Source organism: Proteus terrae (assembly GCF_003144325.1).
GTDB classification, from domain to species: Bacteria; Pseudomonadota; Gammaproteobacteria; order Enterobacterales; family Enterobacteriaceae; genus Proteus; species Proteus terrae.
In genome coordinates, this window is the sequence record NZ_PENS01000010.1 from 57,672 (window position 1) to 115,342 (window position 57,671).

At 38.8% G+C, this 57,671-nt stretch carries 45 protein-coding genes and 7 tRNA genes (2 of these 52 cut by a window edge); 25 read left to right on the forward strand and 27 right to left on the reverse strand.

The annotated features are described in order from the left end of the window. Positions 1 to 459: the 5' portion of a tRNA (N6-isopentenyl adenosine(37)-C2)-methylthiotransferase MiaB gene (miaB, locus tag DK857_RS11255; RefSeq protein WP_109393427.1), read on the reverse strand. Its footprint begins 972 nt before the window's first position; the window shows 459 of its 1,431 coding nt (coding positions 1–459); its start codon is at positions 457 to 459; the stop codon falls past the left edge of the window. Between the two features lie 205 nt (positions 460 to 664). Here miaB and ubiF point away from each other — a divergent pair, with 205 nt between their 5' ends. Beyond that, positions 665 to 1,852 carry a 3-demethoxyubiquinol 3-hydroxylase gene (gene ubiF, locus DK857_RS11260; RefSeq protein ID WP_109402214.1) on the forward strand — a complete coding sequence of 396 codons (1,188 nt, stop codon included), beginning with the start codon at positions 665 to 667 and terminating at the stop codon, positions 1,850 to 1,852. A gap of 54 nt (positions 1,853 to 1,906) precedes the next feature. On the opposite strand, the gene fghA is transcribed toward ubiF, so the two are convergent. The 13 genes from fghA to nagB form a co-directional block, all read right to left on the reverse strand. After that, a complete protein-coding gene (gene fghA / locus DK857_RS11265; RefSeq protein ID WP_109402215.1) occupies positions 1,907 to 2,737 on the reverse strand; it encodes an S-formylglutathione hydrolase in 831 nt (276 codons plus the stop codon). A gap of 53 nt (positions 2,738 to 2,790) precedes the next feature. Then, positions 2,791 to 3,903 carry an S-(hydroxymethyl)glutathione dehydrogenase/class III alcohol dehydrogenase gene (locus DK857_RS11270; RefSeq protein ID WP_100159431.1) on the reverse strand — a complete coding sequence of 371 codons (1,113 nt, stop codon included), beginning with the start codon at positions 3,901 to 3,903 and terminating at the stop codon, positions 2,791 to 2,793. Between the two features lie 19 nt (positions 3,904 to 3,922). Further along, a complete protein-coding gene (locus DK857_RS11275; protein WP_036938507.1) occupies positions 3,923 to 4,198 on the reverse strand; it encodes a metal-sensing transcriptional repressor in 276 nt (91 codons plus the stop codon). Positions 4,199 to 4,458: 260 nt separating this feature from the next. Continuing rightward, positions 4,459 to 4,543: transfer RNA gene (locus DK857_RS11280), tRNA-Leu, on the reverse strand. Positions 4,544 to 4,593: 50 nt separating this feature from the next. Further along, positions 4,594 to 4,668, reverse strand: a tRNA-Gln gene (locus tag DK857_RS11285). Between the two features lie 5 nt (positions 4,669 to 4,673). After that, positions 4,674 to 4,750 (reverse strand) — tRNA-Met (locus DK857_RS11290). Positions 4,751 to 4,782: 32 nt separating this feature from the next. Next, a tRNA-Gln gene (locus DK857_RS11295) sits at positions 4,783 to 4,857 on the reverse strand. A 41-nt stretch (positions 4,858 to 4,898) separates the two neighbouring features. Continuing rightward, positions 4,899 to 4,973 (reverse strand) — tRNA-Gln (locus DK857_RS11300). 27 nt (positions 4,974 to 5,000) lie between these two features. Continuing rightward, positions 5,001 to 5,085: transfer RNA gene (locus tag DK857_RS11305), tRNA-Leu, on the reverse strand. A gap of 7 nt (positions 5,086 to 5,092) precedes the next feature. Beyond that, positions 5,093 to 5,169, reverse strand: a tRNA-Met gene (locus DK857_RS11310). Positions 5,170 to 5,579: 410 nt separating this feature from the next. After that, on the reverse strand, positions 5,580 to 6,812 hold the full coding sequence (gene nagC, locus DK857_RS11315; RefSeq protein ID WP_109402216.1) for a DNA-binding transcriptional regulator NagC: 1,233 nt from the start codon (positions 6,810 to 6,812) through the stop codon (positions 5,580 to 5,582). Positions 6,813 to 6,825: 13 nt separating this feature from the next. Further along, positions 6,826 to 7,986: an N-acetylglucosamine-6-phosphate deacetylase gene (gene nagA, locus DK857_RS11320; protein ID WP_109393430.1), complete on the reverse strand. Its 1,161-nt coding sequence runs from the start codon at positions 7,984 to 7,986 to the stop codon at positions 6,826 to 6,828. A gap of 124 nt (positions 7,987 to 8,110) precedes the next feature. Next, on the reverse strand, positions 8,111 to 8,917 hold the full coding sequence (gene nagB / locus DK857_RS11325; protein WP_075671607.1) for a glucosamine-6-phosphate deaminase: 807 nt from the start codon (positions 8,915 to 8,917) through the stop codon (positions 8,111 to 8,113). A gap of 352 nt (positions 8,918 to 9,269) precedes the next feature. Between nagB and nagE the strand changes: the two genes are divergently transcribed. The 4 genes from nagE to DK857_RS11345 all read left to right on the forward strand — a co-directional run bounded on the left by nagE (position 9,270) and on the right by DK857_RS11345 (position 16,587). Continuing rightward, positions 9,270 to 11,312: an N-acetylglucosamine-specific PTS transporter subunit IIBC gene (gene nagE, locus DK857_RS11330; protein ID WP_109402217.1), complete on the forward strand. Its 2,043-nt coding sequence runs from the start codon at positions 9,270 to 9,272 to the stop codon at positions 11,310 to 11,312. A 197-nt stretch (positions 11,313 to 11,509) separates the two neighbouring features. Next, a complete protein-coding gene (gene glnS, locus DK857_RS11335) occupies positions 11,510 to 13,177 on the forward strand; it encodes a glutamine--tRNA ligase (RefSeq protein ID WP_109402218.1) in 1,668 nt (555 codons plus the stop codon). Between the two features lie 637 nt (positions 13,178 to 13,814). Further along, positions 13,815 to 15,209, forward strand: coding sequence for a chitoporin ChiP (gene chiP / locus DK857_RS11340; protein WP_109402219.1), 1,395 nt, complete (start codon positions 13,815 to 13,817; stop codon positions 15,207 to 15,209). Positions 15,210 to 15,747: 538 nt separating this feature from the next. Beyond that, positions 15,748 to 16,587 (forward strand): DUF817 domain-containing protein, encoded by an 840-nt coding sequence (locus DK857_RS11345; protein ID WP_109402220.1) that lies wholly within the window; start codon positions 15,748 to 15,750, stop codon positions 16,585 to 16,587. Between the two features lie 79 nt (positions 16,588 to 16,666). On the opposite strand, the gene fur is transcribed toward DK857_RS11345, so the two are convergent. The 4 genes from fur to ybfF all read right to left on the reverse strand — a co-directional run bounded on the left by fur (position 16,667) and on the right by ybfF (position 19,407). Further along, positions 16,667 to 17,113 carry a ferric iron uptake transcriptional regulator gene (gene fur, locus DK857_RS11350; RefSeq protein ID WP_023581171.1) on the reverse strand — a complete coding sequence of 149 codons (447 nt, stop codon included), beginning with the start codon at positions 17,111 to 17,113 and terminating at the stop codon, positions 16,667 to 16,669. 190 nt (positions 17,114 to 17,303) lie between these two features. Continuing rightward, on the reverse strand, positions 17,304 to 17,831 hold the full coding sequence (fldA, locus tag DK857_RS11355) for a flavodoxin FldA (protein WP_004244384.1): 528 nt from the start codon (positions 17,829 to 17,831) through the stop codon (positions 17,304 to 17,306). Positions 17,832 to 18,104: 273 nt separating this feature from the next. After that, positions 18,105 to 18,413, reverse strand: a complete 309-nt coding sequence (gene ybfE, locus DK857_RS11360) for a LexA regulated protein (RefSeq protein WP_036912278.1) — start codon at positions 18,411 to 18,413, stop codon at positions 18,105 to 18,107. Between the two features lie 211 nt (positions 18,414 to 18,624). Then, on the reverse strand, positions 18,625 to 19,407 hold the full coding sequence (gene ybfF, locus DK857_RS11365; RefSeq protein WP_109402221.1) for an esterase: 783 nt from the start codon (positions 19,405 to 19,407) through the stop codon (positions 18,625 to 18,627). Between the two features lie 460 nt (positions 19,408 to 19,867). Between ybfF and seqA the strand changes: the two genes are divergently transcribed. The 3 genes from seqA (at position 19,868) to DK857_RS11380 (ending at position 22,763) form a co-directional block, all read left to right on the forward strand. Then, positions 19,868 to 20,419: a replication initiation negative regulator SeqA gene (gene seqA, locus DK857_RS11370; protein ID WP_109402222.1), complete on the forward strand. Its 552-nt coding sequence runs from the start codon at positions 19,868 to 19,870 to the stop codon at positions 20,417 to 20,419. A gap of 74 nt (positions 20,420 to 20,493) precedes the next feature. Next, positions 20,494 to 22,134: a phosphoglucomutase (alpha-D-glucose-1,6-bisphosphate-dependent) gene (gene pgm / locus DK857_RS11375; protein WP_109402223.1), complete on the forward strand. Its 1,641-nt coding sequence runs from the start codon at positions 20,494 to 20,496 to the stop codon at positions 22,132 to 22,134. A gap of 146 nt (positions 22,135 to 22,280) precedes the next feature. After that, positions 22,281 to 22,763 carry a YehS family protein gene (locus DK857_RS11380; RefSeq protein WP_109393437.1) on the forward strand — a complete coding sequence of 161 codons (483 nt, stop codon included), beginning with the start codon at positions 22,281 to 22,283 and terminating at the stop codon, positions 22,761 to 22,763. Between the two features lie 47 nt (positions 22,764 to 22,810). Here DK857_RS11380 and DK857_RS11385 read toward each other — a convergent pair whose 3' ends face one another. Beyond that, complete coding sequence (locus DK857_RS11385; RefSeq protein WP_109402224.1) at positions 22,811 to 22,999, reverse strand: hypothetical protein; 189 nt, start codon at positions 22,997 to 22,999, stop codon at positions 22,811 to 22,813. 1,310 nt (positions 23,000 to 24,309) lie between these two features. Between DK857_RS11385 and DK857_RS11400 the strand changes: the two genes are divergently transcribed. Then, entirely contained in the window at positions 24,310 to 24,516 is a 207-nt protein-coding gene (locus DK857_RS11400; protein ID WP_036912074.1) for a YbfA family protein, read from the forward strand. Positions 24,517 to 24,738: 222 nt separating this feature from the next. Then, positions 24,739 to 25,482, forward strand: coding sequence for a type 2 GTP cyclohydrolase I (locus DK857_RS11405; protein ID WP_075671627.1), 744 nt, complete (start codon positions 24,739 to 24,741; stop codon positions 25,480 to 25,482). A 96-nt stretch (positions 25,483 to 25,578) separates the two neighbouring features. On the opposite strand, the gene DK857_RS11410 is transcribed toward DK857_RS11405, so the two are convergent. The 6 genes from DK857_RS11410 to DK857_RS11435 form a co-directional block, all read right to left on the reverse strand. Continuing rightward, positions 25,579 to 27,651, reverse strand: a complete 2,073-nt coding sequence (locus tag DK857_RS11410; protein ID WP_109402226.1) for an SWIM zinc finger family protein — start codon at positions 27,649 to 27,651, stop codon at positions 25,579 to 25,581. Next, positions 27,648 to 28,802, reverse strand: coding sequence for a VWA domain-containing protein (locus DK857_RS11415; RefSeq protein WP_109402227.1), 1,155 nt, complete (start codon positions 28,800 to 28,802; stop codon positions 27,648 to 27,650). Before DK857_RS11415 ends, DK857_RS11410 begins: the two co-directional genes overlap by 4 nt. After that, on the reverse strand, positions 28,789 to 31,371 hold the full coding sequence (locus DK857_RS11420) for a DUF5682 family protein (protein WP_109402228.1): 2,583 nt from the start codon (positions 31,369 to 31,371) through the stop codon (positions 28,789 to 28,791). Before DK857_RS11420 ends, DK857_RS11415 begins: the two co-directional genes overlap by 14 nt. A 99-nt stretch (positions 31,372 to 31,470) precedes the next feature. Further along, complete coding sequence (locus DK857_RS11425; protein WP_109402229.1) at positions 31,471 to 32,580, reverse strand: ATP-binding protein; 1,110 nt, start codon at positions 32,578 to 32,580, stop codon at positions 31,471 to 31,473. 25 nt (positions 32,581 to 32,605) lie between these two features. Next, positions 32,606 to 36,334: a DUF4132 domain-containing protein gene (locus tag DK857_RS11430; protein WP_109402230.1), complete on the reverse strand. Its 3,729-nt coding sequence runs from the start codon at positions 36,332 to 36,334 to the stop codon at positions 32,606 to 32,608. A gap of 370 nt (positions 36,335 to 36,704) precedes the next feature. After that, positions 36,705 to 37,835 (reverse strand): multidrug effflux MFS transporter, encoded by a 1,131-nt coding sequence (locus tag DK857_RS11435; protein ID WP_109402231.1) that lies wholly within the window; start codon positions 37,833 to 37,835, stop codon positions 36,705 to 36,707. Positions 37,836 to 37,936: 101 nt separating this feature from the next. Between DK857_RS11435 and DK857_RS11440 the strand changes: the two genes are divergently transcribed. Next, positions 37,937 to 38,698: an AraC family transcriptional regulator gene (locus tag DK857_RS11440; protein ID WP_109393446.1), complete on the forward strand. Its 762-nt coding sequence runs from the start codon at positions 37,937 to 37,939 to the stop codon at positions 38,696 to 38,698. 76 nt (positions 38,699 to 38,774) lie between these two features. On the opposite strand, the gene DK857_RS11445 is transcribed toward DK857_RS11440, so the two are convergent. Continuing rightward, a complete protein-coding gene (locus tag DK857_RS11445) occupies positions 38,775 to 40,058 on the reverse strand; it encodes a citrate synthase (RefSeq protein ID WP_109393447.1) in 1,284 nt (427 codons plus the stop codon). Between the two features lie 622 nt (positions 40,059 to 40,680). On the opposite strand from DK857_RS11445, the gene sdhC reads away from it, so the two are divergent. The 12 genes from sdhC (at position 40,681) to ybgE (ending at position 55,014) form a co-directional block, all read left to right on the forward strand. After that, positions 40,681 to 41,061, forward strand: coding sequence for a succinate dehydrogenase cytochrome b556 subunit (sdhC, locus tag DK857_RS11450; RefSeq protein WP_129586864.1), 381 nt, complete (start codon positions 40,681 to 40,683; stop codon positions 41,059 to 41,061). Beyond that, entirely contained in the window at positions 41,055 to 41,399 is a 345-nt protein-coding gene (gene sdhD / locus DK857_RS11455) for a succinate dehydrogenase membrane anchor subunit (protein WP_006537664.1), read from the forward strand. The genes sdhC and sdhD overlap by 7 nt, the downstream gene beginning before the upstream one ends. Continuing rightward, positions 41,399 to 43,165 (forward strand): succinate dehydrogenase flavoprotein subunit, encoded by a 1,767-nt coding sequence (sdhA, locus tag DK857_RS11460; protein ID WP_023581183.1) that lies wholly within the window; start codon positions 41,399 to 41,401, stop codon positions 43,163 to 43,165. Before sdhD ends, sdhA begins: the two co-directional genes overlap by 1 nt. Positions 43,166 to 43,199: 34 nt before the next feature. Further along, the gene (locus DK857_RS11465) at positions 43,200 to 43,916 is read left to right on the forward strand and encodes a succinate dehydrogenase iron-sulfur subunit (protein WP_006537662.1); all 717 of its coding nucleotides are present in this window, start codon (positions 43,200 to 43,202) and stop codon (positions 43,914 to 43,916) included. Positions 43,917 to 44,161: 245 nt separating this feature from the next. Then, positions 44,162 to 46,966 (forward strand): 2-oxoglutarate dehydrogenase E1 component, encoded by a 2,805-nt coding sequence (gene sucA, locus DK857_RS11470; RefSeq protein WP_109393448.1) that lies wholly within the window; start codon positions 44,162 to 44,164, stop codon positions 46,964 to 46,966. A 13-nt stretch (positions 46,967 to 46,979) separates the two neighbouring features. Further along, positions 46,980 to 48,185, forward strand: a complete 1,206-nt coding sequence (gene odhB / locus DK857_RS11475) for a 2-oxoglutarate dehydrogenase complex dihydrolipoyllysine-residue succinyltransferase (RefSeq protein ID WP_088493413.1) — start codon at positions 46,980 to 46,982, stop codon at positions 48,183 to 48,185. Between the two features lie 161 nt (positions 48,186 to 48,346). After that, positions 48,347 to 49,513: an ADP-forming succinate--CoA ligase subunit beta gene (gene sucC, locus DK857_RS11480; RefSeq protein WP_109402232.1), complete on the forward strand. Its 1,167-nt coding sequence runs from the start codon at positions 48,347 to 48,349 to the stop codon at positions 49,511 to 49,513. Beyond that, positions 49,513 to 50,382, forward strand: a complete 870-nt coding sequence (sucD, locus tag DK857_RS11485) for a succinate--CoA ligase subunit alpha (protein WP_006537657.1) — start codon at positions 49,513 to 49,515, stop codon at positions 50,380 to 50,382. The genes sucC and sucD overlap by 1 nt, the downstream gene beginning before the upstream one ends. A 1,481-nt stretch (positions 50,383 to 51,863) precedes the next feature. Further along, positions 51,864 to 53,432: a cytochrome ubiquinol oxidase subunit I gene (gene cydA, locus DK857_RS11490; protein ID WP_098943856.1), complete on the forward strand. Its 1,569-nt coding sequence runs from the start codon at positions 51,864 to 51,866 to the stop codon at positions 53,430 to 53,432. A 14-nt stretch (positions 53,433 to 53,446) separates the two neighbouring features. Next, complete coding sequence (gene cydB / locus DK857_RS11495; protein WP_098943855.1) at positions 53,447 to 54,604, forward strand: cytochrome d ubiquinol oxidase subunit II; 1,158 nt, start codon at positions 53,447 to 53,449, stop codon at positions 54,602 to 54,604. Between the two features lie 12 nt (positions 54,605 to 54,616). Next, complete coding sequence (cydX, locus tag DK857_RS11500; protein ID WP_109402233.1) at positions 54,617 to 54,730, forward strand: cytochrome bd-I oxidase subunit CydX; 114 nt, start codon at positions 54,617 to 54,619, stop codon at positions 54,728 to 54,730. Next, the gene (ybgE, locus tag DK857_RS11505; RefSeq protein ID WP_075672722.1) at positions 54,730 to 55,014 is read left to right on the forward strand and encodes a cyd operon protein YbgE; all 285 of its coding nucleotides are present in this window, start codon (positions 54,730 to 54,732) and stop codon (positions 55,012 to 55,014) included. The genes cydX and ybgE overlap by 1 nt, the downstream gene beginning before the upstream one ends. Positions 55,015 to 55,116: 102 nt before the next feature. On the opposite strand, the gene DK857_RS11510 is transcribed toward ybgE, so the two are convergent. Next, entirely contained in the window at positions 55,117 to 56,004 is an 888-nt protein-coding gene (locus tag DK857_RS11510) for a LysR family transcriptional regulator (RefSeq protein ID WP_109402234.1), read from the reverse strand. A gap of 89 nt (positions 56,005 to 56,093) precedes the next feature. Between DK857_RS11510 and DK857_RS11515 the strand changes: the two genes are divergently transcribed. Together DK857_RS11515 and DK857_RS11520 are read left to right on the forward strand one after the other, a co-directional pair. Beyond that, positions 56,094 to 57,464, forward strand: a complete 1,371-nt coding sequence (locus DK857_RS11515; RefSeq protein ID WP_109402235.1) for an MFS transporter — start codon at positions 56,094 to 56,096, stop codon at positions 57,462 to 57,464. Continuing rightward, positions 57,454 to 57,671 carry the 5' portion of a hypothetical protein gene (locus DK857_RS11520; protein ID WP_109393452.1) on the forward strand. It continues 190 nt past the right edge of the window, so 218 of the gene's 408 nt are visible here — the first part of the coding sequence; its start codon is at positions 57,454 to 57,456; the stop codon falls past the right edge of the window. Before DK857_RS11515 ends, DK857_RS11520 begins: the two co-directional genes overlap by 11 nt.

The following is a 57,671-nucleotide window of genomic DNA, read 5'->3' on the forward strand; positions in this document are numbered from 1 at the left end:
AACGAAAGCAGAAGGGCCTTCAGCACGAGGTTCTGGTAAACGGTCAAATTTTTCGATTTCAGGGAAGCTGATATCGACAACAGGGCTTTTAGTGCCTTTAACCTGATTAATCATTTCAGGCAAACGGTGTAAAGTCTGTGGTCCGAAGATAATATCGACACACTGCGCACGTTGACGGATGTATTCACCTTCTTGAGAAGCAACACAACCGCCGACGCCAATGATAATATCGGGTTTATTATCTTTAAAATATTTCCAACGTCCTAACTGATGAAAGACTTTTTCTTGTGCTTTCTCACGGATAGAACAGGTATTTAGCAGTAGAATGTCCGCATCTTCGGCGACATCGGTTAACTGATAACCGTGGGTGCTTTCGAGTAGGTCTGCCATTTTGGATGAATCGTACTCATTCATCTGACAGCCCCAAGTTTTAATGTACAGTTTTTTTATCGTCGACATTGTGTAAATCCGGTATTTTCAGTGAGACAATAGCTAATCATTGGAAAACGTTGCGTGTAATAAGCCAATAAGGCGGTTATTGTAGTCATTTGTGTGGTCAGTGACTAGAGCAAGTCGGCGCTAATTCTCTATGGCGTTTAGTTTAATAGAAATAAACTGAAACAGCGCTTACCTATTATTTAAAGTAATGAGTTATGGCATAACAATGATGAGTAATGTAAAAAACGATTTTGATGCAATCATCGCTGGTGGCGGGATGATTGGCGCTGCTGTTGCAATTGGGCTGGCGCAAGAAGGATTGCGTGTTGCAATGATTGAACGACAGTCTCCAGCACCTTTTGATGCGTCATCTCATCCTGATATCCGTATTTCTGCGATTAGTTGCGCGTCCGTTAGTCTATTAAAACAATTAGGTGCATGGCAACATGTTTTAGCTATGCGTTCTGCGCCTTATCTTACCTTAGAAACATGGGAAGAAGAAAATGCCCATGTGATTTTTGATGCTAAAAGCTTAGGTTTACCTGAATTAGGGTATATGGTTGAAAACCGAATTTTGCAATTAGCTCTTTGGCAAGAGGCTGAACGTTATAGCAATATCACTTTATTATGTCCAAATAGTCTAAGTAAAATGACTTATTTGGATGATAAATGGAAAGTAACGCTTTCTGATGGTCGTGAAGTCACTACAAATTTAGTGGTAGGTGCGGATGGTGCCAATTCTCAAGTGCGCCAATTTGCGGGTATTGGTAGCAATGGCTGGCAATATCGCCAATCTTGTATGCTGATCACGGTGAAAACAGAATTACCTCCTGAAAAGGGTACATGGCAACGCTTTTACCCTTCAGGTCCTCGTGCTTATTTACCGCTTTTTGATAATTGGGCTTGTTTGGTTTGGTATGATTCGCCTGACAGAATTAGAAAACTGCAAAACATGTCGATGGTGCAGTTAGAAAAAGAAATTCAACACGCTTTCCCTGAGCGATTAGGCAAAGCGACACCTATTGCTGCAGGTTCATTTCCATTAACACGTCAGCATGCAAGTCGTTATGTTGATAAAGGGATTGTTTTGTTGGGAGATGCGGCTCACACCATTAATCCATTAGCAGGACAGGGCGTTAACTTAGGTTATCGTGATGTGGATTGTTTCTTGGACTTAGTGGCTGAGGCTAAAAAACATTTCGAGCCTTGGGATTCAATGGCGTTATTGAAAAAATACCAGCGTCGTCGTATGCCTGATAATTTAGTTATGCAAGCGGGTATGGACGTATTTTATCACGCCTTTAGTCACCAACTACCGGGTTTAAAAGTCGTTAGAAATATCGGCCTTTTAGCAGCTCAACATGCAGGAAAAGCGAAAGAAGCAGCATTGCGTTATGCGTTAGGTATTAAATAATTAGAAATGCGATGATCTGAGTTGGATATCAACAATAAGATCATCGCATAATTATTACGCTTTTAAATGCTTGGCATGAAAAGCAATATGCTCGCCAATAAAACTTGCCACAAAATAGTAACTGTGATCGTACCCTTGATGTAAATTCAGTTGATAAGGGAACTGTTTTGTATCGCAAGCTTGTGCAAATAATTCAGGCTTCAGTTGCTCTTGATAGAAAGGATCATCAAGTCCGACATCAACACGCATAGGTAACACACTTTCTGCTTGGTTAATTAATTCAACCGCATCATATTGTTGCCACTGTGTCGTATCATCACCTAAATAAGCGCTAAACGCTTTTTTACCCCAAGGAACAACTGATGGTGCCACAATAGGAGAAAACGCTGACACACTGCTGTAGCGTGTAGAATTTCGCAATGCAATCGTTAATGCACCATGTCCACCCATTGAATGTCCACTAATAGCACATCGATGAGTCACTGGAAAATGTGTTTCTATTAGTGCAGGAAGTTCATCAACAATGTAGTCATACATATTGTAATGAGCATTCCACGGCGATTGTGTTGCATTAAGGTAAAAACCAGCGCCTTGCCCTAAATCATAAGCATTATCATCAGCGACATTTTCACCGCGAGGACTAGTATCAGGTACCACTAAAACAATGCCGTGTTGTGCTGCAAATTGTTGAGCACCTGATTTAGTAATAAAATTTTGCTCGTTGCAGGTTAAGCCTGATAACCAATATAAAACAGGGTATTTTTGCGCTTCTTCCATAGGAGGAAGATAGATGGCAAATTTCATCTCACAATTTAACGTCTTTGATGTATGTTGATAAACTTCTTGCCAACCACCAAAACAGGCGTGACGTTCAATCCTTTCCATTTTGACTCCTTTAAAAACAAAGACAAACCTATGAGACATAGGTTTGAGAATGGTTAATCGAAATGAATAACAGTTCGGATTGATTTACCTTCGTGCATTAAATCAAAAGCTTCATTAATTTTTTCTAATGGCAGTTTATGGGTAACAAAAGGCTTAAGTTCGATATTACCTTTCATTGCATCCTCAACCATACCAGGTAATTGACTACGTCCTTTAACACCGCCAAAAGCAGTACCTTTCCATGAGCGTCCAGTAACTAATTGGAATGGACGGGTTGAGATCTCTTGTCCTGCACCGGCTACACCAATAATAATGGATTGACCCCAACCGCGATGCGCACTTTCTAATGCAGCTCTCATGACATTAACGTTACCAATACATTCAAAAGTATGGTCAACACCCCATTGTGTCATTTCAACAAGTACTTGCTGAATAGGCTTGTCGTAGTCGTTAGGATTTAAGCAGTCAGTTGCACCAAATTGGCGTGCTAAAGCAAATTTTTCAGGATTTGTATCGATAGCAAAAATACGACCAGCTTTGGCTTGTCTTGCACCTTGAAGAACGGCAAGACCAATACCGCCTAAACCAAACACAGCTACAGAGTCACCTTCTTGCACTTTTGCTGTATTGTGAACCGCGCCAATACCTGTTGTTACACCACAGCCTAATAAGCAAACTTCTTCGTGATTGGCTTCTGGATTGATTTTTGCCAAAGAAACTTCAGCCACCACAGTGTATTCGCTAAAAGTAGAGCATCCCATATAGTGATAAATAGGCTGTCCGTTGTAAGAAAAACGTGTTGTCCCATCTGGCATTAAACCTTTACCTTGCGTTGCTCTGACTGCAACACATAAGTTTGTTTTGCCTGATTTACAAAATAAGCATTCGCCACATTCAGCTGTGTACAGAGGAATAACGTGATCGCCCGGTTTAACACTGGTGACACCTTCACCGACTTCGACAACCACACCTGCGCCTTCATGACCAAGAATAGCAGGGAATACACCTTCAGGATCATCACCAGAAAGCGTAAAAGCGTCTGTATGGCAAACGCCCGTGTGGCTGATTTTTATGAGTACTTCACCTGCTTTTGGTGGCATCACATCAACTTCAACGATTTTTAAAGGTTCTCCTGGTCCAAATGCGACCGCAGCACGAGATTTCATGGTGTATCCTTTTTTGTTATTAACGCAGGTAAGTGCGGATAAGTGAAATGGCATCATCAACGGAATTTTTTTGATCTTCAGGAGAAGCGACGGCATCCATAAGACCTTCACGTAAATGACTTTCGAGCACACCAGCCATCAGGCCGTTGATAGCACCTCTGATGGCAGCAATTTGTTGTAATACCTGACCGCATTCGTTTTCATTTTCAAGGGCAGTTTCTAATGCAAGAAGTTGCCCTTTAATTTTTCTTACACGAGTTAACGCGGCTTTTTTTTCTGCTGGTGAGTGTGGCATACATAATCCTTAAATATACTATAGGGGAGTATAGTATTTAGGGCGGTATATGTACAGAGGGAGCAATAATGTGTGGAATGATGAGAATAAATAAAAATGTTGGTGTGGAGCTTATTGGTCTTTGAGATCAGGAGGATAAAAAAAGATGTAGAAGAAATGATATTTAGATAGCAGATAGGGAAAACGCTAGAGACAGAAACAAAAAAGACCCGCTATGCGAGTCTTATCTGTTGATTCGTGATAAACACGTTAGTAATCAATGGTGCGGGAGGCGAGACTTGAACTCGCACACCTTGCGGCGCCAGAACCTAAATCTGGTGCGTCTACCAATTTCGCCACTCCCGCAACAACTTGGAGAAAAAAAGACTCGTTCAGCGAGTCTCTCTTTCAAAATATGGCTGGGATACCAGGATTCGAACCTGGGAATGCCAGGATCAAAACCTGGTGCCTTACCGCTTGGCGATATCCCAAAAAATGGTGGCTATGACGGGATTCGAACCTGTGACCCCAACATTATGAGTGTTGTGCTCTAACCAGCTGAGCTACATAGCCGTATTGAATCTAGCTATCTTTCTTTTGAAAGATGGCTGGGGTACCAGGATTCGAACCTGGGAATGCCAGGATCAAAACCTGGTGCCTTACCGCTTGGCGATACCCCATCCGCTAATTCAATTGTCAACACACTTATTTATCAGAAATATGGCTGGGATACCAGGATTCGAACCTGGGAATGCCAGGATCAAAACCTGGTGCCTTACCGCTTGGCGATATCCCAACTGATAAATTCTTGACGAGGTTAAAATGGTGCGGGAGGCGAGACTTGAACTCGCACACCTTGCGGCGCCAGAACCTAAATCTGGTGCGTCTACCAATTTCGCCACTCCCGCAAAAAGATGGTGGCTATGACGGGATTCGAACCTGTGACCCCAACATTATGAGTGTTGTGCTCTAACCAGCTGAGCTACATAGCCATCTTTTTTTGCATAACCTTCGTCGGCGTTGCGGGGCGCATTATGCGTATTACAGACAAATCCGTCAACTGCTTTTTGCATTAATTTTCGAGAAACGTGTCCGTTTGCTCGATGGTTAATCATTTTGTCGAAAAAAGATCCAAAAAACAACCTTGTTGATGAAAAATATCTCAAAGAATAAGGCTAGATAGAGTGTGAATAAAAAGAAAAAACAAAGCAGTAAGAGAAATGATATTAAGTCAAAGAGGGAAAAGATGGAGAACAATGGGTATAAAAAAAGAAATGAGGTGAAAAACTCACGCTACATTTCTTTTTCTTTGAATATTACTGATTGAATTTTAGACTTATTTTACAATGAAGATCAGAAAAGTACACATTCAACGTAAAAAGTATAATTTATCAACGATAAATTACTTTTCTAACAGCTGTTGAAGCAATTCTCCGTTAAGCATCGCACGTTTAGTCAAGGCAAAAGCCCCTATGGCAGAACTATGGTCAAGCTCAGATGTGACGACAGGAAGCTCTTCTCTGAATTCTTTTAATACTTGTGTATTAATGCAACTTTGAATTGAGGGAAGTAAAACTTCAGCTGCTTCAGTCAATTCACCCGCTAAAACTACTTTTTGTGGGTTAAATAGGTTAATGGCAATCGCAATAGCTTTACCTAAGTGTAAACCCACTTGTTTGATGGTTTCGACTGCTAGCGGGTCATTTTTAACCGCGGCTCGACAAATATCTTGGATTTGGCACTGTGTTGGTGATAAATACTGGCTTGGATAGCCTTGCTCTAATTGATAGCGTACTTTGGCTTCGATAGCTGTATTGGATGCAATCGTTTCTAAACAACCAAAGTTACCACAATGGCAACGCTCACCTAGAGGATCGATTTGAATATGACCAATCTCGCCTAAGTTACCACGTTGATTGAGCAGAATTTTATTATTAATAATAACACCAGCACCTGCACCACGATGGATCCGGACTAGTAATGAGTCTTCACAATCTCTTGTAGCACCAAAATAGTTTTCAGCTAGTGCAAGGCTACGAATATCATGCCCAGCATAGCAAGGCAGACTAAAACGTTTTTCTAAGCTATTCACCAAGGCCCAATTATCCACTTTCATATGAGGCATATAACGAACAATGCCTTTATTTGGATCAACAAGACCGGGTAAGATCACAGAAATTGAAATAAGCTCACGAATACGACGCTGATTTTGTTTAATAAAATCATCAATTGCATTGATAAGTAGAGCTTCAACTTCATTTTGAGTACTTTGCTCTAAAGGGTAGTGTTGCTCAATGATGACTTTTCCACTTAGATCATAAAGAGCAACAGTGGCATCATTACGCCCTAATCGCACACTGACGGTATTAAAATTGCGGTGTTCAACAATAATAGAAATTGCGCGACGTCCACCAGTTGATGCTTGTTGATCAACTTCTTTAATTAAGCCTCGTTCAAGCAACTGACGAGTAATTTTAGTCACACTGGCTGGCGCTAGTTGGCTTTGTTCGGCTATTTGAATACGGGAAATTGGCCCGTGTTGATCAATCAGCCGATACACAATCGCACTGTTAAGTTGTTTAACAAGATCGATATTGCCAATTTGCGTTTCAGTGTTGTTATGACTCATCAGCATATACATCCATTAGTTATTCAGTTATTTCAATACCATTGACAAACGTTGTACAAAGGTTGAAGTCCTTATCAAAAGAAGCGAGGTTAGCAATTTTTCCAGCTTCAATTGTTCCCAATTCTTTTTCCATTCCAATTGCACGAGCAGGATACAGTGTTGCCATCCGCAATGTTTCATCTAATGGAATACCTACATGGATCACGCTATTTTTAATTGCACCAATCATGGTTAGTGATGATCCGCTTAATGTACCATCTGCATCGACACAAAGGCCATTACGATAATATATGGTTTTACCAGCAAAAACGAAGCTATCCATCTCATTTTTGCTAGGATCAAGCCCCGCTGGCGCAGTTGCGTCTGTGACTAAAAGTAATTTTTCACCTTTCAAACGCTTACTGTTACGAATATTTGCCCATGAAACATGTAAACCATCAGCAATGATACCAGCATAAACTTCAGGTGTATCATAAATGGCACCTACAAGCCCTGGGCCTCTGCCTGTAATATAAGGCATTGCGTTGTAAAGGTGGGTCGATAATGAGATTCCATTACGGAATCCTTTACGTGCTTCTTCATAAGTTGAATTAGAATGACCCGCAGAAACAATGATACCTGCTTTGATTAATTGACGAACATACTTTTCATCAACCATTTCTGGTGCAAGGGTGATTTTGGCGATGACATCAGCGTTATCGCACAAATAGCTAATCATCTGAGCACTCGGTTGACGAATAAATTGTGGATCATGAGTCCCTTTTTTAATCACATTGATATATGGGCCTTCTAAATGTAATCCCAATACTTTATTTTCATGTTTCTTCATATAAGCACGCGTTGCTTCAATGCCTATTTTCATCAATTCATCAGAACAGGTAATTAACGTTGGCAAATAGCTAGTGCAACCTAAGCGTTCATTCGCTTTTTGCATAATTTCTAACGTTTCAACAGTGACATTTTCAGGCGTGTCATTAAATTGCACACCACCACAACCATTTACCTGTAAATCAATAAAACCGGGAGAGACAATTGCACCTTTCATATCACGAATAGTGATATCTTTTGGCAGTTGATCCTGTGGGCAAACCTGCTCAATACAGGAGCCGTTAATAATAATGGCGTGGTTTTCTAAACGGTCGTAACCTGTATAAATAACAGCATTTGTTAAGGCGAACATACCTTTGTCTCCTGATAAGGGAAGTCAATCTAAAAAGCCGATATCAGCCAGCAAATTCTGGCTGATAAGTAAGAGAGCTTAGCCTTTTCCGCTACTTAATCAGTAGGTACTTATTTTACTAAACTTAGTCTTGGTATTTCTGACACTCTTGCGCTTCAATCTGTTGGAAGTAACGCAATGTTTTTACACGTAATTCCATTGTTGCAGGATCATCACACACTAAAATTGCTTTAGGGTGAAGTTGAACACAGGAAATCGTCCATAAATGGTTAACAGCGCCTTCTGTTGCTGCATGTACTGCTTGCGCTTTATTAAAACCGGTTGCCAAAATCATTAATTCTTCAGCATCTAATAATGTGCCTACACCAACAGTCAGTGCATATTTAGGAACATGATTAACATTATTGTCGAAGAAACGTGAATTTGCTAAGCGTGTATCTTCAGTTAGCGTTTTCATTCGAGTGCGTGAAGAGAGTGATGACGCAGGTTCATTAAATGCAATGTGACCGTCGTTACCTACACCGCCCATAAACAGATTAATTTTGCCATAAGACTTGATTTTAGCTTCATAGCGTTCGCATTCTGCTTGTGGATCTTCAGCATTACCATTTAATAAATTGATATTTTCATCTTTAATATCAATATGATTAAAGAAGTTTTCGTACATAAAAGTACGATAACTTTGTGAATGATCTGATGGAATGCCAACATATTCATCCATATTGAACGTCACAACGTGTTGGAAGCTGACTTTTCCTGCACGATGTAATTCAATTAACTCTTTATATGTCGCCAATGGCGTACCACCAGTCGGTAAACCAAGTACGAAAGGGCGCTCTGCAGTTGGATTAAACGCGTTGATTTTCTCAACGATGTAATTTGCAGACCACTTACCAACTTGTTTTGCCGTGGATAGGGGGATTAACCTCATAGTAACCTCATAGAAAAAAGACAAATCTGATAACTCAGTAACGTGTTATTTCATCGTGTGATTATCAGTGGCTCATCTATAACACGAATTTCTTTTCATTTTTAGCTGATGATCGAAATGTCCCGCCAAAAGATATTTTAATCATAAAATAAGCTTTCTGACTTAGCCAGCATTTCAGCTAAAAATTATACGATATTAGTGACTCTAATCACAAATTATGACTAATTAATTTGCGATACGAAATAATTTTTTTAGACTAAAAATGGAATTAAATAATTAGCTCATCAATTTATTATAAAATATGAATGAGTATGAATAAGATCCCGCATAGGGGCTATCCAAGGGGGAGTTTGTGAATATTTTAAGTTATCTGCAGAAGATAGGACGGGCACTAATGGTGCCTGTTGCTACATTACCTGCAGCAGCAATTCTGATGGGGATTGGCTACTGGATTGACCCAGTAGGCTGGGGTGGCGATAACGCGCTTGCTGCCTTACTTATCAAATCTGGTGCTGCCATCATCGACAATATGTCAGTCTTGTTTGCTATTGGTGTTGCTTATGGTATGTCGAAAGACAAAGACGGAGCTGCCGCTTTAACAGGATTTGTAGGGTTTTTAGTCGTGACAACGCTTTGCTCTCCAGCAGCAGTGTCAATGATCAAAGGCCTGCCTTTAGAAGAGGTTCCAGTTGCTTTTGGTAAAATAAATAACCAGTTTGTTGGGATCTTGGTTGGTGTACTTTCTGCCGAGCTTTATAATCGCTTTAGTAGCGTTGAACTGCCTCGCGCACTGTCATTCTTTAGTGGCCGTCGTTTAGTTCCTATTCTAACCTCATTTTTAATGATCATCGTCGCCTTTATTCTGATGTATATCTGGCCTGTGATTTATGGCGGATTAGTCAGTTTCGGTGAAAGCATTAAAGATATGGGGGCATTAGGTGCGGGTATCTACGCATTCTTTAACCGTTTATTAATTCCAGTCGGTCTACATCATGCGTTGAACTCTGTATTCTGGTTTGACGTTGCAGGCATTAACGATATTCCTAACTTCCTAGCAGGTCAGCAAGCTATCGATTCTGGCTTAGCAACTGTGGGTGTAACCGGTCGTTATCAAGCTGGTTTCTTCCCAGTAATGATGTTTGGTTTACCGGGGGCGGCTCTTGCGATCTATCACTGTGCTCGTAAAGAGAACAAAGCAAAAGTTGCTGGTATCATGATTGCAGGTGCATTTGCTGCCTTCTTCACAGGTATTACTGAACCGCTTGAATTCTCCTTTATGTTCGTGGCACCTGTGCTCTATGTTATTCACGCATTCTTAATGGCGATTTCTGTTTATATAGCTGCAAGCATGGAGTGGATTTCAGGATTCGGCTTTAGTGCAGGTTTAGTGGATATGTTCTTATCTTCACGTAACCCACTTGCTGTTCATTGGTACATGCTGATTGTTCAAGGTATTGTTTTCTTCTTTATCTATTACGGTATTTTCCGTTTCACTATCACCAAATTCAACTTGAAAACTCCGGGTCGTGAAGATGATGTGATTGGTGATGAAACAGCTGATGGTTATGATGAAGATATCAAAACAGCGCCAGCAAATAGTAAAGAAGGTATTCAACAAGAAGCTCGTCAATATATTGCGGCTATCGGTGGTTCTGATAACTTAACTGGTATTGATGCTTGTATTACCCGTTTACGCTTAAATGTAAAAGATGCCACAGTTGTTAATGATGCCTATGCAAAACGTTTAGGTGCATCAGGTGTTATTCGCTTAAACAAACAAAGTGTTCAAGTGATTGTGGGTACACGAGCTGAATTAATCGCTAACGCTATGCGTGATGTATTAACACAAGGCCCAGTTGCCGCTTATGAAGGTACATCTGCTTCAACTGTGTCTACTGAAAAAACACCGGTAAAACAAGCTAATGCTAATGCAAAAGTGTTACTTGAAATGATTGCGCCTTTTGATGGTGAAGTTGTGGCATTGAAAGATGTACCAGATGAAGCGTTCTCTAGTGGTGTTGTTGGGGATGGTATAGCAATCAAACCAACCTCTAATATCGTGATGGCGCCTGCGACAGGTACTGTTGTTAAGATTTTTGATACAAACCATGCATTTTGTATCGAGACTGACAATGGCGTCGAAATCATTGTGCACATGGGAATTGATACCGTTGCGTTAGGTGGCAAAGGCTTCAAGCGTTTAGTTGAAGAAGGTGCAGATGTTAAAGTCGGTCAACCTATCTTAGAATTAGATCTTGAATATCTGAACGCTAATGCCAAATCGATGATAAGTCCTATCATTGTTAGCAATATCGATGATTTTGATAAGATTGCTGAACAAGTTGCCGGTGTTGTGGTAGGAAATAAAACGGTTATCTACAACGTGTTAAAATAAATTCTATCTAGATATTTAATCCTCTATAAAGAGATGGTTAAATAAGACGATAAAACGGGGAGTCTTTCGAACTTCCCGTTTTTTTATCTCTATTTTGATAAATATCTCAGGGGTGTATTTAGCTAAGGTATTTATGAAACCTGCTTATTGGATTATAGTGGGTTAATTATGCGTTTTGCTTTGAGGAAAAAATGACCATGAATGAGGCAGATGCCCGCCCAACGAACTTTATTCGTCAAATTATTGACGAAGATCTGGCTACTGGGAAACATAATAGCGTTCAAACGCGTTTCCCACCTGAACCTAATGGCTATCTTCATATCGGCCATGCGAAATCAATTTGCCTGAATTTTGGTATTGCTAAAGATTATCAGGGAAAATGTAATCTACGTTTTGATGATACCAATCCAGTAAAAGAAGATATTGAGTACATCAACTCAATTCAAAAAGATGTTCAGTGGTTAGGTTTCCAATGGGAAGGTAGCATTCATTACTCCTCAGATTATTTTGATCAACTTTATCAATATGCGATTGAGCTGATTAATAAAGGCTTAGCTTACGTTGATGAGTTAAGTGCTGAAGAAATTCGTGAATACCGCGGTACATTAAAAGAGCCAGGTAAAAACAGCCCTTATCGCTCACGTAGCGTAGAAGAGAACTTAGCGCTGTTTGAAAAAATGCGTGCTGGTGGCTTTGAAGAAGGTAAAGCGTGTTTGCGTGCGAAAATTGATATGGCATCACCCTTTATTGTTATGCGTGATCCTGTGCTTTATCGTATTAAATTCGCTGAACACCACCAAACTGGAAACAAATGGTGCATTTATCCAATGTATGATTTTACCCACTGTATCTCTGATGCACTGGAAAATATCACACATTCTTTATGTACTTTAGAATTCCAAGATAACCGCCGTTTATATGATTGGGTGCTGGATAATATCACTATCCCTTGTCATCCTCGTCAATATGAATTCTCACGCCTTAACCTTGAGTACACAGTGATGTCAAAACGTAAGCTGAATCAGCTTGTGACAGAAAACATTGTGGATGGTTGGGACGATCCTCGTATGCCAACAATTTCAGGCTTACGTCGCCGTGGTTATACCGCAGAATCTATCCGTGAATTTTGTCTACGTATTGGTGTGACGAAACAAGAAAACAACGTTGAAATGGCAGCTCTGGAATCTTGTATTCGTGATGACTTAAACGAAAATGCACCACGCGCAATGGCAGTTATCGATCCTGTTCGTTTAGTGATTGAAAATATGCCAGAAGGCGAAGAAATTCTTGTTGCACCAAATCACCCGAATAAACCAGAAATGGGAACGCGTGAAGTACCATTTAGCCGTGAAATCTATATTGATCGCGCTGACTTCAAAGAAGAAGCAAATCGTCAATATAAACGTCTGGTGCTAGGTAAAGAAGTACGTTTACGTAATGCTTATGTTATTAAAGCGGAACGTGTTGAAAAAGACGAACAAGGCGAAATTACGACCATTTATTGTACCTATGATGCAGAGACTTTAAATAAAGATCCTGCTGATGGACGTAAAGTAAAAGGCGTTATTCACTGGGTAAGCATTCCACATGCCATTCCTGCTGAAATCCGCCTTTATGACCGTCTGTTTAGCGTACCAAACCCAGCAGCAGAAGATGATTTCTTATCAACAATTAACCCTGAATCATTAGTTATTCGTGAAGGTTTTGTTGAACGTAGCTTAAAAGATGCGGCTATCGAGAAAGCGTATCAGTTTGAACGTGAAGGCTACTTCTGTGCTGATAAACTTTCAACAGCGGATAAACTTGTGTTTAACCGTACTGTGGGCTTACGTGACACTTGGGCGAAGATTTCTCAACAAGGTTAATTTGACGTGCTTTAAGTCACATTAGTATCTTAATGAATAAAATGCTCGGTAATTATTTATCGAGCATTTTTTTATCTGTTTTACCGCTTATCTTGACTGATTTTTCATCTATTGATATTAAATATTTACTATTCTTACTTTAATTAGTCTCTCGTTTTCTCTTTTTTAGGTGATAAATTTCTATTTGTTTCGTTTGAAATAGTTTATTCACTATCGCTTTATTCTTTTGTTTTTTCAGATCATCACGCTAAATAAGCCTGTAATAAGAAAAATGTGATTCATACCTCATATTTTACATCGTTAAAAAAGATTATTTATAAATACTACTTATTATTCCTTTCTATAAAAACGAAATCTTATATCATTTAAAGATTGATTTGTAAAATATAATTAAATCAATCAATTATATTCATTTTTAATCAATCCTTATAAAAGTAAGAAAATGAAACGATCATTTAGTTATGTGCCCTTTGTCATATTTTGATAAAAATTCTTTTTTTTGGGTTGATAATTCGCGTCGCGAAAAATATGCTGTTTCTAACCTAATTTAGGTTTTTTCCCCACTTGGGGTTTTATATTTGGAAATAGGCGTTGTGCTTATTTCTTTTTTAGTCAAAGTCAAAGAGGAAACAATGCTATGGTTATGCAACATGCTAAACCAGGCAGGGTGGCACTTGCCGTTATGGGCGCATTGCTTGTAACTGCACTACCTGCAAAAATGTCTCATGCTGAAGGGTTTATTGATGACTCAACCTTAACAGGCGGTCTTTTTTATTGGCAACGTGACCGTGATAGAAAAGAGTTAACACCAAATAGCCCTGATTACGGCAAATACAAAGCTAACTTACACCATTCTACTTTCAATGCTAATCTAGATTTTTCATCAGGTTACCTTGGTGATTTTATTGGTATTGATTTAGCAGCCTTTGGTGCGGCTGAATTGAATAACAGTGGTCCTGCAGCACCTAACGAAATCGGTTTTAGTGATGCAAAAAGTCGCTGGGATGAAAAATGGACTGGCGATCGCAGTGGCATGAGCGTTTATAAAGCGGCTGCGAAATTCAAATTAGGCAACTTCTGGGCTCAAGGTGGATATATTCAACCTAAAGGCCAAAGCTTATTGCGTCCACACTGGAGTTTCTTACCGGGAACTTACCGCGGAGCTGAAGCGGGTGCTGTCTTTGATTTCGATAAAAGTGGTGAATTATCTTTCTCCTATATGTGGACAGATGAATACAAAGCACCATGGTACCGTAATATGTACAATTTCCGTAAAGCTGATCTAGAAACGAATATCAGCTATCTTCACTCTTTCGGCGCCAAATATGATTTTAAAAACAGCCTAGTATTAGAAGCTGCATTTGGTCAGGCGGATGGTTATATCGATCAGTATTTTGGTAAAGTTTCTTATGATTTCCCAATTGCTGACAATGCATTAAGAACGTCTTACCAATTCTACGGCGCTAAAGATAAAGTTACCGGTGGTGGTGTTAATGACGTTTATGATGGGCTGGCATGGTTACAAGCACTGACTTTGGGTTATACCTACAATGTATTTGACTTCAAAGTAGAAGGAACGTGGGTTAAAGCTGAAGGTAATCAAGGTTATTTCTTACAACGTATGACTCCGGGCTGGGCAACCTCTAATGGTCGTCTTGATGTTTGGTGGGATGGCCGTTCTGACTTTAACGCCAATGGAGAAAAAGCACTCTATGCTGGCGTGATGTATGATCTGAAAAACTGGGATCTGTCTGGCTGGGCGGTGGGTACTTCTTATGTTTACGCATGGGATGCTAAGCCAAGTGGTAAAGCCATTTATGACCAAGGTCAGCGTATCAGAGAGAGTGCATGGAATGCGGATATTATGTATACAGTTCAAGAAGGTCGCGCTAAAGGCACTCTCTTTAAACTTCACTATACCCGTTATGATAACCACTCTGACATTCCTAGTTATGAAGGCGGTTTTGGTAATATTTTCCAAGATGAAAAAGACGTTAAGTTTAACGTGATAATGCCATTCACTATTTTCTAATATCAGCATAAGGATAAAGTGTATTAATTGCACTTTATCCTGAATAAAACTAAAAAAGCTAAATACGATTACGATAAGTAAAAATAAGTAGTAGAAAGGTAGGGATGCGGTAATTAAAAAGAGCTTTATAAATAAGCCTTGTTAATAAAGTGAAGTTGTCAGCAGTAGTAAGAAGTAGAGAAGTAGAAATAAAAGAGTTGAAGTAAAAAGTAGTAAAGAGTCGTTTTAAAATCGCAGTATGTAGTAAAAGTAATGAAGTAAAGTCGTCATGTCGTCTGAGATAAATGTGAGTGGGTTATGTTTATCTCCAGAGCTTCAGTTATTTCGCAGAATTTGCGTAAGGTATTTACCCTAAGTAAAGGCAGTCAGAGTGGGTATCGTAGTGGGGGGTAAATACCTTTATTTTTTCATTCCTTTCTTTTTCGTCCTTGTAGGTTTTTTTATTCTATGGCAAATTTCTTGCCATTCATTTTATCTCCCCCTTATTTATTATTCTGCATTGAATGCTGTTTGATAATGCGAGTTTTCAGGAAGAAGCATGTTAAAGCTATTGGACGATTTTTTATTAGAACCACCATTGAAGCCCTTTAAAGGTATAAAACGATTTATTGTTGAATTTCTTTTTTTTGGTGTAAAAGAGGCGCGTTCTTGTTTATTTGCCGGGTTTTTCTTTTTTATTTTATTTGCAACGCCAAGTAAAGGTGTCTTTGGGATACCTCGTTATGATGTGCTTCTTATTCTCGCTATCGCTTTTCAATTATGGATGGTGTGGGGAAAGTTAGAAACATGGGATGAATTAAAAGCGATCTGCTTTTTCCATATTGTTGGTTTTGTGATGGAGTTATTTAAAACATCAGCGGCAATTGGTTCATGGAAATACCCTGATTTTGCTTACACGAAATTGTGGGAAGTTCCTTTATTTACCGGATTTATGTATTCCGCGGTAGGAAGTTATTTAATTCAAGCATGGCGTTTTTTAAAAGTCCGAATAGATAATTATCCGCCTTATTGGCTGGCAACATTAGTTGCACTTGCGATTTATATTAATTTCTTTTCTCATCACTTTATTGGTGATTATCGCTGGTATTTAACTGCCTTTATTTTAGGTCTTTATGCCCGTAGTGTGGTTTATTTTACGCCTTATGATACAGAGCGAAAAATGCCCTTATTACTTGCTTTTGTTCTGATAGGTTTCTTTATTTGGCTTGCTGAGAATTTCGGTACATTTTTTGGTGTTTGGCAATATCCTAACCAAATTGGTGCTTGGTCTGCCGTACATGCAGGGAAATGGGGCTCTTGGTCACTATTGGTTATTGTTACATTTACTATTGTGGTTCATTTAAAACATATTAAACACAGTATCAGTGTGGCTAAGTAGAGTTATCCTCGGATTTTAGGCAATAAAAAAGGAACTGTGAACAGTTCCTTTTTTTTACTGAGAGATTATCCAGAATGAATTATTTCTCATCATGTGCGTGGCTATCTTCTTTACAATTGCCTTCAGCGCAGTGGCCATATAAATAAAGGCTATGATTGGAAAGCTTGATACCATGACGTTCAGCGATGTTTCTTTGGCGTAATTCAATTGCATCGTCTGTAAACTCGATAACTTTACCACAATCAAGACAAATTAAATGGTCATGATGGTGTTGTTGAGTTAATTCAAATACTGATTTACCACCTTCAAAATTATGTCGGGTAACAATACCAGCATCATCAAATTGGTTTAAGACGCGATACACTGTTGCCAGACCAATCTCTTCACCGATATCGATGAGTTTTTTGTAGAGATCTTCAGCACTGACATGATGGCACTCAGGATCCTGGAGCACTTCCAAGATCTTTAAGCGAGGAAGTGTAACTTTTAACCCAGCATTTTTTAACGCTTTATTATTGTCGGTCATGCGGATTTAATCCTGTTGCTAATGGTGAATTTAATTTTTGTGCTCACAAATAGGTTTTATTCATTAATGCTCGGGTGAATAAATAACCTCATTGATTATAGGCATGATATTTAAAAATAAACACCCCTACCTATCACACTATCTTAGCACACCATTGAATAATTATCATTCTCAATATTGAGTATTTATTTTATCCCAGAATTTCGTCTAGGCTCATTTCTTCTTTGATTTGAGCAACCCAAGCGTCAACACGCTCTTCGGTTAATTCTGGTTGGCGGTCTTCATCAATGGCAAGACCGATAAAATGATTATCATCTGCAAGCCCTTTAGAGGCTTCGAAATGATAACCTTCTGTTGGCCAATGACCTACGATAACAGCACCACGAGGCTCAATAATATCGCGGATAGTCCCCATTGCATCACAGAAATATTCTGCGTAATCCTCTTGGTCACCACAACCAAAGAGTGCAACAAGCTTACCATTGAAATCAATATCTTCTAGTGTTGGGAAAAAATCATCCCAATCACATTGTGCTTCACCATAATACCAAGTAGGAATACCCAGTAACAGAATATCGAACGCTTCGATGTCTTCTTGACTGGATTTTGCAATATCATGAACTTCGGCATTATCAGCGCCCAGTCTTTCTTGAAGCATTTTGGCAATATTTTCAGTGTTGCCAGTATCACTGCCGAAGAATATTCCTATGATTGCCATAAAGTGAGATAACCTCTTTTATTCTAAATTCGTTATATTTCAAATTGTAGCGTTATTGACTACGTATATTTTCACTAGTCACATACTACTTGCATGTTTCTAGTGACTCATTCACTTGTCGCCTAGCTACACTTCAAAATATTTAGAGTATATTTGTCTGTGTTTGAACAATTACTAGTGAAAGATAAGCATTGTGTTTTCATAGTAGAAAACTAAAAATGTATTTTGACGAAAATAGCAGGCTAATTCTGTCGAATTTGTGTGGTTTATCTGCTAGCTATTCTTGTTTTGATGCATTTTTAAGGCGTGATTTTGCGCCAATTGCTCAAGTAATATTTCTTCAATAAGCTCACTACGACTGACGTTTCTTTCTGTCGCCAACTCATTGAGAGCATTTACAGCATCTTCATTTAATTTTAACTCAACTCGACGTAAGCCATTAACTCTGTCACGTCTTAATTGATTACGTTTATTAATTCTAAGCTGTTCATCCCGAGAAAGCGGGTTTGTTTTGGGTCGCCCAGGTCTGCGTTCATCTGCGAACAAATCCAGTGTGGTGCGATCAGTTTGTTCTTTTGCCATAAATTTTGCTGTGAAAGGGCGTATACCAATGACTAAATTGCGAAACGCCCAATAATACCCCACATAGTGATGTCTCGCCACTGCTTCATGACTTTAACCTATTGTGATTTGGTCTTTTTATCAACAGATACTGTTTTTAAGTACAATAATTATACATTCTACTAAATTATCATTTTTCAGTGGCAATATTTTAAGTCGTTAAGTTTATTAACTAAGATTTCTCTAAAAAGCGGCGAATTGCCTTAATAACGGTATCTGGTTTTTCTGAATGAACCCAATGTCCAGTGTTTGCAACAACAAAAGCGGTCGCGAGAGGAAATTGGCGAGCTATATTTTCACGATATTCATCTAAGATATAAGGTGATAAACCGCCTCGAATAAATAATACAGGATGATGCCAAGTAGGCACCTCTTGCCAGCCAATAATGTCTGAATAGGCATTTTTTATTGCAGGTAAATTAAATAGCCACTCACCATTTTTGAATGATTTTAGTAAAAATTGGATCACACCTTCTTCTTCAATAAAAGGACGCATGATTTCCACCGCATCTTGACGGCGTGTAACTTGAGCTTTTGTGACGGCTTCAAGTGCAGCAAAAATTTTATCATGGCGACGAACGTTATAAGCAACAGGTGACATATCAATCACAACAATATTGGCGATTCGCTCAGGGGCTAATGCTGTCATCGCCATCGCAATTTTGCCTCCCATTGAGTGACCAATAATAATGGCTTTTGAGACATTTAAACTATCAAGTAATGTGAGCACATCTTGCGCCATATCTTGATAATTCATACTTTCACTGTGAGGAGAATGCCCATGATTACGCACATCGATTTGTATCACGGTATTATCTTGGCGAAGTGCGCGACCTAAAACGCCTAAATTATTCAGATCACCAAAAAGGCCGTGGATCAAGACGATAGGTAAATTGGATGCAGGTGTCGTTTCAGGTTGGTGTAATTGATAATTTAATAATGTATTGAGTTTCATGTTAATGACCAAAATAATTGCGATTTTCTTCTATGATGACATGCACAAGGTGCTAAGCCAACTTGTCGTAATAATATGAAAGAGTGATGAAGTTCAGAAATAATTGATAATGGAAAGTTATAAAAAACCATAAAAACACCATTATATAGATATATATTCTAAATTTATTTAAAAACTTGAAATCTTGACATTACTCAAAAATAAATAATTAGAATTTTATATTATTTGGGGGCTGGGGTGGTGTGATATAGCGGAATTTAAAGCTGACTTTGTGCGAATAAGTTCAAAGAATAGAAGATGATACCGAGATAAACAATAGGATAAATACCGAGCTTAGCCTTTAAAACGGTAGGATCTTGAATAAATCCTCTTTAAGTTATTGAAATTTTACCTATTTTGTTTTTAAAGATTATATCTTATAATCCTAATTACTTTTTTTTGAAAACAGTACTGGGTAGCAATGAAAAAGATAGAAATTGATGACGAACTTTACCGCTATATTGCTAGCGAAACTAGACATATCGGTGAAAGCGCTTCAGATATTTTAAGGCGTCTACTGAAGCTCGATGCCAAACAGCCCGCACAACCAGTCGTTGTCACTGAGTCAGTACAATCACCTGTTATTAAACAGGAAGCTGAACCTAAATCGATTACACCAGCAAAAAATCCGATCCGTGAAATGCGAGAGCTGCTGTTATCTGACAGTTATGCAGAAAAAACAAAATCAGTTGATCGCTTTTTACAGATCCTTTCTACGTTATATAGCCTAGATAGCGCTACTTTTACTCAATCTGCAGAAACAGTACATGGACGAACACGTATCTATTTTGCTGGTGATGAACAAACACTACTCGATAGTGGACGTCATACAAAACCGCGCCATATTTCAGGCACGCCGTTTTGGGTTATCACTAACTCGAATACAGAGCGTAAGAGAACGATGGTACAAAGCATCATGCAGGATATGCAATTTCCTGCCAATGAGATTGATAAGGTGTGTGGAACTATCTAACCACTATTGTTAATTGATGCATTGCAAAGGCTTTTGTTTAAAGCGTGATTGTGATGTCAAATAGGAGAAGATTTGTGGCAATTCATCCAAGAGCAGGGCAGCATACTCGTCAAAGTGATCTGATTAATGTGGCGCAATTAACGTCTCAATATTATTCACTTAAACCACAAGCTAGCAATAACGCTCATCGTGTGAAATTTGGTACATCTGGTCATCGCGGAAGTGCAAATCGCCATAGCTTCAATGAAGCACATATTTTGGCAATTGCACAAGCTATTGCTGAAGTACGTGCTAAAAATGGAGTAACAGGGCCATGTTACGTGGGTAAAGATACTCATGGACTGTCAGAACCTGCATTTATTTCTGTTTTAGAAGTACTAGCTGCCAATAAAGTTAAAGTGATTATTCAAGAAAATAATGGCTATACACCAACACCGGCAGTCTCTTTTTCTATTTTGACATACAACGAAGCACATCAAGATATTGCTGATGGTATCGTGATCACTCCATCTCACAATCCGCCTGAAGATGGTGGTATTAAATATAATCCATCAAATGGTGGTCCTGCTGATACAGATTTAACTTCAGTTATTGAGAAACGTGCCAATGAACTGCTTGAAAACAATTTAGCGGGCATCAAACGTCTTTCTTATGATGAAGCATTAGCAAGTGGTTATATTCAAGCTCAAGACTTAATTATGCCTTATGTCAAAGCGTTAGGTGACGTTGTCGATATGGAAGCAATTAAGAAAGCAGGCTTAAAATTGGGTGTTGATCCGTTAGGTGGCTCTGGTATCGAATACTGGAAATGCATCGGTGAGTATTATGGCCTTGATCTTGAATTAGTTAACGATCAAGTTGATCAGACCTTCCGTTTTATGACCTTGGATCATGATGGCGTTATTCGTATGGACTGTTCATCACCTTGGGCAATGGAAGGACTATTACAATTGCGTGATAAATTCGATTTAGCTTTTGCTAACGATCCTGATTACGATCGTCATGGTATTGTGACTCCATCTGGTTTAATGAATCCTAACCACTATTTAGCGGCTGCAATTAACTATCTTTTCCGTCATCGCCCACAATGGGCTAAAGATGTAAAAGTGGGTAAAACACTGGTTTCAAGTGCAATGATTGACCGTGTTGTAGCAGATTTAGGTCGTGAACTTGTAGAAGTACCAGTTGGCTTCAAATGGTTTGTTCAAGGTTTATTTAGTGGTGAGTTTGGCTTTGGTGGTGAGGAAAGTGCAGGGGCATCTTTCTTACGCTTTAATGGCAAACCATGGTCAACCGATAAAGACGGCATCATTTTATGTCTGTTAGCTGCTGAAATGAAAGCGGTAACAGGCAAAGATCCGCAAGAGCATTACAACGAATTAGCACAACGCTTTGGTTCACCAAGCTATAATCGTATTCAAGCATCAGCAACTCATGAGCAAAAAGCGCTGTTGTCACGCTTATCACCTGAAATGGTGACTGCAAGCACATTAGCAGGCGATCCGATTACTGCACGTTTAACACATGCATCAGGTAATGGCGCATCTATTGGTGGCTTAAAAGTGATGACTGATTACGGTTGGTTTGCGGCTCGTCCTTCTGGCACTGAAGAAGCATATAAGATTTACTGCGAAAGCTTCCGAGGCCCTGAGCATCGTGAATTAATTGAAAAAGAAGCGATTGAAATAGTAAATAATGTTTTTGCTAACAAATAAGTTAGTGCAATAAACTATTTATATAGAATACACTCTACCCAAAGGTAGAGTGTATTTTTTTAATTATTGAATATTTTTAGATCACAGCATTGATATCCATCATTGAGGTTGATTTAGAATTAAAAATAGAGTGGATAATCAATACAATGCAAAATAATTTTGTTTTACGAAGTGTACGTTACATGCTGGACCTAAGTGATGCACATGTTGTTGAAATCATGAAATTGGCTGATTTCACAGTTACAAAAGAGTTAGTAAATAGCTGGCTGAAAAAAGACGATGAACCTGAGTTTGTCGAATGTGACGACAATGCAATGGGGCATTTTTTAAATGGTCTAATTTTTTATCGTCGTGGAAAAGATGAAAACTTCCCAGCACCTGAAGTTGAAAAGCGCATGACAAATAACATTATCCTAAAAAAACTGCGTGTTGCTTTTGAATTAAAAGATGTGGATATTCTAAAGATCTATGAACTTGCAGACTTCCGTGTTTCTAAGCCCGAATTAAGCGCAGTATTCCGTAAGCCTGGACATAAAAACTATCGTAACTGTGGCGATCAGCTTGTGAGATACTTCCTGAAAGGGTTAACCGAAACCCTACGCGGTAAAGGTAAAGCAGTTAAGAAATAAATTTATTGAATGAAAAGAAAGCCTCCTATTTATTGGAGGCTTTCTCATTAACGACATTTTTTCCCCGCAGCTTCATAGTAAGGTGCTTTAGGTAAATTATGAATAGCTGGTGCTGCTGCTATTAATATTGCTAATGCTTGTTCAGGTGTGAGCTTTAATGATTTATTCGCTTGTTTGTTATAGATATCATTTATATGGGGTATAGTATTTAAGTCTTCAGATAATTTAGTTATCATTTTTCGTCTCCTATATTGATAATGTTTTTCATGTTAGTATCAGATTTAATTAATTCATCATGTTTTATTTTTTATTAAGATTAATATCGTTTTACTGTGTATATTAATGCTAAGTACCAATTTGTTAATTCTTTTAAAGAAATAAAAAGTATACTTCCATCTTTATGAATATCACTAAATCCAAAAGTATTTATATAATAGTTTTTTAATTTTTTCATTAACAGGATTAATTAAGTATATACCATTACCCTCTATTCTTGTTAAAAATAATGTGATTAGTGAATACTTCATTATGTTTCCATTTATAATGCTATTACTTCTAGCAAAACTTTGTATTATTTCAATAGAAATGCAGTTATCAAATATATTGTAAGTACATATACATGTAGATTCAGGTTTGTTTATGATGCTGTTGTTAGGTAATGTTATGTATTTAAAACAAAAAATATAGCACTTATCATCATTTAAATAGTGTTCATAATTATTCCATGCTAAACAATATTGACTAATCATAGATCGAAAATGACATATTTTTAAATCATAATTATTCATTTTATTTATAAAAATAGGTCTGCTGGTTTTATTAAAGAAGTAATTTGTATCATTAATTGCTTTTTCACCTGCTTCTTTAACTGTAAGCTTTTTTCTTACCCTCACATATTTTTCCTTTGGTGAAATTAACTGAGGATTTATTATGCATAAATTAAATAAGGTATTTTTTGTTAAATATTTTTTCTATGTTGGTATTCAGTATTTATTTTTTGTAAATTTAGCCGAATTCATTTTTATTTTAACTCTAATCACATTTATTTTTTTAATTTAATACAATAAGAATTAAATTATTAATATTTACAGGTAAGAATGGAGTGATATGATTTTCTTCGATGATTTAAAAGCTTCTTTAGAAGCAGCTGTAAAAATGGCGATAAAAAGGTATCGAGAGTGACTCACTTTAATGTTGCTGATGTAAAAGAGATTAGAGAGTTGCTTAGCGTTTCACAAAGTGAGTTTGTAATTGATAAAAACCCGCATTCTTGAATATTCTTCTTCTCTTATTTGATTTTTTCTTTTTTGATAATTTATCCTCGAAATTATTTACTACAACTTTCATTTAGTAAAAATACCGATCTAAATTTGTTAATAATTGTGTTATTTATGTTTTGTTTTTGTTTCTGTTCTGAAATTTAATTACATATCAAGCAAAATAAAGGTGATTTTTCGCACGAATTGAGTGGTCTGATCAGTAGTAAAATTTCATCAAATGAGGTAAAATTTCAGTTATCAAATTAATCTCTATACAGGAGAGCACTATGCCAGCTTATAACGAATATACAAAAAAACATGTTTTAGCCCGTCGTACTGGTGCTGTTGCGCTAGGTGTTGTGGCATTTCCTGTTATGATTTTCCATCCTAAACGCGCACAATTTTATAGCTATATACACCGTGTATGGTCTAAAACAAGTGATAAACCAGTTTGGCTGGCAAAATCGGAAGTGGCGCTAAATAGTCACAAATAACAGAATATTAAGATAACGCCTACAAAAGTAGGCGTTATTTTTATCCCTTTTTAAGCACTTTTCTGATGCGACCTTCTTGTTTTTTCTTATCCTCAAATAATCTTCAATTTTTACGTTACAATAAACAATAATGAGTCATTTAAACGAATGCCATTAACCTATTGCTATTTATCTTATTGTTATATAAATAGTGGCATTCGTGATAACAGGGAAATAAATGAAATGAAGAATACTGATCTGGAATTAGTGATTAATGAGAAGTTAAGTATTGAGAACTTTCAAGATTATGCGCCTAATGGACTTCAAGTCGAAGGCCGCCCTCATATTCAAAAAATAGTAACGGGTGTGACTGCAAGCCAAGCATTACTTGATGAAGCTGTGCGATTAAACGCTGATGCAATTTTAGTACACCACGGTTACTTTTGGAAAAATGAGCCCGTTGTTATTCGTTCAATGAAGCGCAACCGCTTAAAGACATTACTTTGTAATGACATTAATCTTTTTGGTTATCACCTGCCGTTAGATGCTCACCCTATTTTAGGTAACAATGCTCAATTAGCGTTAAAAATGGGCGTTAAAGTTGAAGGTGAAATATTACCGTTAGTACCTAAAGGTGTGTTTGATTTACCTTTAACGCCAACTGAATTAAAAGAACGTTTAGAAAAAGCGTTACAACGCAATGTATTGCATTGCGGTGATAATGCTCCTGAAACTATTCGTAATATTGCTTGGTGTACGGGCGGCGGACAGGGCTTTATTCAAGATGCTGCAGAGCAAGGTGTAGATGCTTTTGTGACAGGTGAAGTCTCAGAACAGACTATTCATATCGCAAGAGAAATGGGCGTTCATTTCTTTGCAGCTGGTCATCATGCAACAGAGCGTTATGGTATTAAAGCATTAGGTGAATGGCTTGCTCAAACACATCACTTCGATGTGACATTTGTTGATATTGATAATCCAGCGTAAGCCTACTTATTCTTATTTTATAAGCTATCTCTCTAATTAAAGAGAGATAGCTTTTTTTGTATATATAAATCCCTCGGCTATGCTGGGGGATATTTATTACTCATTAAGCTGAATAGGCAATGGGCTTTGTAATTGTTGCAGATTATCGCATAGCCAAATTAACTGTAATAAAGCTTGAGAGTCACGAGTAGTTAATGCCAGGTAACGAGCTAATTGGTTGGCAATTAATGTCATTCCTAAATCGTCAGCAGTATGCTTGCTTATTTCTAACTGCTCTTTTTGCATTTCAGAAAGTAATTCCCGCCCAGTACATGCTTGGGCTTCTAATACAGACAAAATAGGGCGACAGAACTTTTGTGCTAATGTCGGTTCACTGTGATGCATTGCCGTTTGTTGCTTACGCTTAGCCATATATTCTTGAATACGACTAATAAATCCTGATTGTTTTTTCTTTCGTGGAAATTGGTCAAAATCGAGATAAAACATTTCAATGCCTTTTTCCGTTTTGAGCCAAAGAGTCGTTGGCAATAAATCCATATTTAAATCACGTCGAACAGGCTGAACAGTAACTGCTACTATCTCTAATTCTCGCTTAGTGAGATAACGTAATTCTTCCAGATTATTTTGCATTGTTCCTTCCCAATAAAGACGTAAGAAGGCTGAATTATCATGATTATCTGAAACATCCCAAATAACGCATTGCTCTATTTCATACCAAATTAATGGCTTATAGCTTTTGATATGTAAGACGAGAGGGGAAAGAAATCCTTCAGGTTGATTAGCAAAATAGTCTGGTAACTCTTGCCAATTGTTGATCCCTAATTCAGTTTGTAGATTGTGATAATCGGTAATATCAAGAAAATCAGCTTGGCTTTGTGCGAAGCTTTCGCCAATAGTTGCCAGTTTTCCTTCATCAGAAATACGTGGCTCTTGTAATACAAAAGGGCGACGCATTAATTTATCGGATGTTTGTTTCCATAACGACAAACTATTCCAAACACTATAACGATTAAATAGAGTATCAAGTTGATTAGGGCGTGCTTGAGTCGTTTGTAAGAGCTGTTTCTCTTCTTTATCCCAAAAGGTAAAGGTTGCTCCTAATGCACCACTTTGTGCCGTCCACCAATTTGCACCAACAGGGATAAGAGAGAGGCTGGTTTTTTTATCATCATATTGACGACGAAGTTGACCTCGTAACGCTTTTAACTGTTCTGGCGTCGCATTGGATAATTGAAATAGATAGGCTGAAATATGAGCCAGCAAGCGCAAGACATTGCTTTCATCCATAGTGAAATGTCTTTCTGCTAATAGTTTGACTTGAGTGCTTAATGTTCGTAAATAAGACGCTAAACGAGGTAAGCCTTCTGCTCGAGCGGACATATTCAATAAGTGCAATTGAGTGGCGCTGCTTAAGCTGATATGTGATAGCCCTTGGCGTAATAAATCATAAATAAATTGTTCAATCGTCGTAATTAACGCGGTTTCTTCTTCATTGAGAGGGCGCTTTGAAGATTGCACAATGATTAAATCTTCAGGCCAACTCCATAGTTGAGCATGTTGTTCAAATATTTTAGCCACAATAGCAAGGTGGAATGCTTTTTTCTGTGAGTCAGAAAAAGGTGATAACATGCCATCGTAGCCACTACCTTGTAAGAAAATAACAGGCTCATCAACATCAGGAAGTTGAATTTTTAATTGTGTCCCTGTGTCTTCTAAATTCAATGTTAGTGTTTCCCACTGCTCAACTAATTTAATCGCCATACGACAGGCTGGTTTTCCTGCTTTTTTGATTAATGCTTCAGGATCAAGAGTAAATAGCGTGGGTAACAGAGGTGCTATTTCAATGGGCTCCGCAATAGCTTCTGATGATGTTTCATCACTATTATCGTTACTTGAATTATCAGCATTATTATTAGCTTGTAGCCATAAAACAGCGGCTAAAATATGTTTGCAACAACCTGATGCAGAACAATCGCAACTAGCTTGTTGAATTCCTGCTTCGTGTAAAATAACATTTTGTCCATCACTACTAAATTGCCCAGTATTGGCATCAGTGAGAGAAACTTTTTCGTTATCAACATCTTTTTTGGCGCGTCTTAATAATCCTGCATTAGCAAATACAGTGAGCGCATCTTCATCGTAATGAAAGTAAACAGTTTGCCAACTCATTGCATTACCTCTGCCAACCATTGTGCGAAATGTTCAGGTGTTAACGCTGCAACTTGCATGCCTCTATCTGCAAGCTTTTGTGCAATTGCGGAGTCATAAGCAGGTTGAGCCTCATCATCAAGTGCTGCTAGACCTAATAATTTAACTTGTTGGCCATTAAGGCGTTGTGTGCAATCTAATAAGCGGTTTAATGAGCCACCTTCTTCAAAGTCACTGATAAGTGAAATAACCGTGCGTTTAGGGTTTTTGACCAAACTTTCACAGTATTGCATTGCGCCTGCAATATTAGTACCGCCACCCAATTGTATGGTCATTAAAACTTCAACGGGATCGTCTGCTAAATGCGATAAATCAACAACTTGGGTATCAAAAACCACTAAAGAGACATTAACCGCAGGCAAAGAGGCTAAAATGCTGGCACAAACAGCCGCATACATAATTGAGCTAGACATTGACGCACTTTGGTCAACACAAAGTATGACATCCCACGGAAAATGTTGTTGCATCCGTGAATTGAAGTAAGGAGTTTCAATCACTAAACGGCGATTTTTAGTATCGTAATGTTTTAAGTTTGCAGCGATGGTGGCACGCCAATCAAAGTTGCGACTATTAGGCACTAAAGAGCGTCTAAAACGATTACGGCGACCTGTTAATGATTGGCGAAAGTTATTGCGAATTTGACGCAAAATATCATCGACCACTTTACGAATAATCGTTTTAACCGCATCTCGCGTTTCTTCACTCATGCGTCCACGTAAACTTAATAATGTTTTCGCTAACGCTTTTGTTGGCTCCATCGCTTTTAACGTATTGGGATCTTTAAGAAAACTACTGATTTGGTAACGTTCAATAGCCTGTGATTGCATACGTTCAAAGGTGCTATTAGGGAATAGCTTACGCGCTTGATTTAGCCAGTTTACCGCAGTAAGTTGCGATGCATCGAGTGATCCATGACGCCCTCGTTCTTGGCGAAGACCTCGGCGCTGATATTCACGGCGATAGAGAAAGTCGAGTGTACGCTCAACTTTTAAATCATCAGCATTAAAAGTCGCTTGCCCAAGAGCATCATCAGCATATTGACCTAAAATCAGGCGCCAGCGTTTTGCTTGTTTCATTTTATCTTCAGGCACATCGTCATTATGCTGGCTCATGATTTATATCTCCTTTCTCTATTTTCTTAGCATCAAACCAAGAAATCATGCCTTGTTCCATTATTCGCTGTTGTAATTTTTGGTTGAGTTTAGTGGCTTCAAGCATCTGTTTAGCACTAAATTCTGACTGCCATAAGGATAATGCTTGCGTATCTAAACCAATATCGTTGGCAATATATTGCGCAAGCTCTGCATTTTGTTTGGGATTAAGTTGGCTAAAGGCAAAACGCAGATCAGGCAAGATCTGAATAAATCGTTCTTCATCCCATTGCTGTAACAAGGTATTTAAGTGATCAACCAATAACGGAAGGCGGATAACTAGCTCAGGTGCTGTTCGCATCATACCAACGAAATAGCCAATGGCATGTTCAGGAGAACTGCCGGTGCTAAAGGTTGTATTTAGCGTGGTAACTAACGTATTTTCATCAATATATGAACCTAAATAACGTAAGGCATCTACTGCACCTTTTAATAAAGGTACTGTATCTAATTGACCATCAAGGCGATTGAGTTGCTGATAGAAATCACTTTTATAATCATGCTGATTATTGAGCGATGGCATAAATTCAATCAATTCCCGTAAAGAGAGCAGGGCTTGTAAATTGCTTTCTTGTTGTTGTTCATCACCTTGAGCCAGTTGTTCTAAACAAAAGAAAGCTTGTGGAATAACTTGATGTAGGCGATTTTCAAGTGAAAGCTCATCAGTAATATCAAGATATTGGCGACCTCGCCATAAATGGATCAGTTTATGTCCGCACTGAGTTAGTGACTCAAGACGAAAATCTTGCTGAATATAGCTATCTAACAGTTTAAAGAGTGATGGAATGCGTTGGTGGAGTCCAATTAGTGCTGCTTGGATTAATAACGTAACCGCATTCTGGCTCGAACGGCTTTGCCCTTGCTCTTCAAGCTGTTTCTCCATAGATAGCAGCTTATTTAGAGCGATAGCTTCAAGTTGAGAGCCTTTCTCTGATAATGAAATCAGTTCACCTTCTACATTAGGTGTCCAGGCGTATTGCCACTCTTCAAATAATAGATCTAATTGATGACCAGAAAGAAAATCAGGACCATTTACACGGTGTGCAAAATGGATCTCCAAGAAAGCCAATAAATGTAAAAAACGACTTCTTAAGCGATGCTGCGGGTTACGATAAACATCGCATTTAGTTGTTTTTGCTAAAGTATCATCAAGTTTGAAACGAAAAGCTCTAGCTCGTTCATAGGTTTCATTAACTAAAGGAGGCGTTGCTGTACCTAATGGGATTTTACCTAAGAGATAACCTGAGAAACAGGTTTTGATTTCAGCCCATAATTCACTTTGGCTATCATCTAAGCTGCCTTTAATAAAGGCACTTTGTAAACCATCGAGCAAATCATAGCGACCTGTACCTGCGTGATCTCTTAATAAAGCAAGGCGTAAACTCTGTTCGGCTGCGAGTTTTACAGCTAAATAACTCGGTGGATTATCAAATTGTTTTTCTCTAATTGCCTGAGCCACTGAGCTTAGAAAAGCAATCCCCATTTTATTACGATAAACTGGAGTTGGCTGTTTGGCGACATCATTATTTTCCAATTTATCATGATGTTGTTGCATCAAACTTTGCCAAGCTTGTTGATAAAATGCAGGAGAAGGCATGCCAGAAGCATAACCATTAAGTGCATCTAGTCTGTCAAAACTGTAGCGAATAAGCCAAGCTTGTTCATTTTCACCCATTTTTTGCATTTTAGTGAACTGCTTTTGTTCTGTGCTAGAAATGGCGAAAGATTGAGATTGTGAATTAGCTAGGCCTTCAATTAGTGCAAGGGTATGGAATCCCCCTGTGACGATTACAATTTTGGCATTGGGTTCTTGCTGTTTGATGATTTGAATATGAGCGAGCATATGTGCTTCACGTTGTGAAGATCCTTCAGATTCAAGCACTTCAGGCTCATAATCAAGACGTGCAAGTGCGCACCAAATAAAGGTGTCATTAAAAAGTGTTTGCCAATCAGCTAAGGCTTCAATACTACGTAATTCAAAAAGATGCTCCCAAACATCATCATGATCACGACAGTGGCATTTTTTAGCTAATTGCGCGATAAACTGGCTATGCGCTAAATAACGTTCTTTTTGTAAGCTTCGACTTTGCGAGTCGCTATACTCTTCGTTATTAACTTGTGCAGCCCAAGGCAAATCAATAAAACGTGTTTTAGCATTGATGCGCAAACCACCCCGCAAAGCTTGCCATTCAGGCGAATATTCACAAAATGGAAAATAGGCAGAATGCAGTGATTTCTCACGCTCTTCTTGGTTACCATCATTATGCAAATACTCAGCTTGCCCCATAATCGCAACGGGAGGCAGGGTATCTTTATCTGTTAGGCTAGGAATAAGTGAATTAAAGGTATCTGGGCCTTCAATTAAAATATAGTCAGGTTTTACAGAATCAATTAATGATAAAACCGCATAAGCACAAGCAGGGCTATGGTGGCGTACAGGGGCAAAATAGAGATGTTGTTGCTGTAACGACGTCCATTTCAGTCGTGCTTGGTCAATTCTTTCTGGCAAAGGTATTGAAGGTAACGTCACCGTGTCGATCCCTTTTCTGGGTGAAAAGGCAGAGTAAGTTAACTCTGCCTTTAATAGATAAATAACGTATTTTAGTGCGTAGCCACGAGTTTTAGCGTTTTATTGCCAAAACTCTTTTGATGTATCAAAGAAAGCTTTCCATTCTTTACTGTTTCTTGCTCTCTCTCTAGCTACGTTGTCCATGTAATAACGAATACGCTTGATATCATCAGCATTGTCTTTTAATACAACACCGATTAATTGGCGGGCAATTGCGCCTGCATTCATCACTCCATCGCCTAAATAATGCGCTTCTAAGGCACAAGCGTAAGCAATATTCACAGCTTCTGCGGTTGACATAACCGCATCTGGTGTTTTGATATTACCGCCATCTTTCGTATTACCTGAGCGCAACTCTTGGAATGTTGTGACCAGTAATTCCACAACATCTGCTGGTACAGTGACTTCATTGGCTAAAGAGCCTAGTTCGTTCTCAAGCTGCGATTGGATCAGGCTGATTTCAAATGCAGGATCACGAATAGGTTTCACGGTTTCAAAGTTAAAACGGCGCTTTAGTGCAGCCGACATTTCATGAACACCGCGATCACGTAAGTTTGCTGTACCGATAAGGTTAAACCCCGGTTTTGCACTAATACGCGCACCATCACCCATTTCAGGGATCATCAATTGTTTCTCTGACATCAAAGAAACCAGCACATCCTGAATTTCAGGAGGACAACGAGTTATCTCTTCAAAGCGAACAATTTTGCCTTGTAACATACCTTGATAAAGCGGCGATCCCACTAAAGCGCGTTCTGTTGGGCCTTCTGCTAATAGCAATGCATAGTTCCAAGAATACTTAATGTGATCTTCTGTTGTGCCAGCAGTTCCTTGGATGGTTAATCCTGAATCACCACTGATGGCAGCAGCGAAAAGCTCTGAGAGCATCGATTTTGCCGTACCCGGTTCACCAACCAGCATTAAACCTTGTTTACCCAATAATGTGACAATTGCACGATCAACCAACGCATCATCGCCGAAAAACTTAGGTGTGATGCTTAATGCATCATCACCTAAAATAAATTGGCGTACAGCACGAGGAGAGCGAAGCCATCCTTGTGGTTTAGGATTATTAACATCAGCTTTTGTTAAACGCTCTAGCTCTTGAGCAAATCGAACCTCAGCACTTTCCCTAATTGCTTGTTGATCTGCGGGTGCTTTTTTAGCCATATTCTTTCCTAATTATCCCTATCTTTTACCAAGGTGTTTTCTTTTCCCATTCAGGATCAAATCCTGCGCAAGCTTCAGCGACTTTTAGATAATCCGCATAGCTTTCTGCTAATAGAATCGGTGGTACATTTTTTAGCTCAACATTATTGCGATCCCAGTAATTCTGCTGATTTTTCTCAAAGCTTAAATCAAATAATACAGCTGGAATATTTTCTTCTGGAACATAGCTACCACTGAAACCGATATTGACGTAGTAGTTTAAACTAGAGAAGAATTTGTAATAATGAGAGAACGAGCCACCATCTTCTGCTGGGCCTCGTTGATAACCCATTTTGGTTAAAATACCGCGTAAAGTGAAGGTGTCTGTGATCCAACCTTTTCTATCTTCCACTTCAGTTTGTTTCAGATCTAATTCTGGGATCTTATGCTCCATTTGAGAGAACAAGAATTTCACTTTGTAATCTTTAAAGTGAGCGATCCATGCCTTACGTTCATCTTCATTGACCAATGCTGCGTGAGCAAGTTGGATCAACGAATCGTTTTGTAAAGTCACTTCATCATCTTCAAGATCAAGCAATGCACCGTCATCAGAAGGGCGGAATGTATTGATAACCTTGCCATCTTTCACTTCTTGCCAAACCAGTTGTTCAATCAGTTTATGCATGATTGGATGAGCTAAGATATATTCTTGCCAATCCGCGCTTAACCACTGACGTTGAGCACACATGGCTTCATATAAGCGTACACTTTGCAATTCAATAACTTGTTTGAGTTCTTTTTTACTTGAAGTGAAAAGTTTTTTCGCTTCTTTAATCAGCTCCGCATCATCATTTTTGCGCGCTGCAGGTAACGCTTTAACTTCTTTGCCTTCTGGATTAAACAGAACAAGTTTTTGTTTTGCATCCATTTTTGCAGTGAAAATACGTTCACCATATTCCAACACTAATGTTCCGGTATCATCAAAACCTGCGGTTGGAATAGTTCTATCGGCTAATTCATCTGCACTCCAGCCATTACGCTCCGCGATTTGCGTGACTAAATTACGAGCTTTTTCCTGAACAGATGCCGTGCGATAACGGCGTGATAGTGAAAGAAGAAGCTGAATGATAATTGGATCATTGCTTGATGCTACAGCATCAATCATGGCTTCAATTTGAGCTCGGCGCTGATAGTGATCACGCATATAGTTACGTAATACAGATACTGCAACATGACCTTCAATGCCGCAGATAAGCGCTAACATACCTTTATCACTGATTGCAGAGCCTAAATAACGACGTAATACCTCATTTTTAATCTCTTCAATCACTTGTTCTAATGTGAAGTTTTCATATTTAGCATAATATTCAGGATAACGTTTAGCCCAGTTTTGATAATTACTTAAACGCCCCGGCGCTTCACGTTGTGCTTCTACCATTGCTTCTTCCAGTGATGGACCTTTAATATCCTGAGCAACAAAGGTATGCAGAATAAAGCTTGAAAGTTTATGTTGGCTATCTGTAGAAAGTAGGCCGATATAACGTTGTAATAGTGCGTTGCCTCCAGGCATTTTTAGTTTTACTGCCAGAATAATCCACCAACGAATAATCGCTGGATCAACCGCTTTCTTGTTTTCCCATGTTAATGCAGGGATTGCCTCAAAATTAAACCAAGCAAGGCTCGCTGGTGCTTTGGCTTTAAGGCCTTTTTCAGCTTCTGCTAATAACGTTTTTGGCGATAAGTAGATCGAAATATCTTCGCCTAACTGCTTTAATGCAGTGAGTAAAGAGGCTCGTACTACTTCGCGTTTCTCTTTTTTCAATAAGGCATTAAGCGCAGGTAAGGAGTCCGGATTATTTAAGCGAGCTAACCATTCAATGGCTGTAACACGGATCTCTTGTTTACTTGAGGTTAATCCTTCTTGTGCACTTAAATGAATATTAGGCAGTGTTTCTAATAATTTTTGTGCGGAAACGCGGTGCGTTTTATTTTCACCTAATGCCAATTCCATGATGCGCGGAACAAATTGTGCAGGAATTGTTGGGAAACGTCCTAATACTTCAATTCCTTGTGAAATCTCAAATTGGCGATAGCGATGTTCGCTTTGGTTTGGCATTAAGTTTAGTGCTTCTGCGATATAATCAGTATGTTGAGAAAAGAAAGGCCAAACTTGTTCCGGTTTACGAAAACGGCGTAAGCCATCTTGATAAGATTCTAAGCATAGTGCTGCTGTGACACGGGCTGCGCGTTTGAAGCTACATCTTTCTAATACATTTTCAACTTGTCGTAATTCAATATCACTAAATAAACGCTCTGGAATATCACCATTAAAGTAGTGAGAGGAGAAGTGATCGGCATGTTGGCGGTTGTTGGTTATCACACGTACAGCATGGAAGAATGTGTATTCTGGCAAATTAGGAATACGATTTTTGTGTTTAATAATTTGGATTTCATTCGACTGAATAGTGCCTTGCCCACTGTTGAGCTTATCAACTAATGCACGACATTGTTTTTCATTAATCTTAGATAAATCTTTATAATGACGCTGTGCCCAATTATAAGAGTGCTTCGATGTTTTATTTTCTTCAATTTCGCGTTCAGCATTTTCTTTCGCTTTAGCTAACATCTCATTGAAGTTATTGACCATAATATCACGGGCACTATCGGGTAATGGTGTATCTTCTAATGGTGTAAAATCAGGTGCTTCGATGGCATCAACGGTGTTTGCGTTATCAGCAACGCTAAAACGTTGTAGAGCACTTTCAATGCTCTTGATGACCGCTTTTGAGGTTTCATGTTTTAACGCTTCTTCAAGTACATCACGGTTTTCACCTTGGCGAGCAAATAAATCAGCCGCTTGTGTACGTTGTTTTGGTGTACCGTTCATTAAAACATGGGTTAAATTTTCTTTTACAATTTCAGCCGGTAAGGTATTCAAAATAGGTTCTGCGGCTTTTTTCACTGTTTTTAAACTGCTGGTGGCAAGTAAAACAATAATATCTGCAAAAGTATCGCGTAATATCGTATTTTTGTTTAGATAGTTAATTAGCTCAACTAAACCATTTGCTGACAGTTTTTCAACTAATTCCGTTCTAATAAATTCTTGATGTGAAAGTAGATAATCTTTTAAATCATGAAGTTCATAAATACGCTTAAGATTAGAAGCATAATATTCAGAGATATCTTTTCTATCGAATACTGCGAATAATGCATTTTCGCCTGGAATATTGGCCTCTGCTTCGACCATATTAGCGATAAATTCCATACTCCAATGTTTACGATGTTCTAAATTAAGATTACGTGCATTATCATAAGTGGTGTAAAACGCATCAACTAACAGGTAAATAACCCAAGTTGGCACTTCAGTTGTTGTCACTTTGATATTGATATCTTGGCATGCAGCTGCAATGACTTTTGCATAACGAGCGACTTGTTCTAAAGAAAAGCTTTCGCCAATTTTAGAGTAAAGCTTATGACGGGCATTCAGACCTTGGGTGATAACTTTACTATATTTTCCTGTATCAACATTACTGGCATACCACCATTCTAATGTTCCTGCGCGATGAAAATAAACGGCTGCTTTTGCTGCATCCAGTTTATTTAATTCAAAAAGAATTTCAGGGTTTTTACCTGTAAGTATATAATTTAATGTACGTTTAGGTAACTCTTCATCAAATATAGCAAGCAGTACAAGAGATTCTTGGAGATATTTCTCAGTAATATCGACGTCTTTTTTCCCAAAAATAGGGAAAATGTCTAAGATTTTTTTTATCACGCCAGTTCCTTAAGCTATGTATGGATAAACAGTTTTTTTTACCATGAAATAGCGAAACGAACAATTTGATTATCACTGTTGGAAACGAAGGTAAGATATATCATTTGTTAAATTTATAGATATAAACGCTAAAAAAGCTAACCTAGCTTTATTAATATTCAATTCTGCAATATATAAAACGCTATATTAGGAAAAAGTGCTGAAAATGAAGAAGTGATAATAAAGGCGTTTTTTGTGGTATTTGAAAAATTTAAGAATTGTCTGTTTAAGAAAATAGGTATTAACCCTTAGCTAAATTGATTGAAAAATTAACAGCAAAAAGAGCAAAAAAAAGAGCCCACATTAAACATAAGGAGCTCTTTTAGATTTATTATTTTGTCGTTTGACGAGAAAAAGAGAGTAGCAATGAACCTAGACTACAAATTAGTAAAGTGATTGCTAAACTTTGTCCCCATCCAGCAAGTGCAAGCCCGCCACCAATTAACAAATAGTAGAATAAGCCTAATAATGCTCCCGCAGTACCTAAACGATCTTTATACCGTGCTAATGCTGTGGCTAAGATATTTGGAATAGCAATGCCATAAGCAATAACACTCGTCATCATTGGGATAATAAAGCTAATGTGGTCACGTAAAAAATAAACACCCGCAGCACTAACTAATGCAATAAAGCTGGCAAGTAAAACTAATTTTCCACATGACCAATGATGATTTAATAATGCTTTATTAATATAAGAGCCAATACCGACACCTATTGCTAACACAATGCCACTATATCCAAAGGTGCTTGCGCTATATCCTTGTTTATCAAACATAAAAGGAGCTAATTGATAATAAGCAAAAAGGCTGATATTAAAAAAGGCAATTAATAATACAGTTTTAGCAATTTGCTTATCCTTAAGCATTTTTATTGCAGTTTCTCCTAACGGTGCTGTTTTTATTGTTTCAGGGCGGCTTTCAGGTAAAGCAAAAGCACTCCATAACAGTAAAATCACAGCCAAGAGAGCTAGGCCACTAAATACTCCTTGATAACCTGTATAGCTGACTAACAATGAACCACTTAACATACCTATTGCTGGGCTTAATGCGATAGCGGCTCCCATCACTGAGAATACTTTTGCTAACTCATCACCACTATAGACATCACGCATAATGGTTTGTGTACCTACTGATCCTACCGCAGCACCAAAAGCGGAAAGCATACGCAATCCAAGTAATATTGAAAAATCTTGTGTCATGAAAACACCAAGACAAGCAATAGCGTAAATAAACAATCCAGCTAACATTGTCGGACGACGACCAATGACATCACATAACCGACCCCATATAATGACCCCCAATGCAAACGCAAAGAAATAGAGCGAAAGTGTTTGCCCAGCTTCGTTTGCACTGACATGAAAGCCGTTTGCAATATCAGTAAGTGCTGGGCTATAAATGGTTTCTGCAATTTGTGGAAACATCATTAACGCAATTGCTAACCATAAAGAGAGTTTTTTGTTCATCTTTTTATCCTACATCCTTAAATCTTGATGAGCAGAATACAGAGATAATGAATGTCTTGTTATAAACATAAAGACATATTATTTTTCAAATAGGACAAGTGATGGCTTGGCTTAATCAATACGACCACTTTGTGCCAGAAGAGCATCTTGCATCAGTTGTGGGTATTGCAGCAGAAATGGGAAAGCACGATTCAGGATTTCATTCTCATGATAGAGGGCAATTATTATTTACGCAGTCAGGATGTATGCGAATTACTATAGCCTCTCGGGTCTCTGTTTTACCCCCTATGAGAATTGCGTGGATCCCCGCAAAATTGGAACATCGAGTCGAAATGTATGCATCTGTGGGATATCGCTCTGTTTATATTTCCGATAAATATCATGATAAATTTCCAAGTGAGAGTGAGATATTTACGCTTTCTCCTCTTTTGCGAGAAATTCTTGAGCGTATTTCAGTGGCTGATTTTGATACACAATGGGAAGAAGGGCGTTATGCGAATCTATTAGCTGTTTTCTTTGATGAAATCACGCAGGCTCAGCGACAACCCAATCATTTATTTATGCCGAAAGATAGGCGATTAAAGCGTTTATCATTTGATGATTTGCCTCCACCGTTACAAGAAATGGCGAAATATGTGGGAGCGAGTGAAAAAACGATCACGCGTTTATTTTATAAAGAAACAGGCTTAAGTTATCAGCAATGGCGTCAACAGTGGCGATTAATGAAAGCCATTGAATTATTAGCTACCCATCATCGCTATATTGATATTAGCCAGGTATTAGGATTTGCCAGTGATAGTGCCTTTATTACCTTTTTTAAAAAAATGACAGGGCAAACACCGCAAGAATATTTGAAAAGCTGATTGAATTTTATCGATAACTTTAAAATATAAAGCCCCGATTTAAGCGGGGCTTATTAAGATAATTAATAAAATTCAATTATTTCTTTTTAATTTCACTTTTGAAATTGCGCTCATCATAACCAGTATAAAGCTGACGAGGACGCGCAATTTTCAGACCATCTTCGTGCATTTCATTCCAGTGAGCAATCCAGCCAATTGTACGTGCAATAGCAAAAATAACAGTAAACATATTGGATGGAATACCTAACGCTTTAAGGATAATACCAGAGTAGAAGTCAACGTTAGGGTACAGTTTTTTCTCAATAAAATACGGGTCGTTTAAGGCAATACGTTCTAATTCCATTGCCACTTCAAGTAAGCTGTCGTTGAGGTTTAATTCTTTTAACACTTCATGACAGGTTTCACGCATTACTGTTGCACGAGGATCGTAGTTTTTGTAAACACGGTGACCAAAGCCCATTAAACGGAAGGAATCATTTTTATCTTTTGCACGTTTAATAAATTCAGGAATGTGTTCAACCGTTTTAATTTCTTCCAACATACGTAGACAAGCTTCGTTAGCACCACCGTGCGCTGGTCCCCAAAGTGACGCGATACCCGCTGCAATACATGCAAATGGGTTTGCACCAGAAGAACCCGCAGTACGTACAGTTGAGGTTGACGCATTTTGTTCGTGATCGGCGTGAAGGATGAAAATTCTATCCATTGCGCGTTCAAGTACTGGGTTAACGACATACTCTTCGCATGGTGTTGCAAACATCATATGCAAGAAGTTACCTGCATAGGAAAGGTCATTTCTTGGATAAACGAAAGGTTGACCAATCGAGTATTTGTAACACATCGCTGCCACTGTTGGCATTTTTGATAGTAGGCGATAAGCCGTTATATCGCGGTGAACTGGATTACTAACATCCAATGCATCGTGATAGAACGCAGCTAAAGCCCCTGTAACACCACACAGTACTGCCATTGGGTGTGAGTCACGACGGAAACCATTGAACAGTCGGGTAATTTGTTCATGGATCATGGTGTGACGAGTTACAGTGGTTTTAAATTTATCGTATTGCTCCTGTGTTGGTGCTTCACCGTACAGAAGGATATAACAGACTTCCAAGTATGTTGATTCAGTCGCTAATTGTCCGATAGGGAAACCACGGTGAAGTAAGATACCGTTATCACCATCAATAAAAGTGATTTTTGACTCACAAGAGGCGGTTGAGGTAAAGCCGGGATCATAGGTGTAATAACCTTTGGAGCCGAGAGTACGAATATCAATAACTTTGGAACCGAGTGTAGGGGATAGAACGTCCAAGTCTACAGATGTTTCAGCAATCGTTAGCTTAGCTTTGTTATCAGCCATTTATAATCTCCTTAGCGCTTATATGTCTCCTAACAAAGTCGAGGGTATCTTCATAAAGATGCACTTCGATAGTGAAACTATAGTTGATGTAAGGTACCCAGCCGAGTTTTATTTAATGCCCGTAATGTCTAGGTCTATAGTGTGTCACTTATGTTAAGGAGCTTTTGATGTTATGTTTTTTAGGTGCTTTTTTATGCAATGCACTTAGAATTAGTACTGCTATCACTTTTACATAAGTTTGAGGTTTCTGGAAGCGTGTTTGCGCACAAAAAAAACATAAACATTAAAATAATGCAGTAAATGTAAGAAAAATGTTGTGTATGTGTCAAAAATGATAATCATTTTTGCATCGGATGTATTAAATAGTGATCCCTCTCACTGTTCGAGGCAAATGTCGGGCACACAAGTTGTGTGGTAATTGTAATAAGTTTGTGAAGCACTTATACTGCGCGCAGGTCTCCGGAACCGTTGTTGTATGGAGAACCAGCGTAACGAATCCACACTTTTTGTAAAATAGACGGATTTAACATTTTACTTAAAATGTGCCTTTGTACCCCATTCGCTGTTTGATTTCCATCCAGGTCCGGAGGAAGGAAAAATTATAAAAGCTGTGTGGGCATAAATTGTGAAAAAACAAAGACCTGTCAATCTGGATTTACAGACGATACAGTTTCCACTCCCTGCTATCGCATCGATCTTGCATCGTGTCTCTGGGGTTATCATGTTAGTCGCAGTTGGCATCTTACTGTGGTTACTTGGCACCTCTCTCTCCTCTCCTGAAGGATTTCAGCAAGCTGCTGAAATTATGACTGGCTTCTTCGCGAAATTTATTTTGTGGGGCATCCTAACAGCATTGGCGTATCACATTTGTGGTGGTATTCGTCATATGTTAATGGACTTCGGCTTTATTGATGAAACCTTGATTGTAGGTCGCAATTCAGCGGCAGCATCAATGGTTATTACAGTAATTTTATCAATATTGGCGGGGGTATTAGTATGGTAAGTAATTCTTCTACTTTAGGCCGTACTGGCATACAGGATTGGTTATTCCTTCGTGCCTCAGCCATTATTATCGTTTTATACGTTCTTTATCTTGTGGGATTTATTGCTACAACAGAAATAACCTATGAGGTATGGCGCGGATTCTTTAGCTCATCCTTAACCAAAGTGTTCACCATCTTGACTCTGCTTTCTATTCTTATTCACGCGTGGATCGGAATGTGGCAAGTGTTAACGGACTATATTAAACCGCTGGCATTACGTCTGACTTTACAACTGATTATTGTTGTTGCGCTGTTGGTTTATCTTATTTATGGAACAATTGTGGTGTGGGGTGTGTAATGAATCTGCCAGTAAGAGAGTTTGATGCTGTTGTTATTGGTGCGGGTGGCGCAGGTATGCGTGCCGCTTTACAGATTTCTCAAATGGGTCTGTCTTGTGCACTGATTTCTAAAGTTTTTCCTACTCGTTCTCATACTGTTTCCGCTCAAGGTGGTATCACTGTTGCACTCGGTAATACCCATGAGGATAACTGGGAATGGCACATGTACGATACGGTAAAAGGTTCCGACTATATTGGTGACCAAGACGCTATCGAATATATGTGTAAAACCGGCCCTGAAGCAATTTTAGAGCTGGAACATATGGGACTCCCGTTTTCTCGTCTAGATGATGGCCGTATTTATCAACGTCCATTTGGTGGTCAGTCAAAAAACTTTGGTGGTGAACAAGCTGCACGTACAGCTGCTGCCGCTGACCGTACTGGGCATGCATTGTTACATACCCTTTATCAGCAAAATTTAAAAAATCACACAACCATCTTTTCAGAGTGGTATTCACTGGATTTAGTGAAAAACCAAGATGGCGATATTGTCGGTTGTACTGCAATCTGCATCGAAACGGGTGAAGTCGTTTATTTCAAAGCAAACGCCACGATTTTAGCGACTGGCGGTGCGGGGCGTATTTACCAGTCAACTACAAATGCGCATATCAACACCGGTGATGGTGTAGGCATGGCGGTTCGCGCAGGTGTTCCTCTGCAAGATATGGAAATGTGGCAATTCCACCCAACTGGTATTGCGGGTGCAGGTGTGTTAGTAACTGAAGGTTGTCGTGGTGAAGGCGGATATCTGTTGAATAAAGACGGTGAACGCTTTATGGAACGTTATGCACCAAACGCCAAAGACCTTGCTGGTCGTGATGTGGTTGCACGTTCAATCATGATTGAAATTCGTGAAGGTCGTGGTTGTGATGGCCCTTGGGGTCCTCATGCGAAATTGAAACTCGACCATCTGGGTAAAGAAGTTCTTGAGTCTCGTTTACCGGGTATTCTTGATCTTTCTCGTACTTTCGCACACGTTGACCCAGTTAAAGAGCCAATCCCTGTTATACCTACATGTCACTATATGATGGGTGGTATTCCAACAAAAGTAACGGGTCAAGCTATTCGTGTGAACGAGAAAGGCGAGGACGTTGTTATTCCTGGATTGTTCGCAGTCGGTGAAATTGCTTGTGTATCTGTTCATGGTGCAAACCGCTTAGGTGGTAACTCACTGTTAGACCTCGTGGTATTTGGTCGTTCAGCAGGGGTTCACTTAAAAGAGTCATTAATGGAACAAGGTACTATGCGTGATGCGAGCGATTCTGATGTTGAAGCTGCATTAACGCGCTTAAATCGCTGGGAAAACAACCGTTCTGGTGAAGATCCAGTTGAGATCCGTAAAGCACTGCAATCTTGTATGCAACATAACTTCTCGGTATTCCGTGAAGGTGATGCAATGGCTAAAGGCTTAGAAGAACTGAAAGTTATTCGTGAGCGCTTACAAAATGCACGACTGGATGATAATTCAAGTGAGTTTAATACACAGCGTATTGAGTGCTTAGAATTAGACAACCTGATGGAAACTGCTTATGCCACTGCGGTGTCTGCAAACTTCCGTACAGAAAGTCGTGGAGCTCATAGCCGTTTCGATTTCCCAGAGCGTGATGATGCGAACTGGTTATGTCATACATTATATCAACCGCAAACCGAAACAATGACACGACGTGAAGTCAATATGCAGCCAAAACTGCGTGAAGCCTTCCCACCAAAAGTGCGTACATATTAATTAGCGGTGTTATTGAAGTTGCGGAGACTTAAATATGAAACTTGAATTTTCGATTTATCGTTACAATCCCGACGTTGATAATGCGCCGCATATGCAAGATTACACCCTCGAAGTTCCTGAAGGGCGTGACATGATGCTGTTGGATGCATTAATTCAGCTAAAGGAAAAAGATCCTACCTTATCGTTCCGTCGTTCTTGTCGTGAAGGTGTTTGCGGCTCTGATGGCGTGAACATGAATGGTAAAAATGGTTTGGCTTGTATCACACCTATTTCATCTTTACAGAAAGGAAGTAAGAAAATTGTGATCAGACCGTTACCCGGTTTACCAGTAATTCGTGATTTAATAGTGGATATGACTCAGTTCTATACACAGTATGAGAAAATTCGTCCGTATTTAATTAATAATGGCAAAAATCCTCCTGCTCGTGAGAACTTACAGTCACCAGAACAGCGTGAAAAGCTTGATGGGCTTTACGATTGTATCCTTTGTGCTTGTTGTTCAACCTCTTGCCCATCATTCTGGTGGAATCCAGATAAGTTTATCGGGCCTGCTGGATTGCTAGCGGCTTATCGTTTCTTGATTGATAGTCGCGATACAGAAACTGAATCTCGTCTTGATGATCTTAACGATGCGTTCAGTGTGTTCCGTTGTCACGGCATCATGAACTGTGTCAGCGTATGTCCTAAAGGACTCAATCCAACAAAAGCGATTGGTCATATTAAGTCAATGTTGTTAAAACGTAGTGCATAAAATAATAACCGCCCTAAAATAGTTAGGGCGGTTAATGGAAAAACTAAGTTAGACGTTTGCGGTAAAAATAGTAAGGCACCTTTAAACACTGTAAGACAGTGCTTAAAGGTTCCTTGAGAGCTAAAGCTCCATATTTAAAGAACCTGCGAGATAGCGGGTCATAAGAGAACCTTGCAATCGACACCGTTTAATCACGGTATTAGTTATCCACGGCGAACTAAAGCTGTATAGCTTAAGGGATCATAATGCAGAACGGCGCAATGAAGGACTGGCTAGAATCAACTTTTCTAGCAGGAGAGAATCAGTCTTACATAGAAGATATCTATGAAGATTACCTAACTGACCCAAACTCTGTTGACGAAAGTTGGAGAGAGATTTTTCAACAACTGCCCGCAAGTCAAGGCATAGAACAGTCGCATTCTCAAACCCGCGACTACTTCAGACGCCTCGCAAAAGAATCCACTCGATATCATACCTCGGTAAGCGATCCGGCAATGGACTCAAAACAAGTTAAAGTTTTGCAGCTCATAAATGCCTTCCGTTTTCGTGGTCACCAAAACGCTAATCTCGACCCGCTTGGTTTATGGAAACAAGAATCTGTTCCAGATTTAGATCCTGCTTTCCATAATCTAACTAAAGAAGACTTTGAAGAAACCTTCAACGTCGGTTCTTTTGCTATCGGCAAAGAAACGATGAAATTAGGTGATTTATATGAAGCACTGAAGCGCATTTACTGTGGTTCAATTGGTGCTGAATATATGCATATCACTAATACTGAAGAAAAACGTTGGCTACAACAACGTTTAGAATCAGTAAATGTTGCAGATCAATTCACTAAAGAAGAAAAGTTACGCTTCCTGACAGAGCTAACGGCAGCTGAAGGTTTAGAGCGCTATTTAGGTGCAAAATTCCCGGGTGCAAAACGCTTCTCTTTAGAAGGTGGTGATGCATTAGTTCCGATGTTAAAAGATTTAATTCGCCATGCAGGTAAACAAGACACTCGTGAAGTGGTTCTTGGTATGGCGCACCGCGGACGTTTAAACGTTCTGGTTAATATCCTAGGTAAAAAACCAGCTGATTTATTTGATGAATTTGCGGGTATTCATAAAGAACATTTGGGAACCGGTGACGTTAAATATCACCAAGGTTTCTCATCTGACTTTGCGACTGAAGGGGCTCAAGTCCACCTCGCATTAGCCTTTAACCCATCTCACCTAGAGATTGTTAGCCCAGTTGTAATTGGTTCTGTGCGTGCTCGTCGTGATCGCTTAGATGAAGCGCGTAGCAATATGGTTCTTCCTATCACTATTCATGGTGATGCGGCAGTAACAGGTCAAGGTGTTGTACAAGAAACCTTGAACATGTCTCAAGCGCGCGGTTATGAAGTAGGTGGTACAGTTCGTATTGTTATCAATAACCAAGTTGGTTTTACGACTTCAAATCCAAAAGATGCCCGTTCAACACAATATTGTACTGATATTGTGAAAATGGTTCAGGCTCCAATTTTCCACGTTAATGCAGATGATCCTGAAGCGGTAGCTTTTGTGACTCGCTTAGCATTGGATTTCCGTAATACCTTTAAACGCGATGTTATGATTGATCTCGTTTGTTACCGTCGTCATGGTCATAACGAAGCGGATGAACCAAATGCAACTCAGCCTCTGATGTATCAAAAAATCAAAAAACATCCAACACCACGTAAAATTTATGCGGATAAACTGGTTGCTCAATCACTGCTTGATGCCAATGATGTGACTGAACTGGTTAATCTTTATCGTGATGCGCTGGATCGTGGTGACTGTGTTGTTGAAGAGTACCGTCCAATGGGTCTGCATTCTTACACATGGGAACCGTATTTGAATCATGAATGGAATGAAGAATACCCACATAAAGTAGAAAAAGCGCGTTTACAAGATTTAGCGCGTCGAGTGAGTACCGTTCCTTCAGAAATCGTGATGCAATCTCGTGTTGAGAAAATTTATGCTGACCGTGCTGTTATGGCTGAAGGTGAGAAACTACTCGATTGGGGTGCCGCAGAAACATTAGCGTATGCGACTTTAGTTGACCAAGGTATCACCATTCGTCTTTCTGGCGAAGATGCGGGACGAGGTACATTCTTCCATCGTCATGCGGTTATTCATAACCAAACAAATGGTTCTGTTTATGTACCATTAGCCAATGTTCATAATGCTCAAGGACAATTTAATGTCTGGGACTCTGTATTAACAGAGGAAGCTGTACTTGCGTTTGAATATGGTTATGCCACAACAGAACCTCGCGGTTTAACAATTTGGGAAGCACAATTTGGTGACTTCGCAAACGTTGCCCAAGTAGTTATCGACCAATTTATTAGCTCTGGTGAGCAAAAATGGGGTCGTATGTGTGGGTTAGTCATGCTGTTACCGCACGGCTATGAAGGCCAAGGCCCAGAGCACTCCTCTGCACGCTTAGAACGTTATCTGCAACTGTGTGCAGAACAAAATATGCAGGTTTGTGTGCCATCAACTCCGGCTCAGGTTTACCATATGTTACGCCGTCAAGCGTTACGTGGTATGCGTCGCCCACTTATCGTAATGTCACCAAAATCACTGTTACGTCATCCATTAGCGGTTTCTGAATTGGATGAATTAGCAAATGGTAAATTCTTACCTGTCATTGGTGAAATGGATGATTTAAAACCTGCTGATGTGAAACGTGTTGTGATGTGTTCAGGTAAGGTTTACTACGATTTATTAGAACAGCGTCGTGCTAATGAGCAAAATAACGTTGCTATTATTCGTATTGAACAACTGTATCCATTCCCACACGAAGATATGGCGCAAATTCTCGCACCTTATGCTCATGTAAAAGAGTTTATTTGGTGCCAAGAAGAGCCTCTGAATCAAGGTGCTTGGTACTGTAGTCAGCATAACTTCCGTGATGCTATTCCAGCAGGCGCAACATTACGTTATGCAGGACGCCCTGCATCAGCCTCTCCAGCAGTTGGTTATACCTCTGTTCATCAGGAGCAACAAAAAGCTCTGGTTGAAGACGCACTGAAAGTTGAATAAATAAGGATAGAAAATGAGTAGTGTAGATATTCTAGTACCGGATCTCCCTGAATCAGTTGCTGACGCATCGGTCGCAACTTGGCATAAAAAACCTGGTGATAGCATTCAACGCGATGAAGTGCTGGTTGAAATCGAAACAGATAAAGTTGTTTTAGAAGTACCTGCAAGTGAAGCAGGTGTTTTAGAGAGTATTCTTGAAGAAGAAGGCGCTACTGTTGGTTCACGCCAATTACTAGGTCGCATTCGTTTAGGTGATAGCACAGGCATTCCTGCTGATGTGAAACCAGCTCAAGATAGCACTCCAGCACAGCGTCAAAGTGCTGATATTGCTGAAAAAGGCAATAACGATGCATTAAGTCCAACTGCGCGTCGCTTAGTGGCTGAACACGATATTAACCCTGCGGATGTGAAAGGCAGTGGTGTAGGCGGACGTTTAACTCGCCAAGATATCGAAGGTCATGTTGCGAATAAATCAACTACACAACCAGTAGCAGAAGTTCCTCAAGCACTGTTATCTCACCGTAGCGAAAAACGTGTACCAATGACACGTTTACGTAAACGTGTAGCAGAGCGCTTACTAGAAGCGAAAAACACCACTGCAATGTTGACAACGTTTAACGAAATCAACATGCAGCCAATCAAAGATTTACGTGCTCAGTATGGTGAAGCATTCGAAAAACGCCACGGTGTACGTTTAGGCTTTATGTCTTTCTACATTAAAGCTGTTGTTGAAGCACTGAAGCGCTATCCAGAAGTGAATGCTTCTATTGATGGCACTGATGTGGTTTATCACAACTACTTTGATATCAGTATTGCAGTATCAACACCTCGTGGTCTGGTAACGCCAGTATTACGTGATGCAGATGCTATGAGCATGGCGGATATTGAGAAGAACATCAAAGCGTTAGCTGTAAAAGGTCGTGACGGTAAGTTAACTGTTGAAGACTTAACAGGTGGTAACTTCACTATCACAAATGGCGGTGTTTTCGGTTCATTAATGTCAACTCCGATTATCAACCCACCACAAAGTGCCATTTTAGGGATGCATGCAATTAAAGATCGCCCAATGGCAGTAGACGGTCAGGTTGTTATTCTACCAATGATGTATCTGGCTCTGTCTTATGACCACCGTTTAATTGATGGTCGTGAGTCTGTCGGTTTCTTAGTAACCGTTAAAGAGATGCTAGAAGATCCAGCTCGTTTATTACTGGATGTATAGGTAATAAATATCGCTTTTAGGCAGGAGATGCTCCTCCTGCCTACTTAGCAACAGACACAAGCATCAAAGAAGTACAGTGTGTTCGTGAAGCCAGATCCTTCTGGCTTATAGTCAAAAAAATAAGAAAGCCCGACTTTCAACAAGATTATGGATAGAACATCATGAATTTACACGAGTATCAGGCAAAACAGCTTTTCACACGGTATGGATTACCAGCACCTGCTGGTTTCGCCTGCTCCACACCGCGCGAGGCAGAAGAAGCTGCATCAAAAATCGGTCAAGGCCCTTGGGTCGTGAAATGTCAGGTTCACGCGGGTGGACGTGGTAAAGCGGGCGGCGTAAAAGTCGTTAAATCTAAAGAAGAGATCCGCGCATTTGCTGAACAATGGTTAGGCAAACGTTTAGTCACTTATCAAACAGACGCTAACGGTCAGCCTGTTACACAGATTTTGGTTGAAGCAGCCACCGATATCGCTAAAGAGCTTTATCTTGGTGCAGTTGTTGACCGTGGCACCCGTCGCATTGTCTTTATGGCATCAACAGAAGGCGGCGTTGAAATTGAGAAAGTGGCTGAAGAAACACCTGAGCTTATTCATCGCGCAATTATTGATCCACTGACTGGCCCAATGCCTTATCAGGGAAGAGAATTAGCATTTAAATTGGGTTTAAAAGGCAAGCAAGTTAGTCAATTTGCTAAAATCTTTATGGGATTAGCCTCTATTTTCTTAGAGCGTGATCTCGCTTTAATCGAAATTAACCCACTGGTTATTACTAAAGAAGACGATTTGATTTGTCTTGATGGCAAATTAGGCGTAGATAGCAACGCGTTATATCGTCAGCCAGAAATGCGTGAAATGCACGATCCTTCACAAGAAGATCCTCGTGAAGCACAAGCGGCACAATGGGAACTGAACTACGTTGCATTAGATGGCAATATTGGTTGTATGGTTAATGGTGCTGGTTTAGCGATGGGTACAATGGATATCGTTAAACTTCACGGCGGCGAGCCTGCAAACTTCCTCGATGTAGGTGGTGGTGCAACAAAAGAGCGCGTAACTGAAGCATTTAAGATTATTTTGTCAGATGAAAATGTCAGCGCTGTATTAGTCAACATTTTCGGCGGTATTGTTCGTTGTGACTTAATCGCAGATGGTATTATTGGCGCAGTTGAAGAAGTTGGCGTTAATGTTCCTGTGGTTGTTCGTCTTGAAGGAAACAATGCAGAGTTAGGCACCAAAAAATTAGCAGATAGTGGATTAAATATTATCGCTGCTAAAAGCTTAACGGATGCCGCGAAACAAGTTGTTGCAGCAGCGGAGGCAAAATAATGTCTATTTTAATTGATAAGAATACCAAAGTAATTTGCCAAGGCTTCACTGGTAGCCAAGGAACATTCCACTCTGAACAAGCTATTGCTTATGGTACGCAAATGGTCGGTGGTGTTACGCCGGGTAAAGGCGGTACTACGCACTTAGGTTTACCTGTATTCAATACAGTTCGTGAAGCAGTTGAAGCAACAGGTGCGACTGCGACAGTTATCTATGTACCCGCACCATTTTGTAAAGATTCAATCTTAGAAGCGATTGATGCAGGTATCAAACTAATTATTACTATTACAGAAGGTATTCCTACACTGGATATGCTGACTGTTAAAGTTAAATTAGATGAAGCTGGCGTACGTATGATTGGCCCTAACTGTCCGGGTGTTATCACTCCGGGTGAATGTAAGATTGGCATTATGCCAGGTCATATTCACTTACCAGGTAAAGTTGGTATTGTATCTCGTTCAGGTACATTAACTTATGAAGCTGTTAAGCAAACAACGGATGTTGGTTTAGGTCAATCAACCTGTGTTGGTATTGGTGGAGACCCAATTCCGGGTTCTAACTTTATTGATATTCTTAAGCTATTCCAAGAAGATCCACAAACAGAAGCGATTGTGATGATCGGCGAAATTGGTGGTACAGCGGAAGAAGAAGCGGCTGCTTATATCAAAGATCACGTCACTAAGCCTGTAGTCGGTTATATCGCAGGTGTAACAGCGCCTAAAGGCAAACGTATGGGACATGCGGGTGCAATTATTGCTGGTGGTAAAGGCACTGCGGATGAGAAATTCGCTGCCCTTGAAGCTGCAGGTGTTAAAACAGTTCGTAGCTTAGCCGATATCGGTGAAGCGATTAAATCACTGATCAAATAAGTAACAATTCTGTTAATAATTTCAGATTGATACTATCTCGAATGCCAGTTTCTAAAAAAAGAGCTGGCATTTTTTATTTTTAGTTTCATTTAAAAAGCTATATCAATAGCTAATATTGTAATTAACACATCAATACCCCACCTAAATTTATTCTAACAAACTGTTTTATATTGTTTTTTTAAGTTGATCTGTGTGTGCGAAATATTATTTCTCTATTTATTAACTTTCTTGTGGTGCCTAAAAGTAATGATATAAGCAATGAATAGATACCCAGGATTGTTAAAAATAATATTTTAAATGCATGTTTTAGTAAAAAAGAATATTAGCAGAAAAAATGAACCTCTATTTTATGCTGTTCGCAATATAGGTACTTCTATCAATATAGTAATAATTAGCTTTAAACCTGTACTAGGATCACGCTGTAACACTGATTTTTACTAAGGAAATGGGCTTTTAAACATGTTAATGAATGAGTAAGGAGTAGGGGAGATAAGGTCTTTAATAGCAAAAAATATCTTTTCATTATGTTAGAACATCAAAATGACGATTAAAGGGGAATTATGATCTCCTTATTACTATAAGAATTGATAATAAGAAGTTGGTTAGTATCTTGAAAATCACTTTGTTTGAATACGAAAACACAATGAAAGCTTTTTTATTTTTTCTTGCAATTTTTCAATAAATGACTTGTTTTTGTTTTCTATCTATTTGATTTTAAAAGTTATTTTTTATTGCATTAATGGCGATTTTACGTTCTATTTGTTAGATACAGATTTATTGCACTTAATTTATCTAGAATAAAAGAGAAACTAAAAAATAAATAATATTAAAAATTGATAATCCATATTGGACTTTTTATATATCTTGATTAGATAAAATAATAGAGTGATTTTTTTATATTTACATTTTTGTAAATTTCAACTTATTAATTAATAGATTATTTTTTTAAAATATTTATTATTTACCTGCAAAAAAATGAAATTGATATTAAAATTAATAAAACACAATTAAAAGTGTTTATTTTTAAGTCTTTTATGAAAATAAAAAGTTAATTTTATTATGGAAAATATAAGGAGGTAAATTACACTTAAAAATAAAAACAACATTGCATTAACACAATGGTAACTATTGGGTAATTTATTCGCAACTAGTTAACATCAAAGTGTTTTTTTGATGTGGGTCAAGTTATTAATTGTGGCAAAAATTTCTGAATATGCTTAAATTGGCACACGATCAAATATGCTATTACAAACCTAAAAGTCGTATTGTTGACCTAAGCTCAGAATTCAAATCTGGGTCACGCAAAATATATTTATTATATGTAAATATAAGCGTACTATTTGTAAGGTATTGTGTTTTTGGTCTTTAATATTCGTTGTTGTTTTTAGAGGCATTTATTGCTGGTAGTTATGAGGCTTTATAATTTAATAAAGTCGGGTTGCCGCAAGTCGGTGTCTTCCTGCTAGGAGCAAGGAGTCAAGATGTTTGATATTGTCGAACTGTCACGGTTACAGTTTGCCTTAACAGCAATGTATCACTTCCTGTTTGTCCCATTAACGCTGGGTATGGCGTTTATGCTGGCAATAATGGAAACGATATATGTCCTGTCGGGTAAACAAGTTTACAAAGATATGACAAAGTTCTGGGGTAAGTTATTTGGTATTAACTTTGCTCTGGGTGTCGCAACTGGGTTGACCATGGAGTTCCAATTTGGTACTAACTGGTCATATTTCTCTCATTACGTCGGTGATATCTTCGGTGCGCCTTTAGCAATCGAAGGTTTGATGGCGTTCTTCTTAGAATCAACTTTCGTCGGATTGTTCTTCTTTGGCTGGGATCGCTTAGGTAAGAAGCAGCACTTGATGGTAACTTGGTTAGTTGCTTTCGGTTCTAACTTCTCTGCTCTGTGGATCCTTGTTGCGAATGGTTGGATGCAAAACCCTGTCGCTGCAGACTTCAACTTTGAAACCATGCGAATGGAAATGTTGAGTTTTGCTGATCTGGTTTTAAACCCTGTCGCTCAAGTTAAATTTGTTCACACCGTTGCTGCTGGTTACTGTACTGGTGCATTCTTTGTTCTGGGTATCAGCTCTTATTACCTACTCAAAGGTCGTGATATCGGTTTTGCAAAACGTTCTTTCGCAGTTGCTGCGACTTTTGGTATCGCAGCTGTATTATCTGTTATCGTACTGGGTGATGAATCTGGTTACGAAATGGGTGACGTACAAAAAACTAAACTGGCTGCAATTGAAGGTGAATGGCATACAGAAGCAGCTCCAGCTGCATTTAATCTGATCGCATTCCCTAATCAAGAAAAAATGGAAAACTCGTTTGCATTACAAATCCCTTATGTCATGGGTATTATTGCAACGCGTTCTTTCGATACACCTGTTTTAGGTCTTAACGATCTGATGGGTCAGCATGAAGTTCGTATTCGTAACGGTATGAAAGCTTACGAATTATTAAGCGAATTACGCGCAGGTAATACTGATCCTGCTATTCGTGCTGCATTTAATGACGCTAAACAAGATTTAGGCTACGGCTTATTACTGAAGCGTTATACTGATAAAGTTGTTGATGCAACAGAAGAACAAATCAAAGCTGCTGCAAAAGACACTATTCCTAATGTCGCACCACTGTTCTGGTCATTCCGTATCATGGTTGCCGCAGGCTTCCTGATGTTACTGGTTGTTGCGATTTCTTTCTGGACAGTTCTGTCTAACCGTATTGGTAACTATAAATGGTTACTACGTGCTGCTCTGTTTAGTATTCCATTACCGTGGATCGCAGTTGAAGCAGGTTGGTTTGTTGCAGAATATGGACGTCAACCATGGGCGATTGGTGAAATCCTGCCTACGGCTGTAGCAACTTCTTCACTGACACAGGCTGATATCCTAGTATCTATGGGTCTTATCTGTGGTCTGTACACTCTGTTCCTAGTTGCTGAAATGTTCCTGATGTTCAAATTTGGTCGCCTTGGGCCGAGTAGCCTGAAGACGGGTCGCTATCACTTTGAACAGAAGAATGCATCTTCTGCACAAAGTAAGTAACACAGGAGTCCACTATGTTTGATTATGAAGTATTGCGGTTTGTTTGGTGGCTACTGATTGGTATCTTACTGATTGGCTTCGCGGTCACTGATGGTTTTGATATGGGTGTCGGTGTGTTACTACGCGTTATCGCGAAAGATGACACTGAACGTCGTATTTTAATTAACTCTGTTGCACCTCACTGGGATGGTAACCAAGTCTGGTTAATCACAGCAGGTGGTGCATTATTCGCTGCATGGCCAATGGTATATGCTGCGGCATTCTCTGGTTTCTATTTCGGTATGATCTTCGTACTGGCGGCATTATTCTTCCGTCCAGTAGGTTTTGACTACCGTTCTAAATTAGAATCACCAAAATGGCGTGGTATGTGGGATTGGGGTATCTTTATTGGTAGCTTCGTTCCACCATTAGTTATCGGTGTTGCTTTTGGTAACCTATTACAAGGTGTTCCATTAGAAGTCGATAGCATGCAACGTGTATCTTATAATGGTACAACTAACGCGCTTATCAACCTATTAAGCTTATTAAACCCATACGGTTTATTAGCAGGTGTTGTTAGCTTAATGATGATTGTTGCACATGGTGCAAGCTATCTTCAAATGCGTACTACGGGTGAGTTACACGAACGTACTCGTAAAACAACTTACATTACCTCTTTAATCACTTTCGTTGCTTTTGCATTAGCAGGCGTGTGGTTAATTTATGGTATTGATGGTTTCGTTATTACAAGTGCTATTGATACTGCAGGTCCTTCATCTCCACTACTAAAAACAGTTTCTCACGAAGCTGGTGCATGGATGATTAACTACAACAACTATCCAGTATTATGGGCTCTGCCTGCATTAGGTCTGTTATGTCCTTTACTGGCGATTGTTGCAACTAAAGCAAATAAAGGTGGTTGGGCATTCCTGTTCACTTCACTGACAATTGCTTGTGTTATCCTGACTTGTGGTGTGACTATGTTCCCATTTGTGATGCCTTCGAGCACTTTCCCAGATGTGAGCTTAACAATGTGGGATGCAACTTCTAGCCTGTTTACTCTTCAGGTAATGACAGTTGTTGCGATTATCTTCGTACCTATCGTTCTCCTTTACACCATCTGGTGTTACTGGAAAATGCATGGTCGCCTCGATAAGAAATTTATCGAAGGCAATAATCATACTCTGTACTAAGGAGCATAGAGAATGTGGTATTTTGCATGGCTTCTCGGAACGCTCTTCGCTTGTAGTATTGCGGTGATCGCAGGACTGGCTTTCGAGCACGCTGAAGCGAAAAAAACTTCAGGAAGTGAAGAATAATGTTGGATAAAAGCTACCAACTACTAGACAAGGGCCCTATTAGGGCTCTTGTTTTAATCATGGCGTTGGTAATGGCATTTTGTGTCATGTGGGACCCTAGCCGATTTGCAGCGAACACCAGTTCACTAGCAATTTGGCAAGGGATCCTTCTTATTTGGTCTGTGTGTGCTGGTGCAACTTTTGGTTTAGCATTTCGCCCTAAACATGTTGTCGCAAAATGTTTATTACATCCAATCCCTGCAATTATTATTTTAGTTGTTGGGTTAAGTTACTTTTTCTTCTAAGAAAATACCTTATTTCTGCTCAGTATATGAGAAAGAAATAAGGTATTTTATCTCCTAACTATTTCCTCTATATTCCCTCTAAATTTCCTCTCGCATCTAGCGTTATAGCTGGATATTTTCTTTTAAGTAATCAATAAAGAGACGCGTTTTTCTTGGAATATATTCGCTATAAGGGAAAATAATATTAACGGATTGCGTTAACAGGGAAACATCAGGAAATAGTACGACTAATTTTTTTTCTAATAATTCTTGTTGAATGTACCAATGCGGTAAAATAGTCATCCCAGAGTGCGTGAGTACCATTTTTTTTAATGCCGCAATAGTATTGGTTTCAAAATAAGCATCTTGAGCTAATTGAGAGAGTAGGGTATTAAATTCTGAAGATAATGAAAGTTTACTTTGACGTAAATTACTATTTGCTAAATAAGGAATAGCGCTCAAGTCGCCGATAGCTTTTATTGAGAACTTCTGCAATAAATCAGGAGAGATAACCAAACTTATCTTATAATCAGCCAGCTTTGTAGATCGGTAATTGCTGTCTTTCAATGTGCCAAGGCGGATCGCGAGATCAAGTTTATGATTTATTAAGTCTTCAATAGAAGAATTAAACGCATACTGCACTTTTAGCTTTGGATGTAATTGCATAAATTGATTAAGTAACGGCAAAATATAGTGTTCACCAAATTCTGCAGTCGAACTTAATCGCAACGATCCCTGTAATTCTTGTTGTCCTAATCGTGCCTTATCCAATGTTTGTTCTAACTGACTTAACACGAGGCGGAAATCTTGATAAAGCATTTCACCTGTTTCAGTGAGTGAGAATCGTCGCGTATTACGATTGAGTAATGACACATCCAATTCTGTTTCTAATGCTTTGATATGAATACTTACCATCGATTTACTTAGGCGTAAATATTTTGCTGCTTGAGTAAATGATCCGGTATCAACAACCGCAATAAAAGAGCGAATTCGATCAATTTGGTTTTGCATGATTGTTTACTCTGATTAAACAATAAATTCTATTTTGTCAGATAGACGAAATTCGTCAATCTTCCGTACTCTATGCACGGAGGATTTTTATGACTTACCGCTATCGAATTGCATCTATATTTCTGCTGGGCTTCTTTATAGATTGTATTAATATTTTTATGTCAGCCATTGCATTACCTGCAATGGCTGATGATATGCAGATCTCTATCGTTTCTGTTACATGGGTTTCAAATAGTTATATTTTGGGATTAACGTTAATTATTCCATTAAGCCACTGGTTATCCCAACGTTTTGGAATTACAGCATTGATGGTAACGTCAATGTTGATGTTTAGTCTATCCGTTGCATTAGTGGGATACTCTCACTCTTTTAGCGAACTTATTTTTTGGCGTTTCATTCAGGGCGTGAGTGGCGGATTGCTAATCCCAATTGGGCAAGCATTAACCTTTCAATATTTTCAAGGACATGAGAGAAGTAAAATATCTACACTGATTATGGCAATAGCCTTAATTGCACCTGCAATATCGCCGACATTAGGTGGGTTTATTGTTGATGTTGTTTCGTGGCGTTGGGTTTTTTATAGCAATATTCCATTCTCATTGTTAACTGCGTTTCTAGCTTTTGTCTGGGTAAAAGAGCCTTTACCTAAAGAAAACGCTATGCCTGATATTAAAGGTATCATTCTTATTAGTCTGATCATCGTATCTGGATTGTTCGCGTTATCTGCTTATGGTGAATACCACTCAACATTACTTGCTTTAGTGATTGCCGTATTCTCAATAATTTTTGCTGTACTTTATTATTACCATTATCGACGCCATTCATCACCGGTTATTAATTTAGCATTATTAAAAAATAGAAATCTATCACTCTCTATTTTTATTTATTACTGCATTCCCGGTGTTTTTACTGGAGTAAATATTCTCGCTATTTTTTATTTACAACAATATTTAAAATTTACCGGTCAAGGTACAGGTGTTTTTATGTTGTTGTATGCACTAGGTGCTTTTTTTTCAATGACAATAAGTGGTGCGCTGTATAATAAATTAGGAATGAAACGCTTATTTATTATTGCATTGCTATTACATAGTATTGGTATTTCTTTATTAACATTTGTAAATAGCAGTAGCGATATTACATTACTTATTGTTGCTTATCTAATTATCGGTGTGGGTGGCGGGATTGGTGCTAACACCGCACAAACTACGGCGTTATATGATTTCGGCGCACAAAAATTAGTTCAAGCAAGTGTTATTTGGAATATTAATAGACAAGTTGTTTTTAGTGTCGGGGCAACTATGGTTGCTATGTTGTTTAATATTCTTTCTCTTTTTTGTTTACCACAAACAGCTTATAGCATGACTTTTTTAATATGCGCATTAATAGGCATATTACCTCTCACTTTATTATTTACACTAAAGAAAAAAATTATTACACAGGAAATACAAGATGAATTTTAATACTGACTCAATTATAGAAAGCATTAAATCTTTGCATGACGAGATTGAAACGGTTTTTACGCAATATCCCCTATCAGTCGATGCCATTACAAAAATAGAAAATTTTTTATCTCAAGAGTTTTCAATGGTAGGGATCAGTGGAAAAGCAGTGAGTTATAATGACGTTATCGCGATGTTCAGACAAAATGCAGGAAAAAGAAGTGGCCT

What these genes read in the sequence shown, in the direction of transcription:
- ubiF (WP_109402214.1), top strand. Translation starts at nt 665, where the DNA reads ATGATGAGTAATGTAAAAAACGATTTTGATGCAATCATCGCTGGTGGC.
- fghA (WP_109402215.1), bottom strand. Translation starts at nt 2,737, where the DNA reads ATGGAAAGGATTGAACGTCACGCCTGTTTTGGTGGTTGGCAAGAAGTT.
- DK857_RS11270 (WP_100159431.1), bottom strand. Translation starts at nt 3,903, where the DNA reads ATGAAATCTCGTGCTGCGGTCGCATTTGGACCAGGAGAACCTTTAAAA.
- DK857_RS11275 (WP_036938507.1), bottom strand. Translation starts at nt 4,198, where the DNA reads ATGCCACACTCACCAGCAGAAAAAAAAGCCGCGTTAACTCGTGTAAGA.
- nagC (WP_109402216.1), bottom strand. Translation starts at nt 6,812, where the DNA reads ATGCTGATGAGTCATAACAACACTGAAACGCAAATTGGCAATATCGAT.
- nagA (WP_109393430.1), bottom strand. Translation starts at nt 7,986, where the DNA reads ATGTTCGCCTTAACAAATGCTGTTATTTATACAGGTTACGACCGTTTA.
- nagB (WP_075671607.1), bottom strand. Translation starts at nt 8,917, where the DNA reads ATGAGGTTAATCCCCCTATCCACGGCAAAACAAGTTGGTAAGTGGTCT.
- glnS (WP_109402218.1), top strand. Translation starts at nt 11,510, where the DNA reads ATGAATGAGGCAGATGCCCGCCCAACGAACTTTATTCGTCAAATTATT.
- chiP (WP_109402219.1), top strand. Translation starts at nt 13,815, where the DNA reads ATGGTTATGCAACATGCTAAACCAGGCAGGGTGGCACTTGCCGTTATG.
- DK857_RS11345 (WP_109402220.1), top strand. Translation starts at nt 15,748, where the DNA reads ATGTTAAAGCTATTGGACGATTTTTTATTAGAACCACCATTGAAGCCC.
- fur (WP_023581171.1), bottom strand. Translation starts at nt 17,113, where the DNA reads ATGACCGACAATAATAAAGCGTTAAAAAATGCTGGGTTAAAAGTTACA.
- fldA (WP_004244384.1), bottom strand. Translation starts at nt 17,831, where the DNA reads ATGGCAATCATAGGAATATTCTTCGGCAGTGATACTGGCAACACTGAA.
- ybfE (WP_036912278.1), bottom strand. Translation starts at nt 18,413, where the DNA reads ATGGCAAAAGAACAAACTGATCGCACCACACTGGATTTGTTCGCAGAT.
- ybfF (WP_109402221.1), bottom strand. Translation starts at nt 19,407, where the DNA reads ATGAAACTCAATACATTATTAAATTATCAATTACACCAACCTGAAACG.
- seqA (WP_109402222.1), top strand. Translation starts at nt 19,868, where the DNA reads ATGAAAAAGATAGAAATTGATGACGAACTTTACCGCTATATTGCTAGC.
- DK857_RS11380 (WP_109393437.1), top strand. Translation starts at nt 22,281, where the DNA reads ATGCAAAATAATTTTGTTTTACGAAGTGTACGTTACATGCTGGACCTA.
- DK857_RS11385 (WP_109402224.1), bottom strand. Translation starts at nt 22,999, where the DNA reads ATGATAACTAAATTATCTGAAGACTTAAATACTATACCCCATATAAAT.
- DK857_RS11400 (WP_036912074.1), top strand. Translation starts at nt 24,310, where the DNA reads ATGCCAGCTTATAACGAATATACAAAAAAACATGTTTTAGCCCGTCGT.
- DK857_RS11405 (WP_075671627.1), top strand. Translation starts at nt 24,739, where the DNA reads ATGAAGAATACTGATCTGGAATTAGTGATTAATGAGAAGTTAAGTATT.
- DK857_RS11410 (WP_109402226.1), bottom strand. Translation starts at nt 27,651, where the DNA reads ATGAGTTGGCAAACTGTTTACTTTCATTACGATGAAGATGCGCTCACT.
- DK857_RS11415 (WP_109402227.1), bottom strand. Translation starts at nt 28,802, where the DNA reads ATGAGCCAGCATAATGACGATGTGCCTGAAGATAAAATGAAACAAGCA.
- DK857_RS11425 (WP_109402229.1), bottom strand. Translation starts at nt 32,580, where the DNA reads ATGGCTAAAAAAGCACCCGCAGATCAACAAGCAATTAGGGAAAGTGCT.
- DK857_RS11435 (WP_109402231.1), bottom strand. Translation starts at nt 37,835, where the DNA reads ATGAACAAAAAACTCTCTTTATGGTTAGCAATTGCGTTAATGATGTTT.
- DK857_RS11440 (WP_109393446.1), top strand. Translation starts at nt 37,937, where the DNA reads ATGGCTTGGCTTAATCAATACGACCACTTTGTGCCAGAAGAGCATCTT.
- DK857_RS11445 (WP_109393447.1), bottom strand. Translation starts at nt 40,058, where the DNA reads ATGGCTGATAACAAAGCTAAGCTAACGATTGCTGAAACATCTGTAGAC.
- sdhD (WP_006537664.1), top strand. Translation starts at nt 41,055, where the DNA reads ATGGTAAGTAATTCTTCTACTTTAGGCCGTACTGGCATACAGGATTGG.
- sdhA (WP_023581183.1), top strand. Translation starts at nt 41,399, where the DNA reads ATGAATCTGCCAGTAAGAGAGTTTGATGCTGTTGTTATTGGTGCGGGT.
- DK857_RS11465 (WP_006537662.1), top strand. Translation starts at nt 43,200, where the DNA reads ATGAAACTTGAATTTTCGATTTATCGTTACAATCCCGACGTTGATAAT.
- sucA (WP_109393448.1), top strand. Translation starts at nt 44,162, where the DNA reads ATGCAGAACGGCGCAATGAAGGACTGGCTAGAATCAACTTTTCTAGCA.
- odhB (WP_088493413.1), top strand. Translation starts at nt 46,980, where the DNA reads ATGAGTAGTGTAGATATTCTAGTACCGGATCTCCCTGAATCAGTTGCT.
- sucC (WP_109402232.1), top strand. Translation starts at nt 48,347, where the DNA reads ATGAATTTACACGAGTATCAGGCAAAACAGCTTTTCACACGGTATGGA.
- sucD (WP_006537657.1), top strand. Translation starts at nt 49,513, where the DNA reads ATGTCTATTTTAATTGATAAGAATACCAAAGTAATTTGCCAAGGCTTC.
- cydA (WP_098943856.1), top strand. Translation starts at nt 51,864, where the DNA reads ATGTTTGATATTGTCGAACTGTCACGGTTACAGTTTGCCTTAACAGCA.
- cydB (WP_098943855.1), top strand. Translation starts at nt 53,447, where the DNA reads ATGTTTGATTATGAAGTATTGCGGTTTGTTTGGTGGCTACTGATTGGT.
- cydX (WP_109402233.1), top strand. Translation starts at nt 54,617, where the DNA reads ATGTGGTATTTTGCATGGCTTCTCGGAACGCTCTTCGCTTGTAGTATT.
- ybgE (WP_075672722.1), top strand. Translation starts at nt 54,730, where the DNA reads ATGTTGGATAAAAGCTACCAACTACTAGACAAGGGCCCTATTAGGGCT.
- DK857_RS11510 (WP_109402234.1), bottom strand. Translation starts at nt 56,004, where the DNA reads ATGCAAAACCAAATTGATCGAATTCGCTCTTTTATTGCGGTTGTTGAT.
- DK857_RS11515 (WP_109402235.1), top strand. Translation starts at nt 56,094, where the DNA reads ATGACTTACCGCTATCGAATTGCATCTATATTTCTGCTGGGCTTCTTT.